The 57,671-nt window shown below is 62.0% G+C and carries 39 protein-coding genes and 1 tRNA gene (2 of these 40 cut by a window edge); 13 read left to right on the forward strand and 27 right to left on the reverse strand.

The window, feature by feature from the left end:
* The 6 genes from adhP to RWZ58_RS04270 all read right to left on the reverse strand — a co-directional run.
* Positions 1-955, reverse strand: partial view of an alcohol dehydrogenase AdhP gene (gene adhP / locus RWZ58_RS04245; RefSeq protein ID WP_080974471.1) — the 5' portion only. It extends 86 nt beyond the left edge of the window; 955 of the gene's 1,041 nt are visible here — the first part of the coding sequence; the start codon lies at positions 953-955; its stop codon lies off the left edge, out of view.
* Positions 956-1,347: 392 nt separating this feature from the next.
* On the reverse strand, positions 1,348-2,742 hold the full coding sequence (locus tag RWZ58_RS04250; protein ID WP_314657648.1) for a phosphoenolpyruvate synthase: 1,395 nt from the start codon (positions 2,740-2,742) through the stop codon (positions 1,348-1,350).
* 326 nt (positions 2,743-3,068) lie between these two features.
* Positions 3,069-4,085: a prolipoprotein diacylglyceryl transferase gene (gene lgt / locus RWZ58_RS04255; RefSeq protein WP_314657650.1), complete on the reverse strand. Its 1,017-nt coding sequence runs from the start codon at positions 4,083-4,085 to the stop codon at positions 3,069-3,071.
* Positions 4,085-4,939, reverse strand: coding sequence for a tryptophan synthase subunit alpha (gene trpA, locus RWZ58_RS04260; protein WP_049327777.1), 855 nt, complete (start codon positions 4,937-4,939; stop codon positions 4,085-4,087). Before trpA ends, lgt begins: the two co-directional genes overlap by 1 nt.
* Positions 4,939-6,273, reverse strand: coding sequence for a tryptophan synthase subunit beta (trpB, locus tag RWZ58_RS04265; RefSeq protein WP_303971067.1), 1,335 nt, complete (start codon positions 6,271-6,273; stop codon positions 4,939-4,941). The genes trpA and trpB overlap by 1 nt, the downstream gene beginning before the upstream one ends.
* 295 nt (positions 6,274-6,568) lie before the next feature.
* On the reverse strand, positions 6,569-9,874 hold the full coding sequence (locus RWZ58_RS04270; RefSeq protein WP_314657742.1) for an AAA family ATPase: 3,306 nt from the start codon (positions 9,872-9,874) through the stop codon (positions 6,569-6,571).
* A gap of 415 nt (positions 9,875-10,289) precedes the next feature.
* Between RWZ58_RS04270 and RWZ58_RS04275 the strand changes: the two genes are divergently transcribed.
* The 3 genes from RWZ58_RS04275 (at position 10,290) to RWZ58_RS04285 (ending at position 15,716) form a co-directional block, all read left to right on the forward strand.
* Positions 10,290-11,345, forward strand: a complete 1,056-nt coding sequence (locus RWZ58_RS04275) for a 3-oxoacyl-ACP synthase III (RefSeq protein WP_070831181.1) — start codon at positions 10,290-10,292, stop codon at positions 11,343-11,345.
* A gap of 96 nt (positions 11,346-11,441) precedes the next feature.
* Positions 11,442-14,441 (forward strand): alpha/beta fold hydrolase, encoded by a 3,000-nt coding sequence (locus RWZ58_RS04280; RefSeq protein ID WP_314657656.1) that lies wholly within the window; start codon positions 11,442-11,444, stop codon positions 14,439-14,441.
* 33 nt (positions 14,442-14,474) lie between these two features.
* A complete protein-coding gene (locus RWZ58_RS04285) occupies positions 14,475-15,716 on the forward strand; it encodes an NAD-dependent epimerase/dehydratase family protein (protein WP_314657743.1) in 1,242 nt (413 codons plus the stop codon).
* Positions 15,717-15,904: 188 nt separating this feature from the next.
* Here RWZ58_RS04285 and mutM read toward each other — a convergent pair whose 3' ends face one another.
* The 14 genes from mutM to murA form a co-directional block, all read right to left on the reverse strand.
* Positions 15,905-16,915, reverse strand: a complete 1,011-nt coding sequence (gene mutM / locus RWZ58_RS04290; RefSeq protein ID WP_314657658.1) for a bifunctional DNA-formamidopyrimidine glycosylase/DNA-(apurinic or apyrimidinic site) lyase — start codon at positions 16,913-16,915, stop codon at positions 15,905-15,907.
* 41 nt (positions 16,916-16,956) lie between these two features.
* Positions 16,957-17,646 carry a ribonuclease III gene (rnc, locus tag RWZ58_RS04295; RefSeq protein ID WP_298593089.1) on the reverse strand — a complete coding sequence of 230 codons (690 nt, stop codon included), beginning with the start codon at positions 17,644-17,646 and terminating at the stop codon, positions 16,957-16,959.
* 16 nt (positions 17,647-17,662) lie between these two features.
* Positions 17,663-17,866: a 50S ribosomal protein L32 gene (gene rpmF, locus RWZ58_RS04300; RefSeq protein ID WP_005505656.1), complete on the reverse strand. Its 204-nt coding sequence runs from the start codon at positions 17,864-17,866 to the stop codon at positions 17,663-17,665.
* Between the two features lie 30 nt (positions 17,867-17,896).
* Positions 17,897-18,499, reverse strand: coding sequence for a DUF177 domain-containing protein (locus tag RWZ58_RS04305; RefSeq protein ID WP_005505654.1), 603 nt, complete (start codon positions 18,497-18,499; stop codon positions 17,897-17,899).
* A gap of 203 nt (positions 18,500-18,702) precedes the next feature.
* Positions 18,703-19,179 (reverse strand): pantetheine-phosphate adenylyltransferase, encoded by a 477-nt coding sequence (gene coaD / locus RWZ58_RS04310; protein ID WP_314657660.1) that lies wholly within the window; start codon positions 19,177-19,179, stop codon positions 18,703-18,705.
* 123 nt (positions 19,180-19,302) lie between these two features.
* Positions 19,303-19,950: a 16S rRNA (guanine(966)-N(2))-methyltransferase RsmD gene (gene rsmD / locus RWZ58_RS04315; RefSeq protein WP_314657662.1), complete on the reverse strand. Its 648-nt coding sequence runs from the start codon at positions 19,948-19,950 to the stop codon at positions 19,303-19,305.
* Positions 19,951-20,071: 121 nt separating this feature from the next.
* Positions 20,072-23,875, reverse strand: coding sequence for a helicase-related protein (locus RWZ58_RS04320; protein WP_314657664.1), 3,804 nt, complete (start codon positions 23,873-23,875; stop codon positions 20,072-20,074).
* A complete protein-coding gene (locus tag RWZ58_RS04325) occupies positions 23,872-25,155 on the reverse strand; it encodes a Dak phosphatase (protein ID WP_314657666.1) in 1,284 nt (427 codons plus the stop codon). The genes RWZ58_RS04320 and RWZ58_RS04325 overlap by 4 nt, the downstream gene beginning before the upstream one ends.
* A 210-nt stretch (positions 25,156-25,365) precedes the next feature.
* Positions 25,366-26,745 carry an AIR synthase related protein gene (locus RWZ58_RS04330; protein ID WP_314657668.1) on the reverse strand — a complete coding sequence of 460 codons (1,380 nt, stop codon included), beginning with the start codon at positions 26,743-26,745 and terminating at the stop codon, positions 25,366-25,368.
* 78 nt (positions 26,746-26,823) lie between these two features.
* Positions 26,824-28,320: a hypothetical protein gene (locus RWZ58_RS04335; RefSeq protein ID WP_314657670.1), complete on the reverse strand. Its 1,497-nt coding sequence runs from the start codon at positions 28,318-28,320 to the stop codon at positions 26,824-26,826.
* Positions 28,321-28,956: 636 nt separating this feature from the next.
* Positions 28,957-30,075: a D-alanine--D-alanine ligase family protein gene (locus tag RWZ58_RS04340; RefSeq protein WP_314657672.1), complete on the reverse strand. Its 1,119-nt coding sequence runs from the start codon at positions 30,073-30,075 to the stop codon at positions 28,957-28,959.
* A 226-nt stretch (positions 30,076-30,301) separates the two neighbouring features.
* Complete coding sequence (locus RWZ58_RS04345; protein WP_314657674.1) at positions 30,302-31,420, reverse strand: NAD(P)H-dependent glycerol-3-phosphate dehydrogenase; 1,119 nt, start codon at positions 31,418-31,420, stop codon at positions 30,302-30,304.
* A gap of 111 nt (positions 31,421-31,531) precedes the next feature.
* Complete coding sequence (locus tag RWZ58_RS04350) at positions 31,532-32,389, reverse strand: lysophospholipid acyltransferase family protein (protein ID WP_314657676.1); 858 nt, start codon at positions 32,387-32,389, stop codon at positions 31,532-31,534.
* Positions 32,389-33,822 carry a UDP-N-acetylglucosamine 1-carboxyvinyltransferase gene (murA, locus tag RWZ58_RS04355; RefSeq protein ID WP_314657678.1) on the reverse strand — a complete coding sequence of 478 codons (1,434 nt, stop codon included), beginning with the start codon at positions 33,820-33,822 and terminating at the stop codon, positions 32,389-32,391. The genes RWZ58_RS04350 and murA overlap by 1 nt, the downstream gene beginning before the upstream one ends.
* Positions 33,823-34,518: 696 nt before the next feature.
* Here murA and RWZ58_RS04360 point away from each other — a divergent pair.
* A complete protein-coding gene (locus RWZ58_RS04360; RefSeq protein WP_314657680.1) occupies positions 34,519-35,970 on the forward strand; it encodes a transcriptional initiation protein Tat in 1,452 nt (483 codons plus the stop codon).
* 203 nt (positions 35,971-36,173) lie between these two features.
* Here RWZ58_RS04360 and leuD read toward each other — a convergent pair whose 3' ends face one another.
* Both leuD and leuC read right to left on the reverse strand, forming a co-directional pair.
* Positions 36,174-36,767 carry a 3-isopropylmalate dehydratase small subunit gene (leuD, locus tag RWZ58_RS04365; protein WP_049333154.1) on the reverse strand — a complete coding sequence of 198 codons (594 nt, stop codon included), beginning with the start codon at positions 36,765-36,767 and terminating at the stop codon, positions 36,174-36,176.
* A 26-nt stretch (positions 36,768-36,793) separates the two neighbouring features.
* Positions 36,794-38,236 carry a 3-isopropylmalate dehydratase large subunit gene (gene leuC / locus RWZ58_RS04370; RefSeq protein WP_314657682.1) on the reverse strand — a complete coding sequence of 481 codons (1,443 nt, stop codon included), beginning with the start codon at positions 38,234-38,236 and terminating at the stop codon, positions 36,794-36,796.
* A 410-nt stretch (positions 38,237-38,646) separates the two neighbouring features.
* On the opposite strand from leuC, the gene RWZ58_RS04375 reads away from it, so the two are divergent.
* On the forward strand, positions 38,647-39,543 hold the full coding sequence (locus RWZ58_RS04375; protein WP_371416058.1) for an IclR family transcriptional regulator C-terminal domain-containing protein: 897 nt from the start codon (positions 38,647-38,649) through the stop codon (positions 39,541-39,543).
* Positions 39,544-39,645: 102 nt separating this feature from the next.
* Here the strand turns inward: RWZ58_RS04375 and RWZ58_RS04380 are convergent, their stop codons facing one another.
* Together RWZ58_RS04380 and RWZ58_RS04385 are read right to left on the reverse strand one after the other, a co-directional pair.
* The gene (locus RWZ58_RS04380; RefSeq protein ID WP_314657683.1) at positions 39,646-41,520 is read right to left on the reverse strand and encodes a GTPase; all 1,875 of its coding nucleotides are present in this window, start codon (positions 41,518-41,520) and stop codon (positions 39,646-39,648) included.
* A gap of 47 nt (positions 41,521-41,567) precedes the next feature.
* Positions 41,568-43,466 (reverse strand): dynamin family protein, encoded by a 1,899-nt coding sequence (locus tag RWZ58_RS04385; RefSeq protein ID WP_314657684.1) that lies wholly within the window; start codon positions 43,464-43,466, stop codon positions 41,568-41,570.
* 637 nt (positions 43,467-44,103) lie between these two features.
* Between RWZ58_RS04385 and RWZ58_RS04390 the strand changes: the two genes are divergently transcribed.
* The 7 genes from RWZ58_RS04390 (at position 44,104) to epsC (ending at position 51,728) form a co-directional block, all read left to right on the forward strand.
* Positions 44,104-44,931 carry a DUF6318 family protein gene (locus tag RWZ58_RS04390; protein WP_314657685.1) on the forward strand — a complete coding sequence of 276 codons (828 nt, stop codon included), beginning with the start codon at positions 44,104-44,106 and terminating at the stop codon, positions 44,929-44,931.
* A gap of 269 nt (positions 44,932-45,200) precedes the next feature.
* Entirely contained in the window at positions 45,201-46,361 is a 1,161-nt protein-coding gene (locus tag RWZ58_RS04395) for a DUF6318 family protein (RefSeq protein ID WP_314657686.1), read from the forward strand.
* Between the two features lie 310 nt (positions 46,362-46,671).
* On the forward strand, positions 46,672-47,508 hold the full coding sequence (locus tag RWZ58_RS04400; protein WP_314657687.1) for a DUF6318 family protein: 837 nt from the start codon (positions 46,672-46,674) through the stop codon (positions 47,506-47,508).
* Between the two features lie 103 nt (positions 47,509-47,611).
* Positions 47,612-48,571, forward strand: a complete 960-nt coding sequence (locus tag RWZ58_RS04405; RefSeq protein ID WP_314657689.1) for a DUF6318 family protein — start codon at positions 47,612-47,614, stop codon at positions 48,569-48,571.
* A gap of 118 nt (positions 48,572-48,689) precedes the next feature.
* The gene (locus tag RWZ58_RS04410) at positions 48,690-49,460 is read left to right on the forward strand and encodes a DUF6318 family protein (RefSeq protein ID WP_314657691.1); all 771 of its coding nucleotides are present in this window, start codon (positions 48,690-48,692) and stop codon (positions 49,458-49,460) included.
* 401 nt (positions 49,461-49,861) lie between these two features.
* Positions 49,862-50,797, forward strand: coding sequence for a cysteine synthase A (gene cysK / locus RWZ58_RS04415; protein ID WP_314657692.1), 936 nt, complete (start codon positions 49,862-49,864; stop codon positions 50,795-50,797).
* A gap of 346 nt (positions 50,798-51,143) precedes the next feature.
* Positions 51,144-51,728, forward strand: a complete 585-nt coding sequence (epsC, locus tag RWZ58_RS04420) for a serine O-acetyltransferase EpsC (protein ID WP_314657694.1) — start codon at positions 51,144-51,146, stop codon at positions 51,726-51,728.
* Between the two features lie 189 nt (positions 51,729-51,917).
* Here epsC and gndA read toward each other — a convergent pair whose 3' ends face one another.
* Both gndA and RWZ58_RS04430 read right to left on the reverse strand, forming a co-directional pair.
* On the reverse strand, positions 51,918-53,390 hold the full coding sequence (gndA, locus tag RWZ58_RS04425; protein WP_314657696.1) for an NADP-dependent phosphogluconate dehydrogenase: 1,473 nt from the start codon (positions 53,388-53,390) through the stop codon (positions 51,918-51,920).
* A gap of 186 nt (positions 53,391-53,576) precedes the next feature.
* Positions 53,577-53,649: transfer RNA gene (locus RWZ58_RS04430), tRNA-Val, on the reverse strand.
* Positions 53,650-54,129: 480 nt separating this feature from the next.
* On the opposite strand from RWZ58_RS04430, the gene aceE reads away from it, so the two are divergent.
* Positions 54,130-56,862, forward strand: a complete 2,733-nt coding sequence (aceE, locus tag RWZ58_RS04435) for a pyruvate dehydrogenase (acetyl-transferring), homodimeric type (RefSeq protein WP_314657698.1) — start codon at positions 54,130-54,132, stop codon at positions 56,860-56,862.
* 83 nt (positions 56,863-56,945) lie between these two features.
* Here the strand turns inward: aceE and RWZ58_RS04440 are convergent, their stop codons facing one another.
* Positions 56,946-57,671 carry the 3' portion of a hypothetical protein gene (locus RWZ58_RS04440; RefSeq protein WP_314657699.1) on the reverse strand. The gene runs 144 nt beyond the window's last position, so only the last 726 of its 870 coding nucleotides appear in the window; its start codon lies beyond the right edge, outside the window — the gene reads right to left on this strand; it ends in the stop codon at positions 56,946-56,948.

Raw genomic sequence — 57,671 nt, forward strand, 5'->3', positions numbered from 1 at the left:
CACGCAGCTGAACCACCGGAACCACGATGCCGTCAGCACCGAACTGGAACGCTTCCGCCAGATCCTGACGGGTACCCACCAGGGAGCCCACCACGCGGATGCCGTCCAGAATAATCTTCACAATGGACAGCTCCATCATCTCCGAGGGCAGACCAACAGCCACCACGGAACCGCCCGCGCGAACCGACTCAACAGCCTGGTTGAACGCAACCTTCGACACTGCGGTCACCACAGCAGCGTGAGCGCCACCGCCGGTCAACTCGCGAATACGAGCCGGAACATCCTCAACCTCACGGCCGTTGATGACATGGTCAGCACCGGTCTCACGAGCCAGAGCCAGCTTGTCATCGTTGATGTCAACAGCGATAACCTTAGCGCCGAAAACCTTCTTAGCGTACTGAACAGCCAGGTTACCCAGACCGCCAGCACCGTACGCAACCAGCCACTCACCGGGGCGAACCAGCGACTCCTTGATTGCCTTGTAGGTGGTCACACCAGCGCAGGTAATGGAGCTAGCCTGTGCCGGGTCCAGACCCTCCGGAACCTTCACAGCGTAATCAGCGGTCACCAGGGTGTACTCGCTCATGCCGCCGTCAACCGAGTAGCCTGCGTTCTTCACCGAACGGCACAGGGTCTCACGACCCGAGGTGCAGTACTCACAGTGACCGCAGCCCTCGAAGAACCAAGCCACCGACACGCGGTCGCCTTCCTTCAGGGACTCAACGCCCTCGCCAACCTTGACGACACGACCGATGCCCTCGTGGCCCAGAATACGACCCGGAACCTCACCGAAGTCACCGGAAGCCACGTGCAGGTCAGTGTGGCACACACCCGAGTACTCAATCTTCACGAGCGCCTGACCGTGACCGACAGCAGGAACGGGAACCTCACGGACAACAACCGAACCGTCAACCTTCTCAGGAACAACAACAGCCTTCATGGTTTCCTTGCACATGACCTAAAACTCCTTAGTCATTGGTTGCCGCGCTCGGACCCTATACCTAGCGGGGCGGGCGCGCGTATTCTTTACATTTCCACCGTAAAATGATGAGCTGCCAATCTAAAGGACTATCCCCGAATATGACAGAGGGGTTATTTAGGGGTCAGCACGCGAGCAAGGATGAGCTTTCGATAAGGTCTATTCCGACCAATGCGCTAAACCGCCAAAGGTTGATATGACGCTATGACGAAGCAACACAGAAGATGAGAATGCCTCCCAAACCAGTAGCTTGGGAGGCATTCAGAAAAAATTTAAATATTAAGTTTGAGGCGCATACCACCCTAAAGAAAGGGTTCAATCTGCACCTATACGATTCCTAACGGATCTCAGTAGCTCTGCGCGGCAGCCTAGAAGCAGAAAGCAACCTCAATATAGCCGGCACCGCGCTCACCCGGACCATTCGGAGCGTTCAATGCCCAGCCCAGATCCGTCACACGCACCGTAGTATCCATGAACGTACCGCCGCCAGCGCCACCGCCAGCCAACTGCACCGAACCCACCGCATAGCGGGCACGAGCCGCATCATTATTCCACTTCTGCGACACCACACGAGCCGAAACGCTCAACGCAGCACCGGAGCCGCCGCCGCCATAACCGGCGCCACCGCCTCCAGAAACCACCGACTGGTAGCCGTTAAACAGCTCGCCAGCGTTCGACGGGCGGTTATCGGTACCCTCCGGAGTCTGATCCCACTGGTACGAATAGCTCGCCACACCATCGGCGCCCTTCGCACGGAGACCGCTCGCACCCGCCGCACCGGCAGTCGCAGTGCTCACCAGCTTCTGAGTGGAGGTGCTCGAAAAACCAATCACCGAACCATCGGTGGTCGGCGGGTCCAGCTTCTCGCCGCCAGCACCGCCCACACCACCGGCAGCACCCGAACCCGGGTTCACCGTCAGAATCGGCTCAGACTGCACCTCGTACGAGGTGAAACCAACAAAACCGGGCGAACCGTCGCCGTCACCCGAACCAGCGCCGCCACCGGTGCTGAACTGGTGCTCGCCGCCGGAGCTATCGAGCGAATAGTGCGCGGTCGGGCGCACAGCACCCGCATTCGCGGGGTTCGGCAGAACCGTCGCATACGACGCCAGCACACCGGCACCGCCGCCACCACCGGCAACAATCATCGGCACGCCGTCCACCTCAATAGCGGACGAGCCACCGCCGGACGCCGAATACAGCACAGCGCTCATGCCGCCGCGGCCGGTCACACCGCCAGAAATGCGGGTCAGGTTATTGATTGCAGAAACAACGTTCGCGGGAACCGGCGAAGAAGCCTTCGACGAGCCGCCCACGCCGTAGCCGTCGCCACCCTCAGCGGGCTTCAGCTCACCATTACCGATACCGCCCGAACCGGCAGTCAGAGTAATAGTCTGGCCACCGCGCACAGCCATAGAACCCTCAACCATGGCGCCGGAACCAGCATCAGCCACAGTGTAGTTCGTGCCGCCAGCACCGCCCACAGCCACAAAACGCATACGCTTAGCACCCGGAGGAACCGTCAGCACGGCAACCTTCTTCACGCCGTCACCGGCAGTAATCGTCGTTGAATCCTCGAAGGGACCGGTGCACTCGCCTTCCTCATTAGAAGCCGCATACGCGGGAATCACCGAAGAAGCCACAACAACCGGGGCAGCCCACGCGGCACCAGCCACCAGGCGGCGACGCGACAGACCAGGACGAGACAGACCCGAGCGAGAAGAAGAAACGAGGCGCGAAGAATCGCCAGAAGAAGAGCTCACGATAAAAATCCTGTAATTGAGTGGGTGTTTCTAAACGCAGACGCTACGGGCACCACCGTTCGAAGAGTTTCATACCTTCAAAGAGCCTCACACTCCGCAGAGCCTCATACTCCAGAGTGGGTACCCGCCACACGCAGTATCTCTATTATGCCTTCTCAGCGGCCCAAATCCGTACAGGACCCTGGAACATGCCACCATGAGAACATCCACTGGCAAGAAGCAAACAGCGAGCACAAATAGCGGGCACAAAAAACCGCCGGACAGGGGTTCTGCCCCATCCGGCGGTTTTCTATGAATGTAGATGAAAGCTAGGAGCCCTTTGTCAGCTAAGAGCCCTTCGTCGAAGACTCAGAAGAGTCAGAATCCTCGGCGGGCTCTGCCTTCTTGGATGCCTTCTCAGATACCTTCTCCTCAGCGTCCTCTACAGACTCATCTGCGGCAGGCTTCGGAGCGAACTCCGCAGGAGCCGGCTCAATACCCGCAGCAGCCTTCGCCGCAGCACGACGACCAGCCACCACAAAACCAGCAGCACCCAGCAGAACCAGCAGCAGAGCGGTCCACACGTGAATACGAACGCCCCAGAGCATCTCCGAGGTATCAATACGCAAGAACATCTCAATGAAGAGGCGACCCACACCGTAGTAGAACACATACAGCCACAGGGTCTGACCCAGCTTCAGCACGCCCTTACGGCCCAGCCACAGCAGCAACGCCACACCCAGCAGGTTCCACAGCGACTCGTACAGGAACGTCGGATGGAACAGCGTACCCGCCGGATACTGGGTCGGGAAATTACCGCTCGACGCGCTAATCTCCAAGCCCCACGGCAGAGTCGTCGGCTTGCCGAACAGCTCCTGGTTGAACCAGTTACCCCAGCGGCCAAACGCCTGAGCCAGCAGAATACCCGGCGCTACTGCATCCGCAAAAGCCGGGAAATTCATCCCGTAGCGGCGGCAACCATACCAGGCGCCCAACGCACCAACCGACACGGCACCCATAATGCCGATACCGCCCTCCCAAATCTTCAGGAAAGCCCACGGATCAGCAACATTCGGACCGAAATAGCTACCCGGGTCAGTAATCAGCACATGGTAGGCGCGGGCACCAATAATGCCCGCCGGAATAGCCCACATCGCCACGTCAAAAACGCGCTCAGGGGTACCACCCGCCGCCTTCCAACGGCGAGAACCCAGCCACAAGCACACCGCCATACCCGCAAGAATACACAGGGCATAGAAATGCACACGGAACGGGCCCAGCTGCAGGTACGAAACGCTCGGAGAGGGAATCGAAGCCAGCACGTTAGCTACCGGCACGCTCGCCAGCGACAGCACATCAGACATTAGCCTTCACGCCCCGCCAGCTCACGGGTCAGCTTAGCCACCGCCTCAACACCGCCAGAAGCCAAAGCCTTCACCAGCGCGGTACCGACAATCACGCCGTCCGCATACTCGCCGATCTCCTCAACGTGGGCACGAGTCGAAACGCCCAGACCCACGCACGCACGAGGCGCACCGGCAGCCTTAATGTCCGCAACCAGGGTGCGAGCCGCCTCCGACACGGAGGTGCGGGCACCGGTCACGCCCATCACCGACACGGCGTACACGAAGCCGCTCGACGCCTTCGCAATAGTTGCCAGACGCTCCGGCGAAGAAGACAGAGCAGCCAAGAAAATACGGTCCAGACCGTACTCATCAGAAGCTTCAAACCACGACGACGCCTCATCAGGCACCAGGTCCGGGGTAATCATGCCCGCACCGCCGGCAGCCGCCAAATCACGCGCAAAATTCTTCACACCGTACGCCAGAACCGGGTTCCAGTACGTCATCACGACAACCACCGCGTCGGTCGCCTCGGTAATGCGGCGGACCGCCTCAAACAGCTGAGGAAGCTTGAAACCGTTCTCCAGCGCCACGCCGGTAGCCTTCTGAATCACCGGGCCATCCATGACCGGATCAGAATAAGGCACGCCCAGCTCAATAATGTCCGCGCCGTTATTGCCCAGAGCAATCGCCGCGTCAATCGACTCGTCCAGGGTCGGGAAGCCCACCGGCAGGTAGCCAATCAGCGCCGCACGGCCCTGCTTCTCGCACTCAGCCAAACGAGCCGCCAGAGGCGACTGCGCATTCGGAGCGGGGAAAGAACCATCCAGCACCGTAAAAGGTGCCGACTGAGAAATAGCGTCCTGGTAGCTCATTACTTAGCCTCACTTTCAGCCTGTGCGTTCTGTGCAGCGGATGCGGCAGCTTCCTTATTACCGGTCATCAGGGTCGAGGACGGAATCGCCTTGCCCAGGCCGAACCACTTCAGCGCAGTCTCCATGTCCTTATCGCCGCGGCCCGACAGGCAGACAATCATCGTCTTCTCGCGTGCCGCCTCCGGATCCTCAGCAGCCCAACGCTGGCACACGCGCAACGCGCCCGCCAGAGCGTGCGAGGACTCAATCGCCGGAATAATACCCTCGGTGCGGCAGAGCAGACGCAGAGCGTCCATCGCCTCGGTATCAGTCACCGGCTCGTAGGTCACGCGACCAATATCGGACAGGTAGGAATGCTCCGGACCCACGCCCGGGTAATCCAGACCAGCAGAAATCGAATGGGATTCAATGGTCTGACCGTCCTCATCCTGCATCAGGTAGGTCATCGCGCCGTGCAGCATGCCCGGGCGGCCCAGAGTAATGGTCGCCGCGTGACGGCCGGTCTCCACGCCGTCGCCGCCAGCCTCAAAACCGTAAATCTCAACCGACGAATCGTCCAAGAACGCGTGGAACAGACCAATCGCGTTCGAACCGCCACCCACGCAGGCAGCAATACCATCGGGCAGGCGGCCAGTCTCAGCAAGAATCTGCTCGCGCGCCTCAGAACCAATAGCGTCGTGGAAGAAACGCACCATCGCCGGGAACGGGTGCGCACCCGCAGCGGTACCCAGCAGGTAGTGGGTGTTCTCAACGTTCGAAACCCAGTCACGCAGCGCCTCATTAATGGCGTCCTTGAGGGTGCGGGAACCGTTCTGAACCGCAATCACCTTCGCGCCCAGCAGCTGCATACGAGCCACGTTCAGCGACTGACGCTCAGTGTCTTCCTCACCCATGTAGACCACGCACTCCATGCCAAACAGCGCAGCCGCAGTCGCAGTCGCAACACCGTGCTGACCCGCACCGGTCTCAGCAATCAGACGGGTCTTACCCATACGCTTAGCCAGCAGAGCCTGGCCAATCACGTTATTAATCTTGTGGCTACCCGTGTGGTTCAGGTCCTCACGCTTGAGGAACACACGCGCACCAGCATGCTCAGAGAACTTCGGAACCTCAGTCAGCAACGACGGACGGTTCGAATACTCAGCAGAAAGACGCTGGAACTCAGCAATGAACTCGGGGTCGTTCTTCGCCTCGTTAAAGGTTGCCTCCAGCTCATCCATGGCGGCAATCAGCGACTCGGGCATCCACCGCCCGCCGTACTCACCAAAATAGGGGCCGGGGGCATTCTTCAACGACTCGCCGTTGAGGAAAGCATCTGCCAGGTTCTCGCTCATCACTATTCCTTCCCTGGATGGTTACCGCCGGATGCGCGCCGCGGGTAGGGCGGGGCATCAGGCCTGATCACAGCGAAACACCACGCAACCGCGGGTAGGGCGGGGCGGTGTTCGCACATATCCCCCTATAGTACCCGGGTGCAGGCGGTGAACAGTACCCTGGGGTGCACATGACCATTCCTAGGACATGTGACGTTCGCCAGGGTGGGTGCGTTTGGTGGGGCCAGGGACGCGCGGCTGGGTCGGGGACGCGCTGGTTGAGGGGCGCGCGGTAAGGTCAAGCAGGCGCGGCGAGCTACAGCAGCTCGCGCAGCTCCTCCATCTGCTGAGAAAGCACCGTCGACACGCCACCGCGCATCGACACCCCGTACAGGGTCTCCGCAATCTGCATCGTGCGCTTCTGATGCGTAATCACAATCAGCTGCGAACGCTCCCCCAACTCACCAATCACCTGCAGCAGGCGCGACAGGTTGCGGTCATCCAGCGCCGCCTCAACCTCATCCAGGGCGTAGAACGGCGAAGGGCGAGACATATAAATCGCAATCAACAACGCCAGCGAAGCAAGCGAACGCTCACCGCCGGACAGCAGCGACAGGCGCTTCACCTTCTTACCCGCCGGGCGCGCGTGAATCTCCACACCCGAATTCAACGGATCGGACGGGTCGTCCAGCTCCAGGTGGCCCTCGCCTCCCGGGAAGAGGGTCTCAAAGATGCGGCGGTAGTGGGTGTTAATGTCCTCCAGCGCGGCGGTGAACACCTCCGCAATATGGCTACTGACCTCGTCCATGACCGTGTTCAGGTCGCGGCGGGTCGCCTTCAAATCCTCAATCTGCTGGTTCAGGTAGGCGTGGCGTTCAGAAAGCGCCTCGTACTCCTCCAGCGCCAGCGGGTTAATGGCGCCGAGCGCCTCCAGTTCGGCGCGGGTTGCCTTGAGGCGAGCGCGGACGCTCTCGGTAGAGGCTTCGGTAGTCTCTGATGCCGTTTCGGAAGCGGTATTTTCGGGGGCGAAATTTTCGGAGGCGGCGTTTTCGGACGTCTCCTCTGCGGGCACGTCAACCGGCAGCTGCTCGGAGTACTCCTCTTCCAGCTGCTCCAGGGTCAAACCGGTCACCAGGCGGGCACGCTCAGCCAGCGCCTGCACACGCTCCTGCACGCGCGCCGCCTCCGTCTGGGTGCGCGCCAGCAGGGTCAGCGCCGCCGCGTGCGCCGCCTGTAGGTCCTGCACCTCATCATTCGTGCTGGTCAGGCCCTCCTGGGCGTTCTTCAGGGCGGTGCTCAGTTCGTGCAGCTGCTGCTCACGCTCGCTCACCTGCTCGGCAAGTACCTCACCCAGACGCTGGGCGCGGCGCTCAATGGTCGCCGCGGGAGCCTGCTCCCCCGTGCCCGCCAGGTAGGAATCCTCGCGGGTGCGCGCCGACTCGTAGTCGGTACGTGCCTGCGCCACGGATTCCTCCGCGGCGGCAAGGCGCTCGTTCAGGCGGGCACGCTCAGCCTGAATGTTCTGCGCGGATGCTTCCAGGGACTCCGCCTGGGCGCGAGCGCGGGCATGCTCAGCGCTCGCCACGCCCGCCGCCTTCGCCGCCTCACGTTCTGCCTCAACCGCCGATTCTGCCGCGGCTTGTGCCTGCTGAACGGTCTGCTCGGCTTCGTCCAGTTCGGCGCGGGTGCGGGTCACGACCTGGGATGCGGCGCGGTAGGCTGCGGCAAGCTCCAGGGGGCTGACACCCTCAGCCGGGTAGAGCAGGCTGTAGCGGGTGTGCTCGGTGCCGGCGGGGTCAAAAATACGCCAGATAGTGTTCTGCCCTGCGGTGTTGTGGTCGGTGAGCAGGCGCAGGGCAGCCTCTGCGGAGGCGGCATCCGGCGCGAACAGCACGCCCGCCAGACGCTCCCCCAGCGCCGCGGTGACGCGCGCCAGGGCGTGCTCGTCAATACCGGCGAGCGCCGCGGCGTCCTCGCTGAGCGGTTCAATGATTTCGGTTGCGGGGCGGATGCCCAGCTCGCGCAGTTCGGTGGCGCAGGATTCGGGCAGTTCTGTTGAAAATTCCTTCGCGGCAGATTCGCTGCTTTCATCACCCTTACCACCGCGCAGCTGCGACACCTCGGCGCCCTCAACCGGCACGCTCAACGCCGCGGTCGCCAGCGAGGTCAGCGCCGCAGACGCCGCTCGGGCGTACTCGGGGTCAATCTGCACGGCATCCAGCACGCGCAACAGGCTCGTGCTCTCAGCCTCGGTCGAGGGCTCCACAAGTTCGCCGGTCTCGGGGTCGAAAACCGCCTCGGCAACTTCAGCACCGGGCTCGGCGGGCGCCTCACCCAGGCTCTGGCCCAGCGCCTCACGCAGGGTCGCGGCACGCTCGGCCGCCGCCGCGTAGGCGCGGGTCGCCTCCACCGCAGCGGCGCGGGCGGTATCCAGCTGAGCCTGCGCGCGGGCACGAGACTGCGCCGCCTCACCCGAGGCACGCTCAGTCTGCGCAACCTCGCCTGCCGCCTTCTCAACGTTCTTCAGCGCCGCATCGTAGCGCTCCTCAAAGCTGGCGTAGCTTTCCACGGCGCGCTCCGCCTCTTCGCGGCGCTCCTCCAGCAGTTCCAGGGCGCGTTCATAACCGGCCCGGGCGGCGGCGGTCGCCTCGGTCAGTTCCACACGGTAGGTGCGCACGCGCTCGGCGGCGATGGACTGCACGGTGCGCACGCGCGCGGCGGACTCGCGCAGGGTCGACACAGCCTTCTGGCAGGCGGTGACCTCGGCGTTCAGGCGGTTCTGCTCCTGCTGATGTTTAGCGGATGCCGCACGTGCCGCCTCCAGTTGTTCTTTCAGGGTTTCGGCGCGGCGGGTACCCTCCGCTTCGGAGGCGAGCGCCTGCGCCTGCTCAGCCTGCAGAACGCCCAGCTGACGAGCCAGAAGCACCGCCTCCAGCTGGCGGATGCGCCCCTGCAGCTGACGTGCGGTCGCCGCGGATTCTGCCTGCTCGCTCAGCGGCTGCAGTTGCGAATCCAGCTCGGCAACCAGGTCGCTCAGGCGGGTAACGTTCGATGCCACAGACTCGAGCTTGCGGCTGGTTTTCTCCTGGCGGCGGCGGTACTTGACCACGCCTGCCGCCTGCTCGATCATGTCGCGGCGCTGCTGCGCGGTGGCGTGCAGGACCGCGTCCAGTTGACCCTGCCCGACGAGCACGTGCATCTGCTGGCCCAGGCCCGCCTCCGAGAGCAGGTCCTGAATATCGGCAAGGCGCGCCGGGGAGCCGTTAATCTCGTACTCACTGCCGCCGGAGCGGAACATGGTGCGCGAAATCTGCACCCGATCAGCGGGAATGCTGAGGGTGCCATCAGAATTATCGAAAGTCAGGGTGACCTTGGCGCGGCCCAGGGGCGCACGCTGGGCGCCCTCGCCCGAACCTGCCTCGCCGGAGCCCGCGAAGATGACGTCCTTCATGCTGCCGCCGCGCAGGCTCTTCGCGCCCTGCTCGCCCATGACCCAGGCGAGCGCATCCAGCACATTGGACTTGCCGGAGCCGTTGGGTCCGACCACCGCGTTAATGCCGGGGGTGAACTCGAAAGTGGTTGCGGAGGCGAAAGACTTGAACCCGCGCAGGGTCAGCGACATCAGGTGCACAAGGGGCCTTTCTGCAGAAGAACTGGTGTGTGCCGGGCACGTTCTGTGGTGCGTGGCGGCATCCCTCTAGTGTACGCGGTGCGGCGGGCGGGCTGTGGGAAGAGTTGTCAGAAAGGGCGAGCGCGGAGACTCTTATGCACGCGGTGAAGTTACCCTAATGATTTTGATGCACACCGTGAAGTAACCGTAAAGTCTCCAAGGGCCACATCAAGGCCTCCTCGCGCGACATATTTGCGTAGCTTACGCGCGGGGTGAACGGGGGCGTTCATATTGGGTCTATGGATACGGATTCATCCGACCGGTGCGGTAGATTGGAATGAGCATCACGAATTCTGCGGGGCCGCTATTCGCATCCCCGCGGTTTTTCTATGTATCCCACTGACTTCTATTTTCAAGGGCCACACCATTGTTGAATGCACCCGCCGATAAGGTCGGCACGAACTCTGACATTCGCCACGCTAATGCAGCTCTGCTGTCCATCACCCATGAGCTGCCTCCGGAGGTCGTCACGAGCGACTACTTTGATGAGCAGCTGGCCCAAACCTATAAGCGTCTGCGCATGCCGAAGGGCCTGCTGGAACGTCTTGCCGGTATTAGCACTCGCCGCGGTTGGGCTGAGGGTCAGACCTTCGAGGACGGCGTGGTTGCCGCAGCTGAGAAGGCTATCGAGCAGGCGGGTATTGACCGCTCCCAGATTGGCCTGCTGATTAACGCCTCGGTGACGCGCGATAACTTTGAGCCCGCCGTGTCTGTTGGTGTGCACGACCGCCTGGACCTGCCGCGTCACGCCCTGAACTTCGATATTACGAACGCCTGCCTGGGCTTCGTGAACGCGATGACCGTCGCCTCCACCATGATTGATGCGGGCGCTATCGGCTACGCCCTCATCGTCGCCGGTGAGGATCCCTCCCCGTGGCACCGTACCGCGGTGCGCATCCTGAACAACCCCGATTCGACCCGCGAGGACGTGCTGGCTCAGTTCGCGACCCTGACCCTCGGTTCGGGTGCGGCAGCGGCTGTGATTGGTCGCGCTGACCGCCACCCGGAGGGCCACCGCATCGTCGGTTCGGTATCCCGCGCGGGCACCGAGCACCGCAACCTGTGCATCGGTGGCGAGGCTGACCAGGGTATGAACACTGACGCTGAGGGTCTGCTCAAGCACGGCCTGGAGCTGGTGGCGCAGGCGTGGGAGCAGGCGCATCAGGACGGCTGGGAGTGGAACGATATGACTTCCTACGTGACCCACCAGATTTCTAATGCCCACACGAACGCCATTATTGAGGCGGTCGGTATTGAGCGCAATCGCATCCCCATGACCTTCCCGAAGTGGGGCAATGTGGCTGCGGCGGCTCTGCCGATGACTCTCGCCGAGTGCGCCCCGACCTACAAGGAGGGCGACCGTATTCTGTGCATGGGTGTGGGTTCTGGCCTGAACACCGCCCTGCTTGAGATTCAGTGGTAACCCGTTAGCCGGCAGCCCTTAACCCCCGTTAGCCGGCAGCCCTTAACCTCTGTGCGGTAGACATTCACCGATTCGATCCGGAAGGATTCCCCCAGCATGCGCCATTTGAACTTCCCTAAGACCCAGCCGCCGTATAACCCGGAGGAATGGGCGGGCGTGAACCCGCGCTATTCCCACCTTCTGGAGGTGCCCACCACCGCCCCCATTGAGCTGCGGGCGCAGCAGGCTGGCGCGCGCCGCTGGCACTATCTGGATAACCTTCCGGTGCTGGTCGAGCAGGGTTTGGAGCCGATTGGCACGATCCTGTGCGTGCACGGTAACCCGACCTGGTCGTACCTGTGGCGTACCGTGCTGGATGCGGGCGTGAACGAGCGCGCCCCGTGGCGTGTGGTTGCGGTTGATCAGATTGATATGGGTTATTCGGAGCGCACCCACCTGGATTTGGAGGGTGAGCGCCGCAGCCTGGAGGACCGCATCGCTGACCTGGGTGATTTCACGAAGGCGCTCGGTCTGGATGAGACCGATAAGCCGGTCGTGACCCTCGCCCACGACTGGGGTGGGCTGGTGTCCTTCGGTTGGGCGCTGGAGCATCGTGAGATTCTTTCGGGCGTGATGCTGACGAACACTGCGGTCTACCATGACGGCATTGAGAATATCCCTGCCGCTCTGCGCCTGGCGTTGGGCGTGCACGAGTGGGGTACCCACGATTCGACCGCGTTTATTGATGTGACCCTGGGCCTGGCTCAGAATGAGGGCCGCCTGCCCGCGCCGGGTTCTGCCGGTGCCGGCGCGCTTGATGGTGCCCTGCCGCAGCCGGTGGGCAAGCAGCCCAAGCGCCTGTACCCGAGCCCGCTGAACGAGGCGATTTACCGTACCTACCGTGCGCCGTACGCCCATTCGGCGTGGCGTGAGGGTGTGCGCAATTTTGTGGGCGATATTCCGACCGGCACCGATATCCCCTCGTACGCGCCGATGCAGCGTATTGCCGAGCAGATTCGCGGCCTGGATGTGCCCGCGTTCTTCCAGTGGGGCACGAAGGATCCGGTGTTCCAGCGCCGCTACCTGTTCGACCTGATGGAGCGCATGCCGCAGGCGAAGGTGCACCGCTACGAGAAGGCGTCACACCTGGTCATTGAGGATTACGATATTGCCACCCCGATGATTTCGTGGCTTGCGCAGACCTTCGGCACGCTGGAGGACGGTGTGCTGGTTCCGGCGCGTAATGCGGAGGCGGAGCATCGTGCCGCCCGCGCGCGCCGCCACGGTCTGGTTGCAGGCGAGAGTGCCGCTGCTGAGGGCGCTGAGGGTACCATTCCCGCAGCGTTCCGCCCCATGCTCGCCGCCCTCACCGAACGCGCCAACGACACCTCCACCGCCGTGGTGGACATGGACCCCAAGGGTGACGGCACCTCCGTGTCCGTGACCCTGACCTGGGCTGAGCTGAACCAGCAGGTCAACGCCGCCGCGACCCGCTTGCATGCCCTGGGTGTGCGTCCGGGTGACCGCGTGAACCTGATGGTGCCTCCGGGTGCCCGCCTGACCACGCTGATTTACGCCTGCATGAAGCTGGGCGCGGTCATTGTGGTGGCTGATACCGGTCTGGGTCTGCCGGGTCTGACCCGTGCGCTGAAGGGCGCTAACCCGAGTTTCCTGGTGGGTATTCCCGCCGCGCTCAGTGCCGCCCGTACCCTGCTGTGGCCGGGTGTGCGTATTTCTGTGGAGCCGCTGGGTTCGGTGCAGGAGAAGCTGTTGGGCGTTGCCGGTTCGGTGTTTACCGCGCCCGCCGCCGATGGTACTCCGGGTGCGCCGGTGCCCACCCCGACCGTGGTGGAGTTCCCCTCCCCCGTGCCGGATGCTGATGCGGCGGTGCTGTACACCTCCGGTTCGACCGGCCCGGCTAAGGGCGTGGTGTACACGCAGCGCCAGCTGGCGGGTATGCGCGATGCCATTGCGAATACGTACGGTTTTGCGCCCGGTAGCGGCCTGGTTGCCGGTTTTGCGCCGTTTGCGCTGTTGGGCCCGGCGCTGGGTGCTACCAGCGTGACCCCGACGATGGATGTGACCCGCCCGAAGACCCTGACGGCTTCTGCCCTGGCGTCCGCCGCGGCGGCTATTGATGCGTCGGTCGTGTTTGCGTCCCCCGCCGCCCTGGTGAATGTGGTGGCGACCGCCGACGAGCTGAACGCTGAGCAGCGTGCGGCTCTGGCTAAGGTTCAGACGGTTCTGAGCGCTGGCGCACCGATTCCTGTGCCCCTGTTGGAGGCGCTCTCCGCCCTGGTACCGAACGCTTCCCTGCACACCCCGTACGGCATGACCGAGGGCCTGCCGGTGACCGATGTGTCCTTCGAGATGATTCGCCAGGCGATTGCCGAGGGCACCCCGAACGCCGCCGGTGAGGTGCTCGACCCCTTCGCCCGCGACGGCGTGTGCGTTGGTTTCGCGGTGTACGGTGCGGCGGTGGCTATTGCGCCGCTGCTGCAGGACGGTTCGGTGGCGGATGAGCTGACCCATGAGCCGGGTGTGACCGGCGAGATTCTGGTGTCGGCACCGCACGTGAAGGACCGCTACGACACCCTGTGGGTCACCGAGGAGCAGTCCATTAGCACTCCGGGCTGGCATCATACCGGTGACGTCGGACACCTGGACGCTTCGGGTCGTCTCTGGGTTGAGGGTCGCCTCGCGCACGTGCTGCTGACTTCGCAGGGCGTGCTGACCCCGGTTGCGGCTGAGCAGTCCGCCGAGTCGCTGCCCGAGGTGCGCCGCGCCGCCCTGGTCGCGGTGGGCCCTGCCGGTACCGCCGCCCCGGTGCTGGTCATCGAGGCTTCCGCGAACACCGCCGCCTTGGAGGCGCGCCAGTCCGCATCCGCGTTCAAGCGCGCCCTGCTCGATCGCGTGCCCGGCCGCTTCCCCGTTGCCGAGGGTGTGGCTCCCTTCGAACTGTCCCAGCTGGTGCGTCAGAAGGTTGCCGAGGATACCGGCGTGGAGCTTGCCGCGGTGCTGGTGGTGCACGAGCATCCGACCGATATTCGCCACAATTCGAAGATTGACCGCCCCACCCTGGGTGAGTGGGCGTCGAAGGTCCTTGCGGGGGCATAAGCGCCTGCCCGGCCTCTAAATCTAAGGAGTATGATGTCCACTCATTCTTCGCGTGAGTCCTCTTCCCACGAGCCCGCATCCCGTCTGCCTGCGTCCCGTCTGTCGACCTCGCATGCGGTGAGCTCGCCGACGGCTCGGTTCCGCAAGCCTGCGCAGCCGCTGGCGGCACGCTACACCGACCCCGCCCCGCGTTCGTTGCGCCCGATTGAGGAGCCCGATTTCGCGCCGCGTATTGGCGAGCGCATCCTCTTTACCGGTGCGAGCGGCCTGCTGGGGCGTGAGAGCGTGCTGGCGTTGCTGCGTGCAGGCTATGATGTGCGCGTTTTTCAGCGTGGCGATTCGGGTATTGCGGCTCTGTTGCCCGATTCGATTCGCCCGCGTTTTGAGCAGGTGCGCGGCGATATTACGAACGCGCAGGCTGTTGATTTGGCGATGACCGGCGTGAACGGCGTGGTGCATGCTGCGGCAAAGGTTTCGGTCAGCGGCGAGTGGGCTGATTATGAGCGCATCAACATTGAGGGCACCCGCACCCTGCTGCAGGCGGCGCTGAATCATTCGGTGGGTTCGTTCCTGTACATCTCCTCGCCGTCGGTGGCTCATGCCGGCGCGGCAATTGTGGGTGACGGCGCCGGCGTGGCGTCCCCGGAGCATGCGCGCGGTAACTATGCGCGTTCGAAGGCCGCCGCTGAGCTCCTTGCCCTGGAGGCGAACGGCACTCCCCTGCCCGGCGGTGGGGTTTTGCGTGTGGGTGCGCTACGCCCGCACCTGATGTGGGGTCCGGGCGATACCCAGCTGGTCGAGCGCATTCTGGAGCGTTCCGCCGCGGGTCGTCTGCCGCTGCTCTCTGGCGGTACGGGCCTGATTGATACGCTCTACATTGATAACGCCGCCGACGCCGTGGTGCGCGGATATCAGCGCCTTGACGCTTTTGCGGGTCAGGCGCTGGTGGTCACGAACGGTCAGCCGCGCACTATCGCTGAGCTGCTCGGTGGTTTCTGCGAGGCGGTCGGCGTTCCCGCCCCGCGTTTCTCGGTTCCGGCGAAGGTTGCGGCCCTAGCGGGTAAGGTCATTGAGCGTGTGTGGGAACGTCTGCCGAAGAACGTGACCGCCGGCGATGAGCCGCCCATGACTGAGTTCCTTGCCGAGCAGCTGTCGACGGCGCACTGGTTTGATCAGCGCCGCACCCGCGAGCTACTACAGTGGGAGCCCTCCGTGTCGATTGAGGAAGGCTACGAGCGCCTGGGCTTGTTCTACGGGGACAGGTACAAGCGATAGGTACAGCCGCTAGCTACTTCTCTTCGGGTTGGCCCCCCAGCCCGTTCTCAACCCAGGTTTAAACGAATGACGGCGTAGCTACATCCCCCGTGTGGGAGGAACGTAGCTACGCCGTCATTTGCGTATCTAGCGTGATGCTTTACGGAGCTTTTATCTAGCCCGCGCTTTTACCTAGCCTGTGCCTATACCTATCGAGAGCGCGGCGCTCGCTGGCAGTGCGGGCAACGATAGGAGGAGCGGTTCTGGAACGGCTCGCGCACCATCAGGGAGGTGCGGCCCGCCTCCGCGCAACGGTGGCAGGGCTCCCCCGCCCGCCCGTAGGCATTCAGCGAGCGCTCAAAGTAGCCCGATTCGCCCAGCACGTTCACGTACAGGGCGTCGAAGCTCGTGCCGCCAGCCGCTAGGGACTCGCGGAGCACGTCCGTCACTGCCGCCAGCAGGTCGCGGGTTTGCGCGGCGCTCAGGGTGCGTGCGGGCTTCGCGTAGTGCAGCCGCGCACGCCATAGTGCCTCGTCAGCGTAGATATTGCCCACGCCGGAGATTACCGACTGATCCAGCAGCACCTTCTTAATGCCGCTGGAGGTGCGCAGAAACTTGCGGCGCACCGCCGCGGGGTCGAAGAACTCATCCAGCGGGTCGCGGGCAATGTGCTTGACCGCCTCGGGTACCAGAAAGCGCTCCGGTACTTCACCCGGTGTTACTTCATTCCTTGCAACCGCCGCGGGTACGTCCGGTACCAGCGGGCTGAGGAACATGCCGCCGAAGATGCGCTGGTCCACGAAGAGGAGCTTCTGCCCGGTGCTGGAGGCTCTCGAAGGGCCCAGTTCCAGCGCCACGCGCAGGTGCCGCGGCTCCGCATCAAACGCCGCGCGGGCCTCCGAATCATTACACGAATCGCTCTCCGAAGCTTCACGCGGCTCATCGCGCACGAGCAGCTGACCGCTCATGCCCAGGTGAACCACGAGCGCCTCATCGGCAAGCGTGCCGTCCGTCTCGCTCAGGGTCAGCCACAGGTATTTGCCGCGACGGTAGGCACCGCGCAGCGCCCTGCCAGTGAGCGCCGCCTCGAAGTCGACGGGGCCGGGCAGGTGCCTGCGCAGCGAACGGGCATCGACCACGCGCACCGACCGCACGGGGCGGCTCAACGAATGGTCGGCAATACCCGCACGAACGGTTTCTACCTCGGGCAGTTCGGGCATGGGTTCTCTCCCTTCAACGGCCCGCGGGTAATGCGGCGGGCCTACACCAGAACGCGGTACGCCTGCTCGGCGGCAAGACGCTCCGCCTCCTTCTTGCTCGGACCCACACCGGTACCGGTCTGCTGGTTCGCCACAATAGCAACCGCAGTGTACACGCGCGCGTGATCGGGGCCCTCACCGGTAACCTCGTAGCGCACGTCTCCCCAACCGCGGGCGGTAGCGAGATTCAGCAGCTCGGTCTTCCAGTCGCGTCCAGAGTTCAGGACCTTCTCATCATCGAGCAGCGGCGCAATCAGGCGCAGCACCAGGTCACGGGCAGCTTCGCGACCGCACTCCAGGTAGGTCAGGCCGAAGATCGCCTCCATGGTGTCGGCAAGAATCGAGTCCTTATCGGCACCGCCGGTGTGGATTTCGCCCTTACCGAGCAGGATGTACCTGCCCAGGTCCAGGTCGCGCGCCACCTTCGCCAACGCCACCGTCGACACCACCACGTGGTGCAGCTTTACGAGCTCACCCTCGGGCAGCTCGGGGTAGCGTCGGTACACTTCTTCAGCAATCGCCAGGGACAGCACCGAATCGCCCAGGAACTCCAGGCGCTCGTTATGCTCCACCCCGGGGTTCTCGAAGGCGTAGGAGCGGTGGGTTAGGGATAGCAAAAACGTCTCGGCGTCGATATCGACCCCGAGACGTTTACGCAACTCCCTAGTATCAACACTAGGAAATTCAGTCATAAGGATTCACCGCTTCTTAGGCGTCTGCAACCTTACGGCCCTTGTACTCCAGGAACAGGGCGTTGCCTGCAGCGTCGGTTACAACCTTTGCCTGGTGGGGCAGGCTGTAGGTCACGCGACCGTTCTCAACGGTCTTAACCAGCTGGGGCACGGATGCCTTCCACTGGGAACGGCGTGCGCGGGTGTTAGCGCGGGACATCTTGCGCTTGGGAACAGCCACAGCTATCTCACAATCTCTAGTAACAACAATTTAGTTTTCGGTATCTGCGCCGAGCAGGCCCTGCAGGGCCGACCAGCGCGGATCCAACACCTCGTGATGATGCCCGGGGTCATCCTCCAGGCGCGCACCGCAATCGGCGCACAGACCCTGGCAGGTGTCCCTACAAACAGGCTGGAACGGCAGTTGAAGGATTACTGCGTCCCGCAGTGCCGGTTCAAGGTCGATCGAATCATCCTCAACGGCGTACTGCTCATCTACTTCATCTTCGGGGCCGCCAGCCGGGGCCTTCTCAAAGACGAAAAGCTCTTGAATATTGGCCGACATCTCGTAATCAATCGGATCCAAGCAGAGGCTACACTCGCCGTGTACATCCACAACGACGGAGCCGGTAACTAGGATACCATCAACAACAGACTCCATACGAATATCGAGGTCAATATCCGAACCCTCTTCCACGCCGATGAGCGTGTTACCCAGGTCTGCCGGTGCGGGCAGAACCTCAGTGAGAGTTTCCATGGTGCCGGGGCGGTGAATCAGGTTAGTGACCGATACCACCAGCGGCGATGCGTCTGCACGTGAAATGGCGTTTCTCCTTACGAAATGTATAAACCAAAGTCCCATTTTAGGGGTCATTCGCGCCGTTAATCAAGATTAAGCACCGTTTAAATCTCTTTAAGTGGCGCTCACCTCTTAAATATCCCCTTAAGGAGGCGCCGCGCGGCGCTTAACCGGCCGGCCGGGGTTACTACAGGGGCAGTTAAGCGCCCGGTCGGTGGTGCGGGCATGTCAGGTGGGTGCGCCCGCCGGTTTTGCCGGGTTCCCTAGTGGGCTCTCTACTAGGCGTTTTTCAGGGCGCGGGCGACCGCCTCCGGAACGAAGGGAGTCACGTCACCACCCAGCGAAGCCACCTCGCGAATAATGGTCGAGGACACCGCACCGTAGCGGTCCTCACCCGCCAGGAACACGGTCTCAACCTGCGCCAGGTGACGGTTCATGCTCGCCATGGGAGCCTCATAGCTGTAGTCCGTCGCCGAACGGAGGCCCTTGACCAGCACCTTCGCGCCACGCTCCGCCGCGTACTCGGCAAGCAGCACGCCCGGCGGAATCGGCTCCACGCTCACGCCCTTAATGCCGAGCTCCTGCAGAGACTCACGCACCAGCTGCACGCGCTCCTCCAGGGAGAAGCGGTACTTCTTGGCGCTATTGTGCGCCACGCCCACAATCACCTCGTCGAAGAGCTGAGCGGCGCGGGCAATGATTTCCAGGTGGCCGTGGTGCACGGGGTCAAAAGATCCGGGGCAGAGGGCAATCATGGCGGTCCCTTCACGAATAAATATCAGAGGTTGGAATGAGTAGATGCGGGCGGGTTAGAGGGGGTTGAGCTCGCGGGTGATGCGCAAGCGCAGGGTTGCGCGAGCGCAAGCTTAGGGGGAAAGTTAGGCGGCGAGCTCTTCAGCATCCTCGCCGGGTTCAGGGTTCGCGCTGGGCTCGTCGCCTGCCTGTTCCTCCGCCTCGTCAGGCTCCACGTAGTAGAGCACCGTCTCACCGTGCTGGCGGGTCGAAAAACAGTACAGGCCCTCGCCCCACACCGGCTCCGCATCGCGCGAAGAACGTTCCACCACGACCACGGCGCCCTCGGCAAGCTTGGGGGTCAGCGCCTCCAGCAGCTCGCTGACCTGTTCGTTCGGCATGGCGTAGGGCGGGTCAACAAACACCAGGTCCCACGGGCCGGAGGCGGACTTCACGTAGGTCAGCGCCTGCGACTGCTGCACGCGCGCGGCAGAACCGGTAGCGTTGCGGCCCATCGCCTTCTCCACCGCGGCAACGTTCTTGCGAATCACCGCAACAGCCTTCGGGTAGGTGTCCAGCAGAGTCACGGAGGCGGCACCGCGTGAGAGCGCTTCGCAGCCCAGCGCACCCGAGCCGCCAAAGGCGTCCAGCACGCGGGCGCCGCGAATAATGTCGTAGCTCTCCAGCTTGGAGAAGAGGGATTCCTTCACCCGGTCGGTGGTGGGGCGAGTATTATCCCCCGGAACCGAGGCAAGGCGAACGCCTCCGGCGGCACCGGAAATAATACGGCTCATAGGTCTCTCCTCTTAGCTAGTGCGGTGTGTTGAAGCCACAGTTTAGCGGCGGTTTTAGCGAGCGGTGGGGCAGGCAAGGCAGATTGGCGGGCGGGGGCGGGCGTTCTCCCCTATCGGACGCCTATCCCCTGCCGAGGAACGCCTCACGGTCAGCATCCAGGGCACGGTCAATCGTACGCGCCAGCGACGGATGCTTAGCCAGCGTCGGGTCCTTCTCCACCACCGAACGGGCATCCTCGCGGGCACGTTCAATAATGTCGGCATCGGCGAGCGCCCGCAAGAACCGCAGGGTACTCTTCGAACCCGATTGTGCAGCACCCAGAATATCACCCTCGCGGCGCTGCGCCAGGTCGATGCGGGAGAGCTCAAAGCCGTCCGTGGTGGAGGCGACCGCATCCAGGCGCTCGCGGGACACGCCGCCCTCCTCCTGGCGGGTGACGAGCAGGCAGGTGCCCGCGTAGCCGCCGCGACCCACACGACCGCGCAGCTGATGCAGGCCCGAGATGCCGAAGCGGTCGGCGTCCATGATGATCATGAGCGTGGCGTTCGGGACGTTCACGCCCACCTCAATGACGGTGGTGCTGATGAGCAGGTCAATTTCACCGCGCTCAAAAGCGGTCATGACAGCGGTCTTCTCCGCCGGGTCCATGCGGCCGTGCAAGGTGCCGATACGCACGCCGACGAGGGCGTCCTCTGCGCTCAGGTAGGAATACATGGAGGCGACCGAGGTCAGCTGAACCTTGCCGTCGCTGCTGGCGCTACCGCCCTGACCGAAATAGCCCTGGGCTGAGTTACCCGCGCCTGCACCGTTCAGGCTGGATGCGCCAAAGAACGCCGCGCCCTCCTCCATGCCGTCGCCGTCCTCCCCAATTTTGGGTACGACAACATACATTTGGTGGCCCGCGTCGATTTCTTCGCGGGCACGCCTCCACAGGCGGGACGCCCAGGCGGGCTTCTCAGCGAGGGGCACAACGTGGGTCGAGATTTTCTGTCGACCCGCGGGCAGGGTGTCAAGCACAGACACGTCCAGGTCGCCAAACACGGTCATGGCGACGGTACGCGGAATGGGCGTTGCGGTCATGACCAGGCGGTGCGGCAGGGCGCCGTCGGTACCGCGCAGGCCGTCGCGTTGCTCCACGCCGAAGCGGTGCTGCTCGTCCACGACGACCAGGCCCAGGTCGTGGAAGCGCACATCGTCAGAGAGCAGGGCGTGCGTGCCAATCACGATCTGGGCGGTGCCGTCGGCGAGCTCCTGCAGTACCTTACGCTTAGCGCGGGTACCCATGGAGGCGGTCAGCAGGCGCACGCGCACACGACCGGATTCCTCCCCGCTCCCCGCGGGAGTTCCATCGGCAGAACCGTCAGAGTCCTCGGGCGCCGCCATATCACCCAGGATGTCCAGCACCGAACGCAGATGCTGCTCGGCAAGAACCTCGGTCGGGGCGAGCATCGCGGACTGACCACCCGCATCGGCAACCTGCAGCATCGCGCGCAGAGCCACCACGGTCTTACCGGAACCCACATCACCCTGCAGCAGGCGGTTCATGGGCGACTCACTCGACAGGTCGGCGGCAATCTCAGCACCCACCTTCTTCTGCCCCTCGGTCAGCTCGTAGGGCAGAACCTTCAGCAGCTGATCGGCGAGGCCGCCCTCCACGGCGGGGCGCGGCTGAGTCAGATGCGCGGCACGCACCGAGTGCAGGCGGGCAAGCGCGCTCTGCAGCACGAACGCCTCGCGGTAACGCATCTGCGCCTGCGCGGCACGCCAGGTGTCCTCCGAGTCGGGGGTGTGCAGGGCGCGGTACGTCCACTCCAGCGACGGCACCTTGCGGGCGCGACGAATCGTGTACGGCACCGGGTCTTCGAGCTCTTTGAGCGGCACCTTTTCGAGTAGCTGCGCCATGTAGCCGCTAATGCGGTCGGTGGGCAACTTCACGGGGGCACGGTAGACGGGCACGGGTGCAGTGGCGGCGTCGGTGACATCCGCGCCGGAGGCATCCTTCGAGAGCAGGGCGTAGTGCGGGTTAGTGAGGGTGTATTCGCCGCGGTAGATGCCGACCCTGCCGGAGAACATCATGGTTTCACCCTCGTGGATTTCGCGGGCGGCGGTCCAGGCGTTGAAGAAGGAGAGCTTCATCTGCGAGCCGATGAGCGCACCCGAGTTCGTCGCACCGGGGCCGGGTGCGGGCACGCCAAAGAGGCCTCCCTGCGCGAAACTATCCTGGCCAAACGAATCCTGGCCGTAGCTGTCTGCGTAGCCGCTGTAGGAGGCGGGTTGCGCCCCCCTGCCCTGTGCTGCGGGAGTCTGGGCAGCAGGGTTCTGGGTGGCGGCGTTCGGGCGAGTGTTAGCGAGCGCGTTGATGCGCGGGTTGTGCATCCCGGTCGCCTGCCAGCTCTGCGCGGGCGTAGCAGAGGAGCCGGGGCGGTTAGCGCGCCCGGGAACCACGGATACGGGACCGCCAGCCCCGAAGCCAGAAGCACCGTAACCAGTAGCACCAAAACCTGCGGGCGCGTCCTGCCCGGTGGCGTCAGAGAGTCGGTCGGTGATGGTCACTTCCGTGATTTTGCCGCGGCGCGCCGCCATGGTTCGGGTACTCACGTGCACCACGCGGGCAATGATGGTGACGTCCTGACCTTCGACGAGTTCGGCGAAGGAGCTGAGCTCACCGCGCGGCAGGTATTTGCGCGGGAAGTATTCGAGCATCTCCCCGACGGTGTGCAGATCCAGATGCGTGGCGATTGCCTTGGCGCTGGGCGCGGGCAGGTACTTTTTGAGCGGCGCGTTTTCGATGCGGTCTTCGGAGGCGTAGCGCGCCAGGGCGCGGCTCTTAGCCTCCGCAGCGGCTGATGCGGAGGCTGCATCGGGCTTCTCAGCCGCAGCTTTCTTAGTAGCTGTCTTCTTCGCGGAAGCTTTCTTCGCAGGGCTTTTCGGCGCAGCGGTCTTCGGCTTTGCCGGAGTTTTCTGCGCTGGGTTTTTCTGCGCAGTGGTCTTGGAATCAGCTACCTTCTTCGCCGGGGCTTTGGAAGTGTCCGATTCTTTGGCGGGCTCAGCCGGCACCTTCTTGGTGGTCTTCTTAGCGGTAGCAGATTGAGCGGCGGCTGCTTTCTTAACGGGAGCGGTCTTCTTCGCTGTTACCTTTTGGGTCGCGGGCTTTTCAGCTTCTACCTCGGGCACGCTCTTCTGTGCATCAGGCATCTTCTGCGCAGGCTTCTGCTCACCCTCTTCGCTCGCCTTCGTTGCCTCTTGCGGGCGCGCCGAAGTAGCCCGCACGGGAGTCTCATTCTCCTGCGGGCTCGGTTCGTTCTGAACTAGTTCTTTCTGGGCAGGTGCCTTCTGAACCGTCTTCATCTGGGTAGGGTTCTTCCGCGCGGGCGCTTTCTGAGCGGGCGCTCTGCGGGTTGACTTCCTCTGGGCGGGATCCTCAGTCTGAGGCGCTCCCGGCTGCGCCGCCTGCCGCGCCGCCAAAGCAATATCGACCAGCTCGTAGAGAGCGTCATCGGTCATGGTGTGCGCGGCGGGACCCAGCGAATGCTTGAGGGCCTTGAGTGCCTTACGGTAGGGGGCGCTGGCGCGCTGTGCCGCGCGTTCGCTCAACTCGGCGCGGCTCACCTCGCCTCGGGCGTAGGCGGCAAGATCACGCACGGTCAGCTCGGCGGTGGTGCGGAGCTGCTCATCGCTCAGTAGCGGCGCATCCTTTTTCCACTGCCGAGCTCGGGTCGCAGAATCAGCACGGGTCGCAGAGGCGGCACGGGCAGGCTCCACAACCGTTGAATCTACGGACTCAGAATCTACGGGCTCACTCTGCGCTGCCTCAGCTTTCGCGGGCTTAGTATTTGTCGGCTTAGTTTTGGCGGGAGCAGGCTCAGGAAGCCCCAAGTCCAGGGCTTCCTGCTGCGGGTTCACGGAACGTCGGGCGGGGCTCATGCGCCGCCCTCCGCACCGCACGCGTGGTCGGCGTGACGACCGTCTGCCAGGGAGGAAATACGCTCATCCGACCACTGACCGTAGCCCATAATCAGCTTGCGGGCGGGGTCGACTTCGGGAACGTGCACGTGCAGCGCCCAGAGTCCAGCCGCCATGTCCAGGGGCGTAATGAGCAGGCTGTCGCCCATAGCTTCAAGTTCGGGGCGCAGCTGCGCCAGGGCGAGGGGCTCGCAGGTCAGGGTGCCCATGAGCTCCCAGCCGCTTTCCCCCTCACTTTCTGCGTGCTCGGCAGGTTCAGAACCTGCCGCAGAAGCCGCCCGCGCGACAGAACCAGCTGCAGAGGGCGCACGGAGCATGGACTCCACCTGCGCCTCGCTGAGGGTTGCGCCCTCCCAGCGCGGGTTGGAGTGCACCACGGCAAGGTAGAAGCCGAGCGCGCCGGCATCAACGAAACCGGCAAGCTCGGGCGAGGGCGGGAAGTCCGCGGTACGTTCCAGTGCGGCAAGCATCAGCGCACGTCGACGCTCTTTCAGTGCCTCATCGGCAACTTCTGCGTCCTGCGATGCATCGTAATGAGCGTCCAGGCGGGCGAGCTCCACCATGACCGACAGCATCGTGGAGGGCACCATCTGCTCCCCCACACTGGCGCAAATACGCTCAGCCGCAAACGCCATCGCGCGCGCCTCCGCGTAGGCGTACTCCAGCTTCACTTCACGATGCTTCGGCAGGGAGCCGCCAGCAATCACAGCTTCGTAGTCTGCCTCCAGGGCGCGCACGAGCGGCAACTCGACAGCCGCCTCACCAAGCTCCTGGGAGAGATTGCCGGGCAGGAACCAGTAGCTACGCACCGCCTCCAGCGCCCAGGCGCAAAGCAAGGTACCGGAGTTGCCGCGCGCCACGCGGGATGCGCGCATAATCGCGTGCTCGTAAATATCACCGAGCTGAACCCACAGGTGGGCGAGGGATTCTTCCTCGGGGCTTTCCGCCGGCTCTGCTTCCGGCGCGTACGATTTTTCCCCGTTGGATAGATCTCCGTTGGGCAGAACCTGTTCCATGCCCCGCTCAAACTCTTCGGTCAGGGTCAGCAGGGTGTGGGCGATATTGGAGCCGGTGTCCTTATCGGGCACGGGGAACCCATTGAGCTCATTGAGCGCCTCGCGGTAGCGTTCGATGGTGGTGCGGGCGGCGGTGGACCACGCTACACCGAAGCGGTAGGCGCGCACGCAGGCGCGGCGGTAAATCTCGCGTTCTTCGGTGCGCTGGTTCTGTTCTGCGTTCACGCTACCCTCCTTGCTTCAGTTTCACGTGGTTCTCGGCTAGTTCTCGGCGCTCTGCACTGCCCGCAGCACGGGCTGAATCTAACCTGTTTCGTACTTCTATTCTAGGCAATTTCGGTTAAATGTACGGTATTGTCCGTCGTCTATCCCGCGGGCTGAAAGCACGGACTAAACATATAAACCGCACGCACCTCGCGGCACTCGGTGAAGCTCCTACGCGGAAGCCCCGTAGTGTTCCCAGCCCATGCCGTCCAGGGATCGGCCGTCCATGACGACCGCCGCGCCGGTCACCGCATTGTGGCGGCGCTCGGCACCGTAGAGTTCGGCACTCAGGCCGCGCTCCGGGGCGTCCGCAACGCAGGTTCCCAGGGGCACAAACTCTTCCGGCACATCGCCGGGGAAGGTCGCCAGCAGGCCGTGATCTTCTCCGCCAACCAGCACAAAGGTACGCGCCAGGGATGCGGGGCTCTCCCCCGCCTCATTGCGTTCACCAATCACCAGCAGCAGGCGCGCCAACGGCAGCAGAGGCTCGGCGAACGCATCCACGGCGGCGCGGTCGAGGCGCATCTGCACCCCGGAGGCGGCGGCAACTCGCCCGGCGTCTTTCACGAGCCCGTCGGAGAGATCCAACATGGAGCTTGCCTTATGCTGGCGTGCCACTTCACCGGCGGGGATGGGGCTGACCGGGTGGTGCTGCGAGTCGACGGCGCGCTCGCAAACGGCAAGCATCTGCGCGGCATCCTCCGGGCTGATGGTGCGGGCAAGCTCGATGAGCCCCTCGGGAAGAGCAACAGCCGACCCTTCGCTCTGCTCCTGCCCCTGCTTTTCGGTATGCTTTTCAGCCTGCTTCTCAGCCCACGCCTGACCCACCGCATCCAGAGCTACTTCTACATCCTGGCCTGCGGCAATGGCACGCAACAGTGCCGTGGCGGGTAGAGAGAGCGGGTTGAGCAGCAGGCGCAGACCGGCATCAGACCAGGCGGTACGACCCGCCAGGGCGATGGTGTCGCCGGGGCGGGCGCCGGAGCGCAGCACGGCGCGATCAGTGTAGCCGAGGGCGGTGACGGTCACCGACATTTCGGTGGAGTCGCCAATATCGCCGCCGCCAATCACGCATTCGGTGGCTCCGCAGGCGTTGATTCCGTCCACAATGCCGTGGGCGAAGCCGTTAACCCAGCCGTAAGGGGTGCTACCGGGCAGGCTCAGGGAGATGAAAAGGCTTGCCGGGCGCGCACCCATGGCGGCAACGTCGGCAAGGTTCTGGGTCGCGGCTTTGCGCCCCACATCGTAGCCGCTGCTGCGCGCGGGTTCCAGAATAAACTCGCCGCCCTCAGTCACCTGGGCGATACCGCCGGGCCAGAGGTTCATAAAGTCCTGGTCTTCAACGAGAGTGTCGGTGGTGACCACGGTACGCTGGCCGGGCGCGGGCGCGGCGAGGACGGCACAGTCGTCACCGGGACCCACGTCGAGGGGTTCGATATGCCCCGCCTGGCGTGCCACTGCGGCAACCTGCTCGTTGTGGGCGTTAATAATCGGCATAAAAGCGCGCAGAACGCGGGACTCGCCCAGCTTCGAGAGAGGAGTCTCTCGCATGGGGTTGTCCCGCGTTTCGCTAAAAGTCTGAGGATTCACATCCTCTATTATCGCGTATTCTTACACGTTATGTTCGCCTTAGGCTCCGCGGCTGAAGTAGCGGATTGCCAGAGCAATCAGCACCAGACCAATCAACGAGAAGAGAATCAGCGGTGCAATACCGGAAAGTCCGGAATCGTCCGCGTCCGCGTTCTTCACGGCCTGCTCCTGGGAGACGTTAGCTCCGTCAGCCTTTGCCACGCTCTTTGCGGAGCGGCTGGCGCTAGCCGAGGTGGAGGAGCTGGGCGACTTCGAAGCCGATGCGGAGCTCGAGGAGCTCGAGGGGCTTACACCGGTGGTATGGTCCTCGTCGCCCTTAGTGCGCGAGAGGTATCCAGCGACCCAGTCTGCCGCACCCGGAATGGAGTCCTGCGAGCCGTTATTGGCTGCGATTCGTCCAAGGGTGGTGCCGCCGGAACGCAACGGATCATCATCGTCGTCATCGTCGGTCTTGTCCTTCGAGGAGCTACTGCTCGGCGAAGAGCTCGATGATGAAGAGCTGGAGGAACCACTCGGGCGGGGAAGCTCAATGGAGATGATGACATCTTCTTCCGAGGCTTCCTGACGGTTTCCGGGAACGGTCACCGGGTTGTTCGCCGGAGGAATCGGAGCAACAGGCTCAGTCTCAATCGGGGCAACCGACTTGGAGCCCGAACTGTCGTTGTTATCCTCTGACGGAACCACAGGATTTACCGGAACCACGGGGATGACTACATCCTTGGTCGGCTCGGTAGTCGGCTCAGTGGACGGTTCCTGTTTAGCTTCCTTGGAGGGTTCCTGAGTCGGATCCTGAACCGGGGCCGGAACGACCGGATCCTGAGTAGGCTCCGGGGTCGGTTCGGGAGTTACATCCTTGGTCGGCTCAGGAGTCGGGTCCTGAGTGGGTTCCGGGGTAGGATCCTGGGTCGGCTCAGGAGTGGGCTCCGGATTCGGTTCCGGAGTGGGGTCCTGGGTCGGCTCAGGGGTCGGCTCGGGAGTCGGATCCTGAGTGGGTTCCGGAGTCGGTTCGGGGGTTACATCCTTAGTCGGCTCAGGGGTCGGGTCCTTAGTAGGCTCAGGAGTCGGATCCTGAGTGGGCTCAGGGGTCGCATCCTTGGTGGGTTCCGCAGTGGGCTCCACAGTAGGAGCAACAGTAGGTTCTGCCGTCGGCTGGACCGTAGGCTCCGCAGTCGGAGCTACAGTCGGCTCAACCGTCGGAGTTGCGGTAGGGGCAACACTCGGCTCGGCACTGGGAGCTACGGTCGGCGTAGCGGTAGGTTCAGCGGTAGCCGTCGGGTTTGCAGTCGCACTAGCAGAAGCGGTGGGCTGCGCAGTAGCATCCGGGCTGGGCGTAGCATCCTGAGTAGGTGAAGCGCTCACGGAAGGCTCAGCACTAGCGGTGGGCTGAGCGCTCGAAGAAGCGCTAGGCTGAGCGGTGGGCTCGGCCTGCGCATTGTCAGTCTTATTGTCCCCCTGGGCGGTGGGCCATGCGCTCACGGTTGCGAGCGTGGGTACTGCCGTCTGAGAGGAAGATGCCGCGGTTGCGGTGGGGTCCAAGGTTTGGCCTGCGGTGCCGACAGGATTGGGAGGAACCTGAGAAGCCGCCTCCTGCACATCTTGGGCAAATGAGGCTACATATGGGGTTCCGGAAGCAACCAGTGCTGTCGCCAGACTCGCAGAGACCACCTTACGGTTTCGTTTTCCCAAAGGTTGTCCTTGACTTTCTGATACGTTGTGAGTGAATAGATACCCAATCGCTAGGGCAGATTGGATATTCCTTCATCTATTCTACCGAATCGACTTTTTCTTCATTACTCATTTTAGCGCTTTCATACCATTCTTTGAGCTTCAAGATGTGCAACGACCATCGACCGCATCTTTTCATTGCCTAGAAGCATCATTTCATACACTTATGCGCAGAATTACGTTTTACCTTATCGAGGTCGTTTTAGAACTTGCACTCCACCATTTAAGTAGCCTCAAGGTGGATGCAAGTGATTTTTCTCATGGGTGAAAATCGAGCGATTCTCATATACATCTGAGGGTCAATGCGTACCAATTGCTCCCCCGCATGCAGACATAAACTTGCTCATTGCGCAAAAAGCGCCCCGGCGCGAATCCCTCAAAAATTCGCGCCGGGGCACCTCGCGGCAGGGAGCTACTCCCCTACCACTACGTATTCAATGACTGAGCTTAGCGCAGACCCAGGGGGCGTTCCATCGCCAGGGTCAGCAGCTCGCTAATCAGGTCGGTGTAGGAAATGCCGGTATTCTCCCACATGGTCTTGTACATCGAAATCGGGGTGAAGCCGGGCATGGTGTTCACCTCGTTGATGACCAGGCGGCCGTCCTCGGTATAGAAGAAGTCCGCACGAGACAGACCCTCACCGTCCAGCGCCAGGAACGCCTTCACAGCCAGCTCACGCAGGCGGTCCTGCACATCCTGCGGCAGGTTCGCCGGGCACACGGTCACAGCGGAAGACTCAGAAACGTACTTCGCCTCAAAGTCGTAGAAGCCGTGATCCTCATCCACAACCTCAATTTCGCCGGGGTAGGATGCGCGGGGCATCTCGCCGTGGTGGCCATCGAGCACAGCGCACTCGATTTCGCGGCCCACAATACCCGCCTCAATAATGATCTTCGGGTCGTGGCGGCGTGCCTCCTCAATCGCGGGCACAAGCTCCTCCACCGAATCCACCTTGGTAATGCCGAAGGAAGAACCCGCGCGGGTCGGCTTCACGAACAGGGGGAAGCCCAACTTCAGCACGCGGTCAAGAATCTGCTCACGATCCTCGTGCTCCCACTGGCGGTTGGTGACAACCTCGTAGGGGCCGACCTCCAGGCCAGCGGACTCGAAGGCAACCTTCATGAAGTGCTTATCCATGCCCACAGCGGATGCGGTCACGCCGCAACCCACGTAGTGCAGGTCAGCCATTTCCAGCAGACCCTGCACGGTGCCGTCCTCACCGAAGGGGCCGTGCAGCAGCGGGAAGACGACGTCCACCGGCGCGGTGCGGGTCACGTTACCCTCAGCATCCACCAGGGTCAGGCGGGAATCGCCGGCACCCATCGGCAGGAATACCTGCTGGGTGCCCGCGGGGAACTCTGCGGTACCGCGAGTGCCAGCGGTCAGCTCGGCGAGCTGCTGCTCATCGGTCAGGTACCAGCGGCCGTCACGGGTAATACCGATAGTGATGACGTCGTAGGCGGTGCGGTCAATAGCGCCCAGAACGCCGGCAGCGGTAATGAGCGAAATCGGGTGCTCGGAGGAGCGGCCACCGCACAGCAGGGCGACGGTCTTCTTCTCGGTCATATATTTCTCCTAGTCAAGGTTCCCCTACCCTCAGGTCCGGAAGGTGGAACGGCAATGCGTCAATAATCCTAACGCACGAATACCGTCGCGGTCACTGATGCGTTTCTCACGCGCAGGTTTCCGCAACGGTATCCGTCCTTGGATGTCTACATTCAATCTTCTTCTAGTATGTCCTGGCACACAACCCGAATCAAGGGGCGCCAGCACACCAGAAAAGCTTTAAAACCTAGTGGCTCTCGTGCTTGAGGCGGCGGCCCAGCAGCTTCGGGGCGAGGTCCTCAATACCGATGCGGCCCGAAAGCACCGCCACCACAGCCTCCACGATGGGCATCTCCACACCGTGGCGGCGAGCCAACTCAGCCACCACGGGTGCCGACTTAATCGACTCAGCAGTCTGGCTCATGTGCTCGTGCAGGCGGTCAGGGGTAATCCCCTGAGCCAGCAGACGACCCGCCGTATGGTTACGAGACAGCGGCGAAGAGCAAGTCGCAATCAAGTCGCCCATGCCAGCAAGACCGCTCATGGTCGCAGCCTCGCCACCCAACGCCACCGCCAGGCGGGTAATCTCCGCCAGGCCGCGCGTCATAATGGATGCCTTCGAGTTATCGCCGTAATTACGGCCCTCGCATATACCCACGCAGAGCGCAATCACGTTCTTCACCAGGCCGCCGATTTCGGTACCAACCACATCCGTGTTGGTGTACGGGCGGAAGTAACCGCACGCAATCGCGTGAGCCACAGCCTCAGCCACCGGCAGAGTACGAGCCGCAACCACGGAGGCGGTAGGCTCCTCCCCCATGATTTCCTTCGCCAGGTTCGGACCCGAGAGCACGCACACGCGGTGCGGGATATGGCCAATCGCGCGCACATCAGCCCCGCGCAGAGCCATGGATTCTTCCAGCTCCTCGGTAATGACCTGCGACATGCGCAGACCCGTACCGGTCTCCAGGCCCTTCGCCAAAGACACCAGCATGGCGTTCGGCTCAATATAGCGGGCGAAACTCTGCAGCTGCGAACGCAGAACCTGCGCGGGCAGGGCAAGAACCACCATATCCGCACCGGCAAGCGCCGCGGGGGCATCCGCCGTGAAGTGCATGTTATCCGGCAGCTTCATTCCCGGAAAATAGCGGGCGTTCTCGCGGGTGCGCTCGCACTCAGCCATCACCTGCTCATCACGACCGATGAGGGTCACACGAGTGTCATCGCCGCGCTCACGGGCAGCGTCCGCCGCAATCTTAGCGAAAGCGGTGCCCCAGCTACCGGCGCCGAGCACCGCAATAGACTGTACGGTTGCCGGAGGGGTAAATTCAGGGCTTGCTGCGGGGGTGCGTCCAAAGAAGGTCACGAAAACACCTGCTTCTCTTCCTTGCGAGGTTATTGTGCGAGTCCCTGACAGGCGCCTCAGCGAATAGCCGCGGCATCTGTCAGGGCCTCTACGATTTTCCCAGCTGGGATGCTACTTTTCGTCCGGTTCGCCAAGCGCGCCACCGACCGGACCCGAGGGGGTACCGGGGGCTTCACGACGCTTAGTGCGCGGGTTCCAACGACCCTCCGGAGCCTTCTCGCCGCGGATCTTCTCCAGCTCGGCGGTAATAGCGTCCAGCATTGCGTCGGTGACCACGCTCAGTTCGGTGCGGGTGTGCTTAGCCTCGGGGCTGGAATCCTCAACGAGGGAGGCAATATCCAGCGCCTTGCCAACCTTCACGCGAACGGTCTTGCGCGGGAACAGCGAAATCTTACGCTTCTCCTTCACGCGACCGTCCTCGCCGGGCTCATCCACGTAACCAAGAATCTGCTCGTCACCCCAGTGCGCCACCGGGAAGACGGGCGCGCCGGTTGCAAGAGCCAGGCGAGCCGCACCGGTACGCGCCTGCATGGGCCACAGCTGCGGATCGTGGGTGGTGGTGCCCTCCGGGAAAATCACGACGGCACCGCCAGCTTCAACAATCTTGCGGGCAGTAATCAGGGACTTACGCGCATCCACCGAACCGCGAACCACGGGAATATGCGCGAGCTTGCGCATAATGTAGCCGAGCACGGGGGCGCGGAAGAGCGAATCCTTCGCCAAGAAACGCGGCAGGGCGCCCTCAACGAAGGCAGGGAAAGCCACGGTCACCGGGTCAAGTTCGGTGGTGTGGTTAGCCACGATAATGTACCCGCCGCTCTTAGGCAGGTTCTCGCGGCCGGTAATCTCAACGCGCGCCATGAGCTTATACAGTCCACGCGCAGCGTTGCCGAGCACCTTATACAGAGCGTCACCGTAGGCGGTGGGCTCAATCTCCGGCAGTGCCTGCTTTCCCTGCTGTCCGCTCATTAGCCCTGAACCTCAACTTCCTCGGGCTCAACAACAACGATTGCTGCATCGGGCTTCGGAGCCTTGGCGGCCTTGCGTGCCAGCACCTCAAAGTTGGCACCCAGGCCCTTGAGCTTCTGCTCGAAGTTCTCGTAGCCGCGTGCAATCAGCTCAACACCGCTCACGTGAGAGGTACCCTTAGCAGCCAGCGCAGCAATGATGTGGGAGAAGCCGCCACGCAGATCCGGAACCTCAATGTCAGCACCGGTCAGCGGGGTGGGGCCAGAAATAATAGCGGAGTGGCCGTAGCCCTTGCCCTCGAAACGGCAGGGTGCGCCACCTACGCAGTCACGCATAACAACAATATCTGCGCCCATCTGCTTCAGGGCGTTGGTGAAGCCGAAACGCTCCTCGTACACGGTCTCGTGCACGATGGACGCACCCTTAGCCTGGGTCAGCGCCACCACGAGGGGCTGCTGCCAGTCAGTCATGAAGCCGGGGTGCACGTTGGTCTCAAAGACGATGGGCTTCAGCTCTGCACCGGGGGTGCGCTGAGCCGGGTGGGTAAAGCGAATACCGTCGGCGGTCACCTCGTACAGGCCGCCCATCTTGCGGAACTGGTTCAGGAACGCAGTCATATCCTTCTGAGCTGCGCCGCGCACGAAAATGTCGCCGCCGGTAGCCAGAGCTGCAGATGCCCAAGAAGCCGACTCATTACGGTCGGGCAGGGAGGTGTGGTCGTAGCCGGTCAGCTCGTCCACGCCCTCAATGACGATGGTGCGGTCCTCGTTGATGAAGATGATTGCGCCCATCTTCTGCAGAACAGCAATCAGGTCAATAATTTCGGGCTCAATCGCAGCGTTACGCAGGATGGTCTTACCCTTAGCGCGCACACCGGTGAGCAGAACCTGCTCGGTCGCACCCACGGAGGGGTAGTTCAGCACGATCTCTGCACCCTTCAGACCCTCTTCGGGGACAATCAGGGTGGTGCCGGTTTCATCGTCCTTCTCAACGACTGCGCCGAACTTGCGCAGTGCAGACATGTGGTAATCGATGGGTCGGTCACCAATCTTGCAGCCACCCAGGTTGGGGATGCGTGCGGTACCGAGGGTGTGCAGCAGCGGGCCCACCATCAGAATCGGAATACGGGAGTTACCACCGAAGAGCTGAATCTCCTCTGCGTTCTTTGCGGCGGTGGTTGCATCCTGCGCGGGGTTGAGAGTGAGAACACCGGCTTCACGGTCGTAGTCGACCTTCGCGCCGTGCAGCTCCACGAGGGTGGTAACGATTTCAACATCGCTCAGGTCAGGAACGTTACGCAGGGTCGAGGGGGTCGAACCGTGCAGTGCAGCGACCATAGCCTTGGGCACCAGGTTCTTGGCGCCTCGAACGTGAACCTCACCGACGAGCGGAGTGCCACCTTCAATGCGAAGCTTGCTGATGTTCTCAGTCATTAAAAATCCTTTGTGGAGTCGGCTGGTGTACGCCGAACTTTACTTTATCAGTGTGCCGATGCGCCGCGTTCTGTCGTGCCGCGCCCCTGCCGGTAGCAGGGCGAAACGGGCGCATATATTCATCATTATTCTAAGCCCTGCGTAAAGGTGCTCCAAACACTGAAGAGCCTTTGGAACTCGCGACTAGGATTTTGCTTTGATGCGTATGCGAAAAACCGGTCTGACCCCCCCCCAGATTCAGAACCGGAAAAAACAAAAAGATACACAAACATTCACACTAATGCAAACATTTTTAGGTTCTTCACCGAAATTTGACGCTAGTTTCTTCTTTTTGACGCACGAATTTGAGCTTGAGAGCAACCTCGCCCCTACAATAACGTGCACACTCGTGCCCGCTGAGCGGCACCTCCACTCTCAAGGAGAAGCCATCCAGCTCTCAACTGCGGCATCGGCGCTGGCATTGCCGTTGCTCCTCGCAGTACGGGGCCACACGGCAGGGAACGGGCGTGCAAACACTGCATACAACCTTGCGATGACGCCCAACTAAAACGGTTCGGCTTCCTGGTTCACTTCAACTTCAAAAATTCACTTCAACATCACCGTAAATATTCGAAAGTCAACCGAAAACCACGGCGCATCGCAACCAACCACAGGTTACTTCGCGGCTGCATCCGCGAACTACCGGAGGACCCAAAAATGACACATCACAACACTGCATCGCGCATTTCGCGCCGTCACCTCGTACAGGGCGCGGCATGGAGCGCCCCCGTCATCCTCGCCAGCGCAACCGTCCCCGCGTGGGCGGCAAGCGGCGAACCCACCTGCTCCCCCGCCCTGGCCCTCAAGCCGACCGCAACCGGCTACGACGATAAGGCAGGCGCATACACCGAATGGCTCGTCCCCGAAGGCGTTGGACGAGTCCGCTTCGACCTTGTAGGCGGTGCCGGCGGTGCAGCAACCTCCTTCACCCCCCGCTACCTGACTGACGTCACGAACGCCTCCCTGGCTGGCGGCGGTGCCGGTGCACAGCTCAGCGGCGTCCTGGCGGTCAAGTCCGGCGATATCCTGCGCGTCTGGGCGGGTAACGGCGGCGTCGGTTCGGCATCCGGCGCAAAGCCCGCACTCGGCGGCGAAGGCTACGCAGCAGGCGGCGACTCCACCGGCTCCAGCGATGCAACCGGCAGCGCGCAGGTAGTGGGTACCGACAGCGGCTACGTGTACGGCGCATCCGGCGGCGGCTCCTCCGCGGTCGAGCTCGTCCGTGACGGCTCAGTCACCGTCGTAGCCGTGGCAGGCGCTGGCGGCGGCGGTGCACAGCTGGGTACCCTCACCACCCACCAGCGCATCTTCGACGCCCAGCCCAAGGACCAGCTGAACCCGGCACTGCGTATCGCCATGGAACACCGCGATGCCAACAGCACCGCGGGCGGCAGCGCAGGCGGCGACCTGGGCACCGACAACCCCGGTCAGGGCGGCATGCTTGTGGCAAGCCCCTACCAGGAATTCAAGCCCCTCGACGAGGACGACAAGACCCTCGACATGCGCTTCATGGTCACCGGCGGTACCGCCGGCCGCTCCGGCGTGGCGGGCACCCTCGGCGAGGCACTGATCGGCATCCTCGACGAGAACGACGAGCTGAAGCTCATGCCCATGTCCGAGCCCTGGTTCGAATCCTACAATTTCCCGCGCTACTACATGTACTATGGTGACTCCGTGAGTCAGGGCGAGAAGGGCACCGGCGGCGCGGACGCAACCGGCTCCTACCGAGGCAAGGGCGGCTCGGGCGCGCTACTCTCCCGCACCCACGGCAAGCTCTCCCTCACCTCCGCAGCATCCGGTGGAGGCGCCGGCTACGGCGGCGGCGGCGCAGGCCTGAACATCTGGACCATCGGCGCATACCGCGACAGCGCTTTCGGCCGCCAGGTGCAGTTCGAGAATGAAGGCAACATCTACTCGCTCAGCACCCTGAGCAGTGGCGGCGGCGCGGGCGGCAGCTACATCAACCACGAGGTGGTTTCTGACTTTGCTCTTACCACCGCGCAGAACGCAAACCCGACCGCGGGCGTGCGTTCCCCCGGTTCGGCGGCACTGTACAGCTGCACCGAGAACGCAACCCTGAACACCCCCATTACCGAGGGTGCGCTCTAGATAGTCAATAAATGTGCCTCCCCGGAAGAATACTCCGGGGAGGCACATTTGTATGTGTACCAAGGTTCTAGCGGAAAACCTGAGAGCATAGAAAAGCTCAGGACACAGAAAAGCTCGAAGGAGGCGACTGATTCAGTCACCGCCTTCGAGCTTTATCTAGAGATGTCTAGGGCTTAGAGCGCTCGGCTTAGAGCTCCCCCTATTTAGAGCTCCTGAGTGCGCGGCATCCAGGAGGGGCGCTTCGCCTCGTACGCCTCGATGGCGTCAATGTTCTGCAGGGTCAGGCCGATGTCGTCCAGGCCCTCCATGAGGCGCCAGCGCACATAGTCGTCAATCTCGAAGGGAACGACCAGCGCACCCACGGTCACGGTCTTCGACTCCAGGTCGACCGTGATTTCGGTGCCGGGCTCGTGCTCCAGAGCCTTCCAGATCAGCTCGATGTCGTCCTGGGCGACCTGGGCGGTCACCAGGCCCTGCTTGCCCGAGTTACCGCGGAAAATATCGGCGAAACGGGCCGAGATAACGACCTTGAAGCCGTAGTCGCGCAGCGCCCACACGGCGTGCTCACGCGAGGAACCGGTGCCGAAGTCGGGGCCGGCCACCAGAACGCTACCGTGCTTGTAGGGCTCCTGGTTCAGGATGAACTCGGGGTCCTTGCGCCAGTTGGCGAAGAGCGCGTCGTCGAAGCCGGTCTTGGTCACGCGCTTGAGGTAGACCGCGGGGATAATCTGATCGGTATCAACATTCGAAGAACGCAGCGGCACGCCAATGCCGGTGTGCTTAATAATGGGTTCCATAATGGCTCCTTAACTATAGCAGCGTGCTAGGCCACGACGTCGGACGGGGCGGACAGGGTACCGCGCACAGCGGTTGCGGCGGCAACCACCGGGGAGACCAGGTGGGTGCGGCCACCCTTACCCTGGCGGCCCTCAAAGTTACGGTTCGAGGTGGAGGCGCAACGCTCACCGGGTGCCAGCTGGTCGGGGTTCATGCCCAGGCACATGGAGCATCCGGCGAAGCGCCAGTCGGCACCGAAGTCCTTGAAGACCTTGTCCAAGCCTTCTGCTTCTGCCTGTGCACGGACCTTCTGGGAACCGGGAACGACCATCATGCGTACGTTCTCGGCGATGGTGCGGCCGCGCACGATGTCTGCTGCGGCGCGCAGGTCCTCGATGCGGGAGTTGGTGCAGGAGCCCAGGAAGACGACGTCCACGGGGATGTCCTTCATGGGGGTGCCTGCCTTCAGGTCCATGTATTCGAGGGCGCGTTCTGCTGCGACCTTGTCGTTCTCATCCTCGAAATCGTCCGGGGAGGGAACGGTGTGGCTCAGCGGTACACCCTGACCGGGGTTGGTGCCCCAGGTGACGAAGGGTTCGAGCTCGTCAGCGTTGATGAAGATTTCCTTGTCGAAGACGGCGCCTTCGTCGGTGGGCAGGCTCTTCCAGTACTCGACTGCCTTGTCCCACTCTTCGCCCTTGGGTGCGTGCTGGCGGCCCTTGATGTACTCGAAGGTGGTCTCGTCGGGTGCGACCATGCCGGCGCGTGCGCCCGCCTCAATGGACATGTTGCACATGGTCATGCGGCCCTCCATGGAGAGGGAGCGAATTGCGGAGCCGCGGTACTCGAGCACGTAGCCCTGACCGCCGCCGGTGCCAATCTGCGCGATGACGGCGAGGATGATGTCCTTCGCGGTCACGCCGGGCTTGAGGGTGCCTTCAACGTTGATTGCCATGGTCTTGAAGCGTGCCAGGGGCAGGGTCTGGGTTGCCATGACGTGCTCCACCTCGGAGGTGCCGATACCGAACGCGAGAGCGCCGAACGCACCGTGGGTGGAGGTGTGGGAGTCACCGCAGACGATGGTCATGCCGGGCATGGTCAGGCCGAGCTGAGGGCCAACCACGTGCACAATACCCTGCTCCTCGTCACCGAGGGAGTGGATGCGCACGCCGAATTCCTTGGCGTTGCGGCGCAGGGTCTCGATCTGGGTGCGGCTGGTCAGGTCGGCGATGGTGCCGAAGATATTGTCGGTGGGGGTGTTGTGATCCTCGGTGGCGATGGTCAGGTCGAGGCGGCGCAGGGGGCGGTTCTCGATGCGCAGACCTTCGAATGCCTGGGGGGAGGTCACTTCGTGCAGTAGCTGCAGGTCGATGTAGAGCAGGTCGGGCTTGCCGTTTTCACCGGGGACGACGACGTGTGCGTCCCAGACTTTTTCTGCCAGGGTGCGCGGACGGGTGCCCGCGGTGGTTGCGTTCTGTTCGCTAGTCATGCTTTCTCCTGCTTGATGCGTTCCTACGGTGGATGCGTTCGGTGTGGTGCGTGCCGCAAGTTTGTGGGGTTGAGGAGCGGATTATGTACCCGATGGGACCCTCAAATCAGTATTTCCCTGCGGCGTGTCGCATATTTTTTCACGAATTCTTAGCCTGTGAGACAGCCTAGAAGCACCCCGAACCAGCGAGTGTTTTCGTGTGGGTTTATTCTATGACTCCAGGGTAATTTTGCGGGATTACTCGCATTTTTACGCGATTTTTCGCATATTTTCACCCATAAACCCACACAAACACTTATTATGAAAAACTCATAATTTATCCCGTAGGGGGTGATTCCATCTTCAGCTCTGCACTCCAAAGAGTCCATGAAGTCCGGGGTATCTTTCATATTCTGAGATAGAATATAAGAATGACTCCTTCCGCATCACGTTTTAACGCACACGGAATGCGTCACCCCAACGCATCCACACAACACAACGCACCGATTGTTGACCCCGTCAAGCCGCCCGAACACATGGCCGCCGACGAGCAGATGGTAGAGGTACACTCCCACGGCTCCTCCGGCGTTGGCGTGCTCGACAAGGCAACCCTCATCCTTGACTGCCTCGAGGCAGGCCCCGTATCCCTGGGCGACCTCGTCAAGGCAACCGGTCTGGCACGACCCACCGCGCACCGCCTCGCCGTGGCACTGGCACACCACCGCCTCGTAGCCCGCGACGTGCAGGGGCGATTCATGCTCGGCCCGCGTCTGACCGAACTGGCATCCGCCACTATTTCTGATGAGCTCATCACCGTGGCCGACCCGATTCTGCAGAAGCTCAGCCTCGAAGCTGACGAGTCCACCCAGCTGTACCGCCGCCAGGGCGACTGGCGCGTGTGCGCGGCAACCGCGGCACGCCCCTCCGGCATGCACGAGTCCATTCCGGTCGGTACCCAGCTGTCCATGCAGGCTGGCTCCGCCGCACAGGTGCTGCTCGCGTGGGAAGACCAGAACCGCATTGTTGAAGGCCTGCGCGATGCGCACTTCAGCGCCGCCATGCTCGCGGCTGTGCGCCGCATCGGCTGGGCGCAGTCCGTGGGTGAGCGCGAGCGCGGTACCGCCTCGGTCTCCGCTCCGGTGCGTGCCCCCGGCGGCAAGGTCATTGCGGCTGTGTCCATTTCGGGCCCGATTGACCGCATGACCCGCCAGCCGAACCGCAACTACCCCGAGCTGGTCGTTAAGGCTGCTCAGGCGATTACGGACGGTCTGCGTGAGCTTGCGGCGTCTCAGCAGGCTCCCTGCGCTGAGGCTTCTGACGAAGACTAGGCTTCAGTAGCGTATAGATTTATCGAAAAGAATCCCTCCCCGCCTCGATTGAGGTGGGGAGGGATTCTTTTATGCGCTCTTTGAGTCTGCCGGGTGGTTCGGCTAGATGTCCAGTGCCTTGCGGTATGCGTTCAGGCGCTTAGCTTCTAGCTGTACCGGTGCGACCACGCAGGACTGCACCGCCTTCTCAACGCCGGTCTGCAGGCGGCCCCGCAGTTTGCGTGCGTAGTAGCGTGAGCCCATCGCGGTGAGTAGCCTGCCCACACCCGCCGAGGCGATACCAAGCAATACGCCCAGCAGCAGAAGCAGGGTCGGCAGGGGCACCGGGGAACCCTCGGGGGTCGGGGCGGGCGGCAGCTGAATCTGCAGGTACGCCATGCCGGAGACCAGGGTCAACCAGGCGACACCCGCCAGGGCACTGAGGAGTGCAATCCACTGCAGGGCGTTGAAGATGACCCAGGGGGCGCGGGTGCGGCCCAGACCGTAGTCGATGCGCACCATGTCGCGTTCGAGCAGTTCGGGTAGCTCCGCCTCGCGGGAGAGCGCGACTTCCTTCATGCTGCGCTTCCACGGTTCGTCGATGCGGTTCGCCATCTGCTTGCTGTACTGGCGCACGGCGTTTGCCATGCCCGCCTTCTGCGCGGCGCTCAGCGGAGGCAGGGAGGATGCCACCAGCTCGGGTGCGTTCTCGCTATCGGAGCCGAGCATTCCCGCGGACTTTTCAGCTTTAGAGGTGCTCTTCTTCTCGTCCTGCTGCCCCAGGTGCAGGCGGCGCAGGGGGTCGGCCTTCAGGCGGCTCATCCAGCGGGTGAGGATCCAGCCGGTTTGCTGACCCGCAGTACGGCGATAGGAGGCGGTTGCCGCCTGTAGAACCTGCTCGGCATGGCTGGAGGTGTAGCATGCCTGCACGAGCTTCTGTTCCGCGTCGAGGGCGTAGGCTCCAGCGAGAACGGCGCCCTCTCCCCCGGCGTAGGTGCGCAGCTGGGAGGCGGTGGCATGCAGCTGAGCGTCGGTCCGTTGCAAGGACAGGCTCTTGGCGGCGGCTACCTGCGCGAGCAGGTCGCGGAGCGCGTCCACGCCTTCGCCGGTTCGCGCGGAGACGGCGATGGGTGCGGCGAGCAGGTGCGCCTCGGTGCCCTCAGCCTGGAGCAGGCGGGTGAGGGAGGCGAGCACAGCGGGCACCTCGGCGGGTGCGAGCTTATCCGCCTGGTTGAGCACGCAGAGCGCCTGCGCGCCGGAAGCGGCGAGCGGCACCATGAAGTCGCGGTGGATGACGGCGTCGGCGTACTTTTGGGGGTCGACGACCCAGACGAGCACGTCTACGTAGCGCATCATGCGGGCGGCGAGGTCGCGGTTGGTGGTGGTGACCGAGTCGAAGTCGGGCATGTCCAGCAGGATCAGTCCGCCGGTTCGGGTGCGCATTTCGCCGCGACCGCCAACGGCGCGGCGGATGCGGTTGAAGAGTCCGGGTGCGGGTTCGGTGACGGCGTTGGGTGCCGCTACTTCCCCGCCAGCCCCGTTACCCTCGGTTGCTTCCCCTTCGGCGGCGAGCGCCTGAGTTTGCGGGTAGACGCGCTTGTCGATGCCGAGCCAGTCGAGCAGTTCTTCACTGCCTTCTGCCTCCCAGATTGCCGCCTGCACGGTGGAGGTGGTCGGGCGCGTGGGTGCGGAGAGGGCAATGTTCTGCCCGGCGATGGCGTTGAAGAGGGTGGATTTGCCGCTGCCGGTCGCGCCGAAGAAGCCGATGACGGTGTGTTCGGTGGAGAGTTCGCGGCGTTGGCTGAGGCGTTCGAGGGTTTCGGCGGCGTCGAGCAGCACGGTCTCGGGGACTCGTCCTTCGCCGTAGCTGATGGCTTCCTTGAGGGATGCGACGGAGCGCGCGAAGGGCGAGGTCGCCACGCCGGGGGCGGCGCCTCGCTCGCTGTTGCGCTCGGTATCGCGCTCAGTGTTCTCGAGTTTGTTCTCGGGGGTAGTCATAGTGCGTTTTTCTTCGTCTGTGGTGCGGGGTGCCTGTCCGGAGTGGTTTAGCGGGCAGTTGAGCCGTTAGCGCGGGCCGCGGCTTGGCGCTGTGTGGTTTGACTCTGCGCGCTCATTTCCGCGGCGATTGCCTGCACCTGTTCGGCGGCGCGGTGAATCTCTTCGGCGTCAGCCTGCGGGTCGGTTTCTTCGAGCACGGCGGTGAAGGGCTGGGCGTGCTCGGTGAGCAGCCCGGACATGCGTTCGAGCAGGTCGGTGCGGGCGCGGGTTGCCATGCGGCGCACGGCGTCTTCACCGAAGATGGACTCGAGCAGCTTGGTGCCGACTACGCCGCTACCGCCCGCAATGCCCGCCTCAATACCGGTAATGCCGCCGGTGAGGCTGAACGCGGCGACCATGAGCATCACGGCGGCGGCGTTCACACCCAGGGAGAGGAAGCGGGCGCGTTTGCGCTTGTCGGCGCCTTCTTCACGGATCATTTCGAGCACGGAGCCCTGCCAGAGGCGAATCTGCTCGGCTACAGCTTCGGAGAAGATGTCCTCGGCGGATTGCACCTCGCCCTTAGCTTCTGCGTTCTGTTCGGACACGGCAGAGGTAGCCTGCGGCGCGTCCAGGCGCGCTAGCAGGGAGCGTCCGGCGCGGCTGGCACGCCAGCGGGTGCGGGTGTTTTCGGAGGCGCGGGCGGCTGCATCCAGCACGACGGCGTGGATGCCGCTTTCGAGGGCGTCTTCTACCTTCTGGGCGGCGGCGGGCTGGCCGCGCAAGGCGGAGCCGACGCGGTCGCGCAGGCGACCGATGGTGCTGTCGAGGGAGCGGAAGAAGTCGCCGGTTCCCACGAAGTCGTGCCAGCGCGAGAGCACTTCGCCGCGTAGCAGGGAGCCGTCGGAGAGTGCCCCGTCGATGGTGGTCAGCGCGTCCTCGTATTCTTCGGCTACGATGGCGGCAAGCGACTGGTGTGCCGCCTGCTGGCGTGCCTGTTCGGCGGCGAGCACCTGCAGGTTTCCGGCGAGAGTATCGACGGCACCGGCGAGGGTCTGCCGGGCGATGGCGGCGCGGGCGGGCGCGTCGGCGCCGAGTTCGCGGATCCACAGGGTCAGCGGTGCGAGGCTGACGGGGGCGAGCATGCCCTTCTCGTCGCGCGGCTGCTCGGTGACGGTGTGAATCAGCACGGCGTGGATTCCCGCCTCGTCGAGCATGCGTCGCAGGTCGTTTTCGATGGCTTCTTCGTCGCCTTCGGGCACGCGGTTGAGCACCACGGCAATTGCGATGGAGCGTGCGGCGGCCTCGTGGAGTAGCTCCCAGGGCACGGCATCGGCGTAGCGGTTGGCGGTGGTGACGAAGAGCCACAGGTCAGCAGCGGAGAGCAATTCCTTAGCGAGGGTGCGGTTTTCTTCGGAGACGGAGTCGATATCGGGCGCATCAATGAGCGCAATGCCCTGCGGCAGCGCCGAGGTAGTAATAGGAATGAGGGCGCGCGCAATGGTCGGGTCGAGGCCCGGCAGTGCCTGCGATCCGGCGTTCATGCCGGAGGTGCGGGTGCGCGGCAGGGTGGGCAGGAAGCGTTCGGGTGACAGCGCCGCCTCGTCTTCTGCGCGGTGCAGGAGTACGGGGTGGCGGGTGGTGGGTCGAATCGCACCGGACTGGGTGAGCGGTTCGCCGAGCAGGGTGTTGACGAGGGTGGATTTACCGGCGCCGGTGGAGCCGCCGACCACGATGGTGAGGGGGTTATCGACGCTGGCGCTGCGCGGCAGGATGTAGTCGTCGAGTTGGCGTGCCATGGCTGCGAGCAGGGTGCGTGCGGAGGCGGTGCCGTGCTCTGTGGTGCCGTCGTGGGTGACGGTGTAGGGGGTGCCGGGGGTTTCGCCGGGTTCCACGTCGAGCGGGAGGGGGATTCGAGTGAGCAGTTCGCGAGCTGCTTTGAGCTGCGCATAGTCGGTGGTAGTCACAGCGCTATTGTCCCATAGGGGGAACCCGCTTCATGTCATGTGTGGGCGTTGTGGTGGGCACGTTGCGGCGGCGGGGAGTTTGGGTGCGCTTTTCGGGGTGTTTTTGATGGGTGTTCGGACAACGTGGAGAGGTTGAAATACTATTTACACACAAGGTGCAACAACTCCAATTTGCGATTTACTCGCATCAAGAAAAAGCTAAAAATCCCTAAGTTTCTAGGGGAAATAACAGATTTTAATGCGGTTATCCCGAACACATTGGTACGTTCTTTATCCCGCATATGGCGGGCAAATATTAAGATTTGATAACTTTTTACGCTCGAGCGCAGATATGGTCATTTTGAACCTGAAAGTACGCTTAGAATCATTGAGCACGACAACCAGGCAGGTCATAACCACACCGATTCCTTCAGGAGGCTTCTGGCCTGCCCTTTCTATCGCATCCGTACTCACCGCGGTATGCCACACCATTCGGGAACGCTCACCGGCCCCTCATACAACTGCAATCAACTGCCGTTGAGGTTCACTGCATCCGAGCTACCCATTACTGCCTGCCCGTCTTTACTCTTGCGAAAGGTTGCGTATGTTCAGTTCGCTGTCACGTCGCCATCTTCTTGCTCTTTCTTCCGGAGCAGCATTGAGTGCACTCGCAAGCGCCTGCAGCCCCAGCGCAGTTTCTCGCCCTCAACCACTCACTGAACCCTCTCCTACTGATGTCGCACCGGCGCCTCAGAGCATCCAGACTAAATCTGCGACCACCACGCGCAGCATCACCTACGCCGAGCCCCTGCCCGCCTCCGCTCTGGACGGCCGAGGCCCGGCGATTCTGCCCGATGAGTTCTTTGAGCGCAACGGCAATTTCTCGAACGGCACTCTCAGCCACCGTGCCGTCAATGTTCCCCGCCCCACCATGCCTCCGGAGGCTAAGGAACGTACCGTTGAGGGCCTGCACGCCTTCCTGCAGTACTGGGGTGCGGCGCAGAACTATATGCTCCTCACCGGCGATACCGGCCCCTTCATGAACCTGCCCGGCCAGGAGCACTTTAGCCACATGGCGGAAATGTACCGCGATATCTACCGCTACAACATCGGCTGGCTGGTCTCTAAGAACAACCACCCCATGTGCATCAATCTAAGCTCCCCGCAGCCGGTACCCGCCACCGAGCAAAACGTCTACTGCTGGAAGGCGACCCTGAAGGTGGACGAGAACGCGTTCCTGTTCAACCATGAGACCCGCCAGCGTGAGCAGCTCACCGGCATCTACGGCAGTAATCAGAAGGCGGATGCTTACGTCTACTTTGGCGAAAACGGCTGGCAGATGCTGGAGGATCCGCAATCTTCCCCGAGCGCTACCGCCACCCCGGCGGCTACCGCTGTACCGTCCGCGAACACCCCGAGCGCTCACCCGACCCCGAATGAGAGCACCTCTTCTAAGGCAGCTCGTTACATTCGAGGCTCAGCCTAAAACCTCTTTGCATCCGCGCCTCAAAAATCCCGTCATATTGGGTGATATGAGGCACGGATGAGGGCTTTTATTTGTGTGCCACGCGTGAACTCTATAGGCTAGGGCTAGATGAGGTCCGCCCATTTTCGCCTCAATACGCCTCTACCCGCCCCGCGGGTGACTGCTTCACGCCCTCTGATGGGGTCGTGATGTTAGGCTGAGGATTGGAGCGTGTGCTCTTCATCTAATCACCGATACTTCCGCATCACAGCACATTCAAGGGGATCACTATGATTCACAGCCGCCGCCACTTTATTGCGCTCACGGGCACTGCCGCCCTGGGTGCTATGCTTGCCGCTTGCGGTTCCAAAAAGACTGCGGAGGCGACTGCCTCCCCCACTCCTTCCGCGTCGATTGCGGGTGCCTACGATAACCTGTCGGGCGAGCTGAAGTGGACCAAGTACGTTGCCGGTACCGGTGCAGCCCCGATGAGTAGCACCGACCCGGAGACCGGTCAGGTCTACACGATTGAGCCCACTGCTGGCCCCGCGAGCGTTGATTCTAAGGCGAGCGCCGTGCCCATCCCGGTTGAGGATGAGACCATGTACGAGAAGAACGCCCGTAGCTTGCGCGCCACCTTCGCTTACTTTGCGGCGGCGGTGAACTATGCCCGTATGACTGGTGACCCCGGTCCTGCTCTGCAGGTGGTTCAGGCGCAGAACTCTACCGACCGTGCGGCTCTGGAGAAGTTACGTGCCTTCTATGCGCCCGGCACGAACTGGCTGGTTGATGGTGAGTGGACCTTCCGCCTGACCGATAAGCAGCCGACGACCCGCGGCACCAAGTATTCGTGGGCGTGCACCGTGACTCAGGCGCACGGTCTGCAGGTTGAGAAGGCAACCAACACGACCAAGCCCCTAGAGGATACTGAGGCACAGGAGATTAAGGCTCTCTACGCTGAGTACGATGAGGAGGCGAAGCGCTGGGTCGTGATTTCGCCTCAGCAGTACGATCCGGCGTTGGCTCCGAAGCCGACTCAGACTCCGCGCGCGCATCCTTCCTCGACGTACACCCCGACGGTGACTGATGACAGCACCGTGGCGGCTAATGCTGGCGCAAACGCCGGCGCGAACACTTCGGGTAACGGTGCCGCGCAGGGTACCGCTAACAACGGTGCCGCCCAGAACGGCGGCGCACAGAATGGTGCCGGCCAGGGTGGTTCCCGTCAGTACACTGGCTCCCAGAATGGTGGTGCCCAGAATGGTGCCGGTCAGGATTCTGCAGGTCAGGGTGGCGCGGCTCAGGCTCCTCAGCCTGCCGCTACCCAGGCGCCTGCGGCTACCGCTCCCGCGCAGCCCGTGGCAACTCAGCCTGCAGCTGCGACGGCTCAGCCGACCGTAGCTCCCGGTGCTGAGGCACCCGCCGGTGTTCCCGGTGAGGGCGCCCAATAGCCCCTCCCCTATAGACGATCTCTATAGACGATGAACGCGTCCCCTCCTTCGCTATACCCGCCATACCCCATCCGGTGCGATGCTCCCGCTGGTTCCAGTAAGTTCCTGGTTACGGTAAGTTCACCACCTGCGGTAAGTTCGCTGATGGGCGGCATATCACGCTCGCTTGGGCGCTGGTACGCACGGGTGTGAAGGCGGGGGCGCGTTATACTTAGGACTGTCTCTAGAGGGATGTCCGCGTGTGATATCCGCTTGTCGAGGCGCACTCTCACTCGTCTCTCACCTGAGATTCTCACTCGAAAGGTATTCCGTGGCGCTTTTCCCCATGACCTCCGGGCTTCCCAGTTCCACTACCGGTATTAGCCGCCGTTCTGCTCTGCGTTACGCGGGTGCGGGCATTGCGGGCGTGTCTTTGAGCGCCCTGCTGGTTGCGTGTGGCGGTGGTTCTTCCTCCAGCGAGAACGCTGATGCGGATACCCCTCAGATGTCCCCGTCGGCTTCTTCGCGCACTGATTTTAGCGGCGAGGTCACCTTCGATAACTATGAGAAGAAGGGTACTTTCGTTCCGGCGACCGAGTCGGCTCCCGCGCAGAACGTGCCGTTCCCTAAGCGCCCGGCGAGCGCATCGGAGAACTCAGTACAGGGTCTGTACGATTCGATTGCGTTCGTGTATGCGGCGATTAACTACCTGGTGTTGACCGGTGATGCCGGCCCGCTGCGTGAGTCGAAGGCTGATGAGAAGTTCGTTGCGTCGTTCTCGTCGTTTATGGATGAGTCGAATGAGAGCTCGCAGGCGCGTGACTGGTATGTGTCGCCGAAGGTGACAATGTCGGCGTTTACTGCTGTTCCTGCTCTGGTGAAGAAGAGCGTGCAGTGGACCTTTGACCTGGTGATTGATTTGGGTCCGACCGTGGTGATTGACGGTGCTCCTGCGGAGATGTCCGAGAAGGTGCGCCGCACGGAGCGTGGCCTGGTGGTTACCGGTGTGCGCCACGATAATGACTGGACCCTGACTATTCAGGATGAGTACGAGGCTCAGGCGTCGGCTCAGCCGAAGAATGGTGGCGCTAATGGCGGTGCTTCCGGTGACACCAGTGACGGTAACGGCGGCAACGCTGGTAACTCCGGCAATAGCGACAACCTCTAAATCTTCTGATTATTCAGGCATCATGCTCTAACTCGCCCTCGGGTTAGGGCATGATCTGTTTTACTCTGGTAGTAACGAGCTTTCCCGGATTCAAGGTTTTTGTATGTCTTCTTTTTCCCAGTCTTTCTCTCGCCGCTCCCTGCTGCGTCTGGGTGTGGGCGCCTCCGCTGTTGCGGGTTCTGCGGCGCTGTTGAGCGCTTGCGGTTCAGGTGGATCTAGCCAGCAGTCTGGTTCTCAGGGCGGTAGCCTGAGCGGTTCGAAGTCGAGCGCTAACCCGAACGGGTACAGCGATGATGGTCAGAACTATTCGGGTCTGGTGGAGTACACCCACTATGATGGTGCGTTGAATTATGAGCAGGGTACGGTGGATCATCCGCCGCGTAATGCTCCGAAGCCGAAGGTGACTGATAAGCTCTCGTTGAATACGGTGACGGGTTTCCATGAGGCGGTTGCTTATTTTGCAGCGGCTATGGATTACCTGGTGAAGACCGGTAGCACGGATGCGTTCTCGACCGGCATTCAGCTGTCCTCGAAGACTCGCTCTGAGGTGGATGCTCTGTCGGCGTCGATTCTGGCGGGTGTGGAGAAGGGCTCCTGGTATGTGAACCCGTCGGCTTCATATACTTTGGCGAGCGCTCAGCCGTCGATTATGAGCGATGGCAATCTGCTGTTTAAGGGTCAGTACACTCTGGACTTTGGTACGGAGGCGGTGGCTGAGGGCAAGATTCAGCCGGTGGTTGCCTCGGCGAGCGCTTCGGCTTCTGCTGAGCCTACTGAGCCGTCGGAGGACGCGCTGGTGTCTGATGCGGCATCCCCGAGCGCCTCTGCTTCTGCTACTGCTACGGGTCCGGCTTCTCAGGTGACGATTCAGGAGTGCGATTTCCGCGGTCGTTACCACGCTGATTCGAAGATGTGGGAGCTGAGCGTGGCGTACGGTGCCACGGTCCAGGGCGGCGCGCCCACCGCAAGTACTGCGGCGTCCGGTTCGGCTTCCGCATCCTCTTCTGCCGCCGCTTCTGCTGAGGCTTCCGCTGAGACTTCCGCCACCTCCGCGGCGTCATAGTTCGTCATAACGCGTTTGTGTGCGAGGCGCTTCTCACGCTTCGCTTGGCTCGACTCTGTATCCTGTTGGGTTTGCGGCTAAACTGGTTGCAATCACCGACTGACTGAAAGGTATCACTATGTCCGAGAACCTGACCCGCCGCGCGGCGCTGGGTGTGCTGGGCGTCAGCTCTATGGCTTTGCTGGCGGCTTGTGGCTCTAAGGCTACTTCTGAGGCGTCTGCTTCCGCTTCTGGCTCTGAGAGCGCTTCTGCTACGGCTTCTGAGTCCGCTACTGCATCCCCGTCGGCTTCGGCGTCTGCTTCCCCCTCCGCTTCTGCATCGGCTTCGCCTACTGCAACGAACTCTCCGCTACCTAACGACAATAAGGATTACAGCGGCGTGGCAAAGCTGGAGAAGATGGAGGAGCACGGCGAGTACCAGCCGGGTAATGCTGAGCACCCGCCGCAGAACGTGCCGTCCCCGATTGTTCCGGAGGCTATGCACCAGAATTCGGTGGCTGGCTTCGCGGCGGCTCTGGCGTACTTCGGTGCGGCGTTTGAGTACCTGCTGCGCACCGGCGATATGCACTACATGAACGAGGTCAGCACCGACCAGGAGACCCTGGCTGCGATGAAGAAGTACGCGGACTCCACTAAGGCGGGTATTGATGAGAAGAAGACCTGGTACGTGAACCCGACCGCTACCCTGACTATTGGCACTAAGCAGCCGGTTCTGGCGCAGGGTGCGTACAACTGGACCGTGACTCTGAACGTGGATCTGGGCGAGAAGCTGTTCAAGGACGGCAAGGAGCAGACCGTGGCGGCTGATAAGCGTCACGTGAAGATGTTCGGTGAGGCTGTTGGTCGCTACTTGAATAACAAGTGGGACCTGCACATGGACATCAACTAGTCCTCCGGGTTGGTTCTCTCCCCCGCTTTTAGCGTTGTGCTGTCTCAGGATGCGATTTTCACTGTTTTTTCCATTGATGGCAATAAAATTTGTGGCTCCAGCTTGCGGTGAACAGAGTTCATCACTACTCTATATATATAGAGGTTGTCTTTTGGGCTACATAATGTTTCTAGAGAGCGCCGCACATTCATTGTCCTTTATCGAGAAAGGGTTTGTGCGGCGCTTTTCTGTACCCTCTTTTTGAACCTCGTTCCTTGAGGTTTTTCTCTGGCATTATTACGAACTGTGACCGCAGGTTTAAACCTGTCGCCGGCGAGTAGTAGAGTTGCCACGTAACCGATTATTCATTACGGAGACCCCGTCGCGGCTGGCCTCCCCCAGGCTCATGTAAGGAGCACCCCATGGCAAAGATTCTCAACAGCATTGTTGAAGCAACCGGCCAGACCCCCCTGATTAAGCTGAACCGACTGGACGAGGGTCTGCCCGGTAACGTAGCGGTCAAGCTTGAGTTCTACAACCCTGCAGGTTCGGTCAAGGACCGTATCGGCCGCGCCATCATTGACGCTGCTGAGAAGTCGGGTGAGCTGAAGCCCGGCGGTACCATCGTTGAGGGTACTTCCGGTAACACCGGTATTGCGCTGGCTATGGTGGGTGCTGCTCGCGGTTACCGCGTCATCCTGACCATGCCGGAGACCATGTCTGCTGAGCGTCGCGTGCTGCTGCGCGCTTACGGTGCTCAGATCGTGCTGACCCCCGGTACCGAGGGTATGCGCGGTGCTGTGGAGAAGGCTAAGGAAATCGTTGCTACCACCGAGAACGCTATCCTGGCGTCTCAGTTCTCCAACGAGGCAAACCCCGCTATTCACTACAACACCACCGGCCCCGAGATTTGGGAAGCAACCGACGGCAAGGTCGACATCTTCGTGGCGGGTATTGGCACCGGCGGCACCATCTCCGGTACCGGTAAGTACCTGAAGGAGCAGAACCCGAACGTTAAGGTTGTTGCGGTTGAGCCTAAGGACTCCCCGCTGCTCTCCGAGGGCCGCGTTGGCCCCCACAAGATTCAGGGTCTAGGCGCTAACTTCGTTCCCGATACCCTGGACCGCGGCATCTACGATTCCGTGACCCCGGTCAGCGCTGAGGACGCTATGCGTACCTCCCGCCTGCTGGCTACTCAGGAAGGTATTCTGGGCGGTATTTCTTCCGGTGCGGCTGTTTGGGCTGCTCTGGAGGAGGCTAAGAAGTCTGAGAACAAGGACAAGCTGATTGTGGCTATCGTTCCCGACTTCGGTGAGCGTTACATCTCTACCGCTCTGTACGAGGATATCCGCGGCTAATTGAGCTTCTGAGCCCCCTTTTTAGTGGGAGGCATCAGTTTATAGTGCTACGCCCCGTCTGCCGGTTGCATACACGGTGGGCGGGGCGTTTCTATGCCCACTGCGAAATAAAGACTCTACGAACTGAGGCACCGGGGCAGGCTCGTGCTGCCTTCCGCCTTACGGCTCTTTTCCGTCTGCTCCCTATGTATCCGTGCCATGTATCCGCGCGGCTGAACAGTCCAACCGGTGGGCGCGTCCACCATATTGCTGATTGCGGCGGGAATAGCCGAAAGGGCTTCATTGTTGGTACCGTTGGAAAGGTCGCACACATACAGAGCACGACCGATGAGGGAAAGGGAACCCAATGAGTTTTATTGCGCGTCTGCGTGAAGATATTGAGAACGTCCGCCAGCATGACCCCGCTGCGCGTGGCGCTGTCGAGATTGCGCTGAACTATTCGGGCATGCACGCCATTTGGGTTCACCGCCTGACCCATAAGCTCTGGCAGAAGGATGAGACGAAGTCTCTGGCTCGTACTCTCTCGCAGTTTGCGCGTTTTCTGACCGGCGTGGAGATCCACCCCGGCGCGACCATTGGCCGCCGTTTCTTCATTGATCACGGCATGGGCATTGTGATTGGTGAAACCGCTGAGGTCGGTGACGACGTGATGCTGTACCACGGCGTGACCCTGGGTGGTCGCTCCCTGGAGAAGGTGAAGCGCCACCCCACCATTGGTGACCGCGTGACCATTGGCGCCGGCGCGAAGGTGCTGGGTCCGGTGGTTATTGGTGCCGATAGCGCGATTGGCGCGAACGCCGTGGTGGTCAACGATCACCCCGCCGATTCGATTATTACCGGCATTCCCGCAAAGCACCGCCCGCGTACCCCGGAGAAGAAGAAGCCCCTGGTGGACGCTGTGGAGTACATTGACCCCGCCATGTGGATTTAGTGCTTACTGGCGTTTTGAGCCCGTAGAGGCGCGCCTGGCGGCTCCTAGCTAATATTCCTATCCGCAGCGCCTCTCCCCTGTTGCACCCCTGAGACACCTCGGGGACTGCCCTATCAAGACATAACGAAAGCCCGCCCCGACCGGATTCTCATCCAGCCGGGGCGGGCTTTTGTGTTCAGCTACGGGAGCTTAGTGAACGTGAATGTCCGCTGCGTTCACCTCGGAGCGGTCGCCGCTCCACATGGTGTGGAAGGCGCCCTCTTCGTCGATACGACCGTAGGTGTGCGCACCGAAGAAGTCACGCTGACCCTGAATCAGGGATGCGGGCAGGCGGTCGCGGCGCAGGCCGTCGTAGTAGGACAGTGCGGATGCGAACACCGGCACGGGGATGCCCAGTGCGGTTGCCTTAGCCACCACGCGACGCCAGGAAGGAACGAGCTCCTCCATGAGGTTCTTGAAGGCGGGTGCCAGCAGCATGTTCGCGGGAGCTTCATCAGCGTAAGCAGCCATGATGTCGCCCAGCAGCTCGGCGCGGATGATGCAGCCTGCACGCCACAGCGATGCGATGGTGTCCAGCTTCAGGTCCCAGCCGTATTCCTTGCCTGCGCGGGTGAGCAGGTCCATGCCCTGTGCGTATGCCACGAGCTTGGATGCGAAGAGTGCGCGGCGCACATCCTCAACGAACTCGGGGTCGCCTGCACCAACGCCGGTGGTTGCAATCAGGCCGGCGGGCAGTTCGCGCTGTGCCTGCTCGCGCTGCTCACGCTCGGAGGAGGAGAGGGCGCGTGCGAACACTGACTCTGCGATAGCGGAGACGGGGGAACCGAGGTCCAGGCCAGCCTTAGCGGTCCACAGGCCGGTACCCTTCTGGCCCGCTGCGTCAACGATAACGTCAACCAGGGGCTTGCCGGTCTTTGCGTCTACCTGTGCGAGCACCTCAGCGGTGATTTCGATCAGGTAGGAGCTCAGGTCGCCTTCGTTCCAGGTCTTGAAGATTTCTGCCTGCTGTGCCGGCTCAATGCCTGCGATGGAGCGCAGAATGTCGTACGCTTCGCCAATGACCTGCATGTCGGCGTACTCGATGCCGTTGTGGACCATCTTCACGAAGTGGCCAGCACCGTCGGTGGAGATCCATGCGCAGCAGGGTGCGCCGTCCTGCGGTGCCTTCGCTGCAATCTTTTCGAGCATGGGGCCGAGGTGCTTGTAGGACTCTGCGGAGCCGCCGGGCATCATGGAGGGGCCCCAGAGAGCGCCCTCTTCGCCGCCGGAGACGCCAACACCTACGAAGTGCAGGCCCTTTTTAGCCAGAGCGTGCTCGCGACGGATGGTGTCGGGGAAGTGGGAGTTACCGCCGTCGATGATGATGTCGCCCTCATCGAGCATGGGGGTGAGCTGCTCGATCACTGCGTCGACGGGTGCGCCCGCCTTGACCATAATCAGGATGCGGCGGGGAGACTCGAGGGAGTCGACGAGTTCCTGCAGGGACTCGGTGCGGATGAAGTCGCCGTCTGCGCCGTGCTCAGCCAGCAGTGCGTCGGTCTTCTCTACGGAACGGTTGTGCAGTGCCACGGTGTAGCCGTTACGTGCCAGGTTGCGGGCGAGGTTTGCGCCCATGACAGCAAGGCCGGTGACACCAATCTGTGCCTTCTTGTTTTCAGTCATGTATATAAGGATACGCGCTGAGGGCGGGCTATATATAGGTGGAGTACAGTTTTATGCTCGAAGGAATCGCAGTTCCGACTGAATTATTTTCGTGAGCCTCCCGCCGGGTACTCTCGCGGCAGGTCAATGGGTAAATACAACCGGGTAAACAAAAACCCCGGTACCTTGCGGTACCGGGGTAATCGGTGGGTCCTACCGGGATCGAACCGATGACATCCACGGTGTAAACGTGGCGCTCTACCAGCTGAGCTAAAGACCCGTAGTTCTCACTGTTTCGTTTCCGTTCCAGTGGCGAACACAAGAGAAAACTATACGGGCTTCTACCGAAACACGCAACTCGATAGAACGTGTTCTATGTCTCAGTATTTTTTTCGTTTTCCCACTGCACCCCACACCAAGCCACACCAAGCCATAGTTGACCCCCTCCCCCCAGGCGGACCATGCCCCCTTATGCCGCACCATTCCGCCGCCCCCACCATTCCGCGCTATTTAGGTGCAAAAAGACCATAACTAGCACTTTTAATGCGCATTTTTTCCACTCAGAGAGCCACAATGCGAAACCCACATCACAAAAACCCCCATTTGAGACCAAGAGAGGCACCTTTAGGTCTAAGATAGTAGAGATAAGAAGCGAAGTAGGTCTCACAGACCTATAGCGCTTAAACACAAAGATTGTTCGACAACGCAACATCGCGCGGCGGGCGATCTCACAACCGCACAGAAGAGAGGTTGGATTAGTTTGGCTAACGTACCGAACGAGCACTCCCTGAGCACCCTTCTTGATGGCCTCAAGGACATCGACGTAGAAGAGACCCAGGAATGGGCTGAGTCCCTCGAGGACCTTATCAAGACTCACGGCACCGAGCGTGCAGAGTACATCCTTCGCGCACTGCTCAAGGAGGCTGGCGCAAAGGGCGTTAAGGTCCCGACTCTGACCAAGACCGACTACATCAACACCATCCCCGTTGATCAGCAGCCCGAGTACCCCGGCGATGAGGAACTCGAGCGCCAGTACCGCGCATGGATTCGTTGGAACGCAGCAATCATGGTTCAGCGTGCCCAGAAGAAGGGCATCGGCGTTGGCGGTCACATCTCCACCTTCGCAGGTGTTGCTGACCTCTACGAAATGGGCCAGAACCACTTCTTCCGCGGCCGTAACCACCCCGGTGGCGGCGACCAGGTCTTCTTCCAGGGTCACTCCTCCCCCGGTGTCTACTCCCGCGCATTCGTTGAAGGCGTCCTGACCGAAGAGCAGATGGACGGCTTCCGCCAGGAGAAGACCAAGGGCGCAAACGGTATTCCTTCGTACCCGCATCCCCGTTGCATGCCCGAGTTCTGGCAGTTCCCGACCGTTTCCATGGGTCTGGGCCCCCTGAACGCAATTCACCAGGCATCCTTCAACAAGTACCTGCACAACCACAAGATTAAGGACACCTCCGAGCAGCACGTCTGGGCATTCCTGGGCGACGGCGAGATGGACGAGCCCGAGTCGCGTGGTGCACTGCAGCTGGCTGCAAACGAGCACCTGGACAACCTGACCTTCGTCGTCAACTGCAACCTGCAGCGTCTGGACGGCCCCGTTCGTGGTAACGGCAAGATCGTTCAGGAGCTCGAGGCATTCTTCCGCGGCGCAGGCTGGCACGTCATCAAGGTCCTGTGGGGCTCCGACTACGACGAGCTGCTCAAGAAGGACAAGAGCGGCAAGCTCATCCAGCTGATGAACGAGACCCTCGACGGTGACTACCAGACCTTCCGTGGCGAAGACGGCGGCTACATCCGCGAGCACTTCTTCGGCAAGTACCCCGAGACCAAGGAACTGGTTGCAGACCTGACCGACGAGCAGATCTTCAACCTGCGCCTGGGTGGCCACGACGACAAGAAGCTCTACGCAGCCTACAAGGAAGCTATGGAGACCAAGGGCAAGCCCACCGTCATCCTGGCACAGTCCATTAAGGGTGCGGAGCTCGGCCCCTACTTCGAGGCACGTAACTCCACCCACCAGATCAAGAAGTTCACCATGGAAGCACTGAAGGGCTTCCGTGACCACCTGAACATCCCCATCTCCGACGAGGAGCTGGAGAAGGATCTGTACAACCCGCCGTACTACCTGCCCGAGGCAAACCACCCGGCACTGCAGTACATGCAGGCACGCCGTAAGGAACTCGGCGGTTACATCCCCGGCCGTGCAAACACCCAGCCTGAGATTATCCTGCCCGAGTCCAAGGTCTACGCACAGACCAAGAAGGGCTCCGGCAAGCAGACCGCTGCTACCACCATGGCGTTCGTCCGCCTGATGAAGGACCTCATGCGCGTGAAGGGCTTCGGTCACCGTATCGCCCCCATCACCCCCGATGAGGCACGTACCTTCGGTATGGATTCCTTCTTCCCCTCGGCTAAGCTGTACAACCCCAACGGCCAGAACTACGTGCCCGTTGACCACCAGCTGATGCTCACCTACACCGAGTCCCCCGAGGGCCAGATTGTTCACGTGGGTATTAACGAGGCAGGCGCAACCGCTGCGTTCATCGCACTGGGCTCCTCCTACGACACCCACGGCGAGCCGATGATCCCGATTTACATCTTCTACTCGATGTTCGGCTTCCAGCGCACCGGCGACGGCTTCTGGGCTGCTGCCGACCAGCTGTGCCGCGGCTTCGTCATCGGTGCAACCGCAGGTCGTACCACCCTGTCCGGTGAGGGCCTGCAGCACAACGACGGCCACTCCCCGATCCTGGCCTCCACCAACCCGGCCTTCAAGATCTACGACCCGGCTTACGGCTACGAGATTGCTCACATCGTGGAGCGCGGTATCGAGCAGATGTACGGCAACAAGGACGAAGACCACAACGTCATGTACTACCTGACCGTGTACAACGAGCCGATTCACCAGCCTGCTGAGCCGGCAAACGTTGACGTTGAGGGCATCATCAAGGGTATCCACAAGATCAGCGAGTCCCCGCTGACCTCCGGCCCCAAGGCACAGCTGCTGGCATCCGGCGTTGCTGTTCCGTGGGCAGAGAAGGCTCAGAAGCTGCTGGCTGAGGACTGGGGCGTCTCCGCAGACGTCTGGTCTGTCACCTCGTGGACCGAGCTGCGCCGCGACGGCATTGCCGCTGAGGAAGAGGCTCTGCTGAACCCGAACCAGCCCGCTCGCGTTCCTTACGTGACCCAGAAGCTGGCAGGCGCTGCTGGCCCGATCGTTGCGACCACCGACTTCGCTTCGGATGTTCCCGACCAGATCCGCCAGTTCGTTCCGAACGACTTCGCAACCCTGGGTGCTGACGGCTTCGGCTTCGCAGACACCCGCCCGGGTGCACGTCGCTTCTTCCACATCGATGCAGAGTCGGTCGTTGTCCGCACCCTGCAGATGCTGGCAAAGCGCGGCGAGGTTGCAGCAGACGTTCCCGCGAAGGCATTCGCTAAGTACGACCTGCTCAACGTGAACGCTAACTCCGAGCTGGAGCAGCACTAAGCATTTGACTGTAGAACCCCGGTTCTGCGTTAGAAGCTAAGCGATGCCCCCGGTTGATGATTCATCAACCGGGGGCATTATATTTATTGGTTTTTGAGAACCCACTCTTTATATCGGAGATAAACTTCTGATAGCTGCCGTCGCTGTTCTTCTAGTTTTGTTTCGTTATCTCGAATGAGCGGTTTTTGGTATGAGGCTACGAGGTTGGCAAGACCTTGAGCCATTCCTGTATCTTTACTGCATTGTGCTTCAATGACGCTGAGTCGAATTTCCTCTTCCGATGCCGGGGCATTATTATCACCGCTAGCACGGGTTGCATTTGATAGTTCTTTTGTACCCCATTCTTCGTCGCCTTTTCGTGGCGTTAGACCTTTATCCGATAGGCATTTCCACCATGCTTCACGGTATTTTTTCCATTCAGGATGATTCATGGCAGCTGCATAGGATTCGCCGTGGATTCGACGATAGGCTTCTGTGAGGCCACTTTGCTCTTCGAGGCTGATGCCCGCAATCTCTTTCAACGTGGCTAAGATTTCAGGCATGCACTGTTCCATGATTTTTGTGTCATAGCCCGCGGATGATGGTGCATTCCCGGATCGCTTGTAGTGTCCATATTTGGCGGAGTATTCGGGGTTCCAGAGGCCAAACTCGCGACCGGACGAAAAGAATTTCCTATCTTCTACATCCGGGATATATATTTCGTAGGATTGGCCGTGCTTTGCGAAACAGCGCTGCCTGAGAATTTCCAAGGCTCGAGTGTAATACTGGGAATTTTCATCTAAAAGGTCATTGTATTCTTCGAGTGGAGT

Origin of the sequence: uncultured Rothia sp., from assembly GCF_963544205.1 — a bacterium.
Taxonomy (GTDB): Bacteria; Actinomycetota; Actinomycetes; order Actinomycetales; family Micrococcaceae; genus Rothia.

Bases quoted from the DNA above. Each gene is read 5' to 3' on its own strand.
- lgt (WP_314657650.1), bottom strand. From the start codon at position 4,085: ATGTCTGATGTGCTGTCGCTGGCGAGCGTGCCGGTAGCTAACGTGCTG.
- trpA (WP_049327777.1), bottom strand. From the start codon at position 4,939: ATGAGCTACCAGGACGCTATTTCTCAGTCGGCACCTTTTACGGTGCTG.
- trpB (WP_303971067.1), bottom strand. From the start codon at position 6,273: ATGAGCGAGAACCTGGCAGATGCTTTCCTCAACGGCGAGTCGTTGAAG.
- RWZ58_RS04270 (WP_314657742.1), bottom strand. From the start codon at position 9,874: ATGTCGCTGACCCTGCGCGGGTTCAAGTCTTTCGCCTCCGCAACCACT.
- RWZ58_RS04280 (WP_314657656.1), top strand. From the start codon at position 11,442: ATGCGCCATTTGAACTTCCCTAAGACCCAGCCGCCGTATAACCCGGAG.
- RWZ58_RS04285 (WP_314657743.1), top strand. From the start codon at position 14,475: ATGTCCACTCATTCTTCGCGTGAGTCCTCTTCCCACGAGCCCGCATCC.
- mutM (WP_314657658.1), bottom strand. From the start codon at position 16,915: ATGCCCGAACTGCCCGAGGTAGAAACCGTTCGTGCGGGTATTGCCGAC.
- rnc (WP_298593089.1), bottom strand. From the start codon at position 17,646: ATGACTGAATTTCCTAGTGTTGATACTAGGGAGTTGCGTAAACGTCTC.
- RWZ58_RS04305 (WP_005505654.1), bottom strand. From the start codon at position 18,499: ATGACCCCTAAAATGGGACTTTGGTTTATACATTTCGTAAGGAGAAAC.
- coaD (WP_314657660.1), bottom strand. From the start codon at position 19,179: ATGATTGCCCTCTGCCCCGGATCTTTTGACCCCGTGCACCACGGCCAC.
- rsmD (WP_314657662.1), bottom strand. From the start codon at position 19,950: ATGAGCCGTATTATTTCCGGTGCCGCCGGAGGCGTTCGCCTTGCCTCG.
- RWZ58_RS04320 (WP_314657664.1), bottom strand. From the start codon at position 23,875: ATGAGCCCCGCCCGACGTTCCGTGAACCCGCAGCAGGAAGCCCTGGAC.
- RWZ58_RS04330 (WP_314657668.1), bottom strand. From the start codon at position 26,745: ATGCGAGAGACTCCTCTCTCGAAGCTGGGCGAGTCCCGCGTTCTGCGC.
- RWZ58_RS04340 (WP_314657672.1), bottom strand. From the start codon at position 30,075: ATGACCGAGAAGAAGACCGTCGCCCTGCTGTGCGGTGGCCGCTCCTCC.
- RWZ58_RS04350 (WP_314657676.1), bottom strand. From the start codon at position 32,389: ATGAGCGGACAGCAGGGAAAGCAGGCACTGCCGGAGATTGAGCCCACC.
- murA (WP_314657678.1), bottom strand. From the start codon at position 33,822: ATGACTGAGAACATCAGCAAGCTTCGCATTGAAGGTGGCACTCCGCTC.
- RWZ58_RS04360 (WP_314657680.1), top strand. From the start codon at position 34,519: ATGACACATCACAACACTGCATCGCGCATTTCGCGCCGTCACCTCGTA.
- leuD (WP_049333154.1), bottom strand. From the start codon at position 36,767: ATGGAACCCATTATTAAGCACACCGGCATTGGCGTGCCGCTGCGTTCT.
- leuC (WP_314657682.1), bottom strand. From the start codon at position 38,236: ATGACTAGCGAACAGAACGCAACCACCGCGGGCACCCGTCCGCGCACC.
- RWZ58_RS04375 (WP_371416058.1), top strand. From the start codon at position 38,647: ATGACTCCTTCCGCATCACGTTTTAACGCACACGGAATGCGTCACCCC.
- RWZ58_RS04380 (WP_314657683.1), bottom strand. From the start codon at position 41,520: ATGACTACCCCCGAGAACAAACTCGAGAACACTGAGCGCGATACCGAG.
- RWZ58_RS04395 (WP_314657686.1), top strand. From the start codon at position 45,201: ATGATTCACAGCCGCCGCCACTTTATTGCGCTCACGGGCACTGCCGCC.
- RWZ58_RS04405 (WP_314657689.1), top strand. From the start codon at position 47,612: ATGTCTTCTTTTTCCCAGTCTTTCTCTCGCCGCTCCCTGCTGCGTCTG.
- RWZ58_RS04410 (WP_314657691.1), top strand. From the start codon at position 48,690: ATGTCCGAGAACCTGACCCGCCGCGCGGCGCTGGGTGTGCTGGGCGTC.
- cysK (WP_314657692.1), top strand. From the start codon at position 49,862: ATGGCAAAGATTCTCAACAGCATTGTTGAAGCAACCGGCCAGACCCCC.
- epsC (WP_314657694.1), top strand. From the start codon at position 51,144: ATGAGTTTTATTGCGCGTCTGCGTGAAGATATTGAGAACGTCCGCCAG.
- gndA (WP_314657696.1), bottom strand. From the start codon at position 53,390: ATGACTGAAAACAAGAAGGCACAGATTGGTGTCACCGGCCTTGCTGTC.